This is a genomic window from Bradyrhizobium sp. (assembly GCF_016219575.1).
Classification (GTDB): domain Bacteria; phylum Pseudomonadota; class Alphaproteobacteria; order Rhizobiales; family Xanthobacteraceae; genus Bradyrhizobium.
In genome coordinates, this window is sequence record NZ_JACRMG010000035.1 from 57672 (window position 1) to 115342 (window position 57671).

At 65.0% G+C, this 57671-nt stretch carries 51 protein-coding genes (2 of these 51 cut by a window edge); 24 read left to right on the forward strand and 27 right to left on the reverse strand.

All coding sequences use genetic code 11. The annotated features are described in order from the left end of the window. Window positions 1-2199: the 5' portion of an adenylate/guanylate cyclase domain-containing protein gene (locus HZB49_RS26260; RefSeq protein WP_291616710.1), read on the reverse strand. The gene continues 1140 nt to the left of window position 1, outside the view; the window shows 2199 of its 3339 coding nt (coding positions 1-2199); it begins with the start codon at window positions 2197-2199; its stop codon lies beyond the left edge, outside the window. 289 nt (window positions 2200-2488) lie between these two features. Continuing rightward, on the reverse strand, window positions 2489-3457 hold the full coding sequence (locus HZB49_RS26265; protein WP_291616712.1) for a Bug family tripartite tricarboxylate transporter substrate binding protein: 969 nt from the start codon (window positions 3455-3457) through the stop codon (window positions 2489-2491). 127 nt (window positions 3458-3584) lie between these two features. Here HZB49_RS26265 and proB point away from each other — a divergent pair, with 127 nt between their 5' ends. Then, the gene (proB, locus tag HZB49_RS26270; protein WP_291616714.1) at window positions 3585-4727 is read left to right on the forward strand and encodes a glutamate 5-kinase; all 1143 of its coding nucleotides are present in this window, start codon (window positions 3585-3587) and stop codon (window positions 4725-4727) included. Window positions 4728-5377: 650 nt separating this feature from the next. Here the strand turns inward: proB and HZB49_RS26275 are convergent. Then, window positions 5378-5782 (reverse strand): type II toxin-antitoxin system ParD family antitoxin, encoded by a 405-nt coding sequence (locus HZB49_RS26275; RefSeq protein WP_365859335.1) that lies wholly within the window; start codon window positions 5780-5782, stop codon window positions 5378-5380. An 84-nt stretch (window positions 5783-5866) separates the two neighbouring features. On the opposite strand from HZB49_RS26275, the gene HZB49_RS26280 reads away from it, so the two are divergent. The 9 genes from HZB49_RS26280 (at window position 5867) to HZB49_RS26320 (ending at window position 14308) form a co-directional block, all read left to right on the forward strand. Beyond that, window positions 5867-7159 (forward strand): glutamate-5-semialdehyde dehydrogenase, encoded by a 1293-nt coding sequence (locus HZB49_RS26280; RefSeq protein WP_291616716.1) that lies wholly within the window; start codon window positions 5867-5869, stop codon window positions 7157-7159. A 22-nt stretch (window positions 7160-7181) separates the two neighbouring features. Continuing rightward, window positions 7182-7835 carry a nicotinate-nucleotide adenylyltransferase gene (locus tag HZB49_RS26285; protein WP_291616718.1) on the forward strand — a complete coding sequence of 218 codons (654 nt, stop codon included), beginning with the start codon at window positions 7182-7184 and terminating at the stop codon, window positions 7833-7835. 204 nt (window positions 7836-8039) lie between these two features. Beyond that, complete coding sequence (gene rsfS, locus HZB49_RS26290; protein ID WP_291616930.1) at window positions 8040-8396, forward strand: ribosome silencing factor; 357 nt, start codon at window positions 8040-8042, stop codon at window positions 8394-8396. Between the two features lie 113 nt (window positions 8397-8509). Further along, complete coding sequence (gene rlmH, locus HZB49_RS26295; protein ID WP_291616720.1) at window positions 8510-8992, forward strand: 23S rRNA (pseudouridine(1915)-N(3))-methyltransferase RlmH; 483 nt, start codon at window positions 8510-8512, stop codon at window positions 8990-8992. A gap of 16 nt (window positions 8993-9008) precedes the next feature. Continuing rightward, on the forward strand, window positions 9009-10385 hold the full coding sequence (locus HZB49_RS26300; protein WP_291616722.1) for a peptidoglycan DD-metalloendopeptidase family protein: 1377 nt from the start codon (window positions 9009-9011) through the stop codon (window positions 10383-10385). Continuing rightward, window positions 10382-11725: a S41 family peptidase gene (locus HZB49_RS26305; protein WP_291616724.1), complete on the forward strand. Its 1344-nt coding sequence runs from the start codon at window positions 10382-10384 to the stop codon at window positions 11723-11725. Before HZB49_RS26300 ends, HZB49_RS26305 begins: the two co-directional genes overlap by 4 nt. Window positions 11726-11914: 189 nt before the next feature. Then, window positions 11915-13117, forward strand: a complete 1203-nt coding sequence (locus HZB49_RS26310) for a divergent polysaccharide deacetylase family protein (protein ID WP_291616726.1) — start codon at window positions 11915-11917, stop codon at window positions 13115-13117. A gap of 69 nt (window positions 13118-13186) precedes the next feature. After that, window positions 13187-13687 (forward strand): RNA pyrophosphohydrolase, encoded by a 501-nt coding sequence (locus HZB49_RS26315; protein ID WP_291616727.1) that lies wholly within the window; start codon window positions 13187-13189, stop codon window positions 13685-13687. A gap of 120 nt (window positions 13688-13807) precedes the next feature. After that, entirely contained in the window at window positions 13808-14308 is a 501-nt protein-coding gene (locus HZB49_RS26320) for an RNA pyrophosphohydrolase (protein ID WP_291616729.1), read from the forward strand. A gap of 85 nt (window positions 14309-14393) precedes the next feature. On the opposite strand, the gene HZB49_RS26325 is transcribed toward HZB49_RS26320, so the two are convergent. The 6 genes from HZB49_RS26325 to HZB49_RS26350 all read right to left on the reverse strand — a co-directional run bounded on the left by HZB49_RS26325 (window position 14394) and on the right by HZB49_RS26350 (window position 21364). Next, window positions 14394-16106 carry an adenylate/guanylate cyclase domain-containing protein gene (locus HZB49_RS26325; protein WP_291616731.1) on the reverse strand — a complete coding sequence of 571 codons (1713 nt, stop codon included), beginning with the start codon at window positions 16104-16106 and terminating at the stop codon, window positions 14394-14396. A gap of 140 nt (window positions 16107-16246) precedes the next feature. Further along, complete coding sequence (locus tag HZB49_RS26330) at window positions 16247-16654, reverse strand: F0F1 ATP synthase subunit epsilon (protein WP_291616733.1); 408 nt, start codon at window positions 16652-16654, stop codon at window positions 16247-16249. Between the two features lie 95 nt (window positions 16655-16749). After that, a complete protein-coding gene (atpD, locus tag HZB49_RS26335; RefSeq protein ID WP_291616735.1) occupies window positions 16750-18192 on the reverse strand; it encodes a F0F1 ATP synthase subunit beta in 1443 nt (480 codons plus the stop codon). Window positions 18193-18226: 34 nt separating this feature from the next. Continuing rightward, window positions 18227-19102, reverse strand: a complete 876-nt coding sequence (locus HZB49_RS26340; protein WP_291616737.1) for a F0F1 ATP synthase subunit gamma — start codon at window positions 19100-19102, stop codon at window positions 18227-18229. A gap of 172 nt (window positions 19103-19274) precedes the next feature. Continuing rightward, window positions 19275-20804 (reverse strand): F0F1 ATP synthase subunit alpha, encoded by a 1530-nt coding sequence (atpA, locus tag HZB49_RS26345; RefSeq protein WP_291616739.1) that lies wholly within the window; start codon window positions 20802-20804, stop codon window positions 19275-19277. Beyond that, complete coding sequence (locus tag HZB49_RS26350) at window positions 20804-21364, reverse strand: F0F1 ATP synthase subunit delta (RefSeq protein WP_291616741.1); 561 nt, start codon at window positions 21362-21364, stop codon at window positions 20804-20806. Before HZB49_RS26350 ends, atpA begins: the two co-directional genes overlap by 1 nt. A gap of 630 nt (window positions 21365-21994) precedes the next feature. Between HZB49_RS26350 and HZB49_RS26355 the strand changes: the two genes are divergently transcribed. After that, window positions 21995-22459, forward strand: coding sequence for a septal ring lytic transglycosylase RlpA family protein (locus HZB49_RS26355; RefSeq protein ID WP_291616743.1), 465 nt, complete (start codon window positions 21995-21997; stop codon window positions 22457-22459). A gap of 263 nt (window positions 22460-22722) precedes the next feature. Here the strand turns inward: HZB49_RS26355 and HZB49_RS26360 are convergent, their stop codons facing one another. Continuing rightward, window positions 22723-24930: a primosomal protein N' gene (locus HZB49_RS26360; protein WP_291616745.1), complete on the reverse strand. Its 2208-nt coding sequence runs from the start codon at window positions 24928-24930 to the stop codon at window positions 22723-22725. Between the two features lie 94 nt (window positions 24931-25024). On the opposite strand from HZB49_RS26360, the gene HZB49_RS26365 reads away from it, so the two are divergent. After that, on the forward strand, window positions 25025-25996 hold the full coding sequence (locus tag HZB49_RS26365) for a tyrosine recombinase XerC (RefSeq protein WP_291616748.1): 972 nt from the start codon (window positions 25025-25027) through the stop codon (window positions 25994-25996). Window positions 25997-26153: 157 nt separating this feature from the next. Continuing rightward, window positions 26154-26753, forward strand: a complete 600-nt coding sequence (locus HZB49_RS26370) for a DUF4337 domain-containing protein (RefSeq protein ID WP_291616750.1) — start codon at window positions 26154-26156, stop codon at window positions 26751-26753. 181 nt (window positions 26754-26934) lie between these two features. Here the strand turns inward: HZB49_RS26370 and HZB49_RS26375 are convergent, their stop codons facing one another. The 12 genes from HZB49_RS26375 to HZB49_RS26430 all read right to left on the reverse strand — a co-directional run bounded on the left by HZB49_RS26375 (window position 26935) and on the right by HZB49_RS26430 (window position 41113). Next, window positions 26935-27465 (reverse strand): hypothetical protein, encoded by a 531-nt coding sequence (locus tag HZB49_RS26375; protein ID WP_291616752.1) that lies wholly within the window; start codon window positions 27463-27465, stop codon window positions 26935-26937. Window positions 27466-27510: 45 nt separating this feature from the next. Further along, a complete protein-coding gene (lpdA, locus tag HZB49_RS26380; RefSeq protein WP_291616932.1) occupies window positions 27511-28914 on the reverse strand; it encodes a dihydrolipoyl dehydrogenase in 1404 nt (467 codons plus the stop codon). A gap of 25 nt (window positions 28915-28939) precedes the next feature. Continuing rightward, a complete protein-coding gene (locus HZB49_RS26385; protein ID WP_291616754.1) occupies window positions 28940-29686 on the reverse strand; it encodes an SDR family oxidoreductase in 747 nt (248 codons plus the stop codon). A 93-nt stretch (window positions 29687-29779) separates the two neighbouring features. Beyond that, window positions 29780-31012, reverse strand: a complete 1233-nt coding sequence (odhB, locus tag HZB49_RS26390) for a 2-oxoglutarate dehydrogenase complex dihydrolipoyllysine-residue succinyltransferase (RefSeq protein WP_291616755.1) — start codon at window positions 31010-31012, stop codon at window positions 29780-29782. Between the two features lie 120 nt (window positions 31013-31132). After that, window positions 31133-34090 carry a 2-oxoglutarate dehydrogenase E1 component gene (locus tag HZB49_RS26395; protein ID WP_291616757.1) on the reverse strand — a complete coding sequence of 986 codons (2958 nt, stop codon included), beginning with the start codon at window positions 34088-34090 and terminating at the stop codon, window positions 31133-31135. A gap of 238 nt (window positions 34091-34328) precedes the next feature. After that, on the reverse strand, window positions 34329-35213 hold the full coding sequence (gene sucD / locus HZB49_RS26400) for a succinate--CoA ligase subunit alpha (RefSeq protein ID WP_291616759.1): 885 nt from the start codon (window positions 35211-35213) through the stop codon (window positions 34329-34331). Between the two features lie 35 nt (window positions 35214-35248). Continuing rightward, window positions 35249-35728 (reverse strand): DUF1579 family protein, encoded by a 480-nt coding sequence (locus HZB49_RS26405; RefSeq protein ID WP_291616761.1) that lies wholly within the window; start codon window positions 35726-35728, stop codon window positions 35249-35251. Window positions 35729-35730: 2 nt separating this feature from the next. After that, a complete protein-coding gene (gene sucC / locus HZB49_RS26410) occupies window positions 35731-36930 on the reverse strand; it encodes an ADP-forming succinate--CoA ligase subunit beta (RefSeq protein ID WP_291616763.1) in 1200 nt (399 codons plus the stop codon). 211 nt (window positions 36931-37141) lie between these two features. Continuing rightward, on the reverse strand, window positions 37142-38110 hold the full coding sequence (mdh, locus tag HZB49_RS26415; RefSeq protein ID WP_291616765.1) for a malate dehydrogenase: 969 nt from the start codon (window positions 38108-38110) through the stop codon (window positions 37142-37144). A 194-nt stretch (window positions 38111-38304) separates the two neighbouring features. Continuing rightward, window positions 38305-39486, reverse strand: a complete 1182-nt coding sequence (gene zapE / locus HZB49_RS26420) for a cell division protein ZapE (RefSeq protein WP_291616767.1) — start codon at window positions 39484-39486, stop codon at window positions 38305-38307. A 225-nt stretch (window positions 39487-39711) separates the two neighbouring features. Beyond that, complete coding sequence (gene thpR / locus HZB49_RS26425) at window positions 39712-40248, reverse strand: RNA 2',3'-cyclic phosphodiesterase (RefSeq protein ID WP_291616769.1); 537 nt, start codon at window positions 40246-40248, stop codon at window positions 39712-39714. Between the two features lie 160 nt (window positions 40249-40408). Then, window positions 40409-41113 carry an arylesterase gene (locus HZB49_RS26430; protein WP_291616934.1) on the reverse strand — a complete coding sequence of 235 codons (705 nt, stop codon included), beginning with the start codon at window positions 41111-41113 and terminating at the stop codon, window positions 40409-40411. Between HZB49_RS26430 and HZB49_RS26435 the strand changes: the two genes are divergently transcribed. The 4 genes from HZB49_RS26435 to HZB49_RS26450 all read left to right on the forward strand — a co-directional run bounded on the left by HZB49_RS26435 (window position 41112) and on the right by HZB49_RS26450 (window position 46193). Then, the gene (locus tag HZB49_RS26435) at window positions 41112-41828 is read left to right on the forward strand and encodes an ABC transporter ATP-binding protein (protein WP_291616771.1); all 717 of its coding nucleotides are present in this window, start codon (window positions 41112-41114) and stop codon (window positions 41826-41828) included. The genes HZB49_RS26430 and HZB49_RS26435 overlap by 2 nt on opposite strands. Then, on the forward strand, window positions 41825-44398 hold the full coding sequence (locus HZB49_RS26440) for an FtsX-like permease family protein (protein WP_291616773.1): 2574 nt from the start codon (window positions 41825-41827) through the stop codon (window positions 44396-44398). The genes HZB49_RS26435 and HZB49_RS26440 overlap by 4 nt, the downstream gene beginning before the upstream one ends. A 268-nt stretch (window positions 44399-44666) precedes the next feature. Beyond that, on the forward strand, window positions 44667-45458 hold the full coding sequence (locus HZB49_RS26445) for a Bax inhibitor-1/YccA family protein (protein ID WP_291616775.1): 792 nt from the start codon (window positions 44667-44669) through the stop codon (window positions 45456-45458). Window positions 45459-45659: 201 nt separating this feature from the next. Beyond that, a complete protein-coding gene (locus HZB49_RS26450) occupies window positions 45660-46193 on the forward strand; it encodes a GNAT family N-acetyltransferase (protein WP_291616777.1) in 534 nt (177 codons plus the stop codon). Window positions 46194-46264: 71 nt separating this feature from the next. Here HZB49_RS26450 and HZB49_RS26455 read toward each other — a convergent pair whose 3' ends face one another. The 3 genes from HZB49_RS26455 to acnA all read right to left on the reverse strand — a co-directional run bounded on the left by HZB49_RS26455 (window position 46265) and on the right by acnA (window position 50798). Beyond that, window positions 46265-46636 carry a DUF2794 domain-containing protein gene (locus HZB49_RS26455; RefSeq protein WP_291616778.1) on the reverse strand — a complete coding sequence of 124 codons (372 nt, stop codon included), beginning with the start codon at window positions 46634-46636 and terminating at the stop codon, window positions 46265-46267. A 512-nt stretch (window positions 46637-47148) separates the two neighbouring features. Beyond that, window positions 47149-47910 carry a DUF1223 domain-containing protein gene (locus tag HZB49_RS26460; protein ID WP_291616780.1) on the reverse strand — a complete coding sequence of 254 codons (762 nt, stop codon included), beginning with the start codon at window positions 47908-47910 and terminating at the stop codon, window positions 47149-47151. Between the two features lie 167 nt (window positions 47911-48077). Continuing rightward, entirely contained in the window at window positions 48078-50798 is a 2721-nt protein-coding gene (gene acnA / locus HZB49_RS26465) for an aconitate hydratase AcnA (protein ID WP_291616782.1), read from the reverse strand. A 237-nt stretch (window positions 50799-51035) separates the two neighbouring features. On the opposite strand from acnA, the gene ccmA reads away from it, so the two are divergent. The 5 genes from ccmA to HZB49_RS26490 all read left to right on the forward strand — a co-directional run bounded on the left by ccmA (window position 51036) and on the right by HZB49_RS26490 (window position 54226). Then, a complete protein-coding gene (gene ccmA, locus HZB49_RS26470; RefSeq protein WP_291616784.1) occupies window positions 51036-51638 on the forward strand; it encodes a heme ABC exporter ATP-binding protein CcmA in 603 nt (200 codons plus the stop codon). A gap of 319 nt (window positions 51639-51957) precedes the next feature. Continuing rightward, window positions 51958-52626, forward strand: coding sequence for a heme exporter protein CcmB (ccmB, locus tag HZB49_RS26475; RefSeq protein ID WP_291616786.1), 669 nt, complete (start codon window positions 51958-51960; stop codon window positions 52624-52626). A gap of 75 nt (window positions 52627-52701) precedes the next feature. After that, window positions 52702-53454, forward strand: coding sequence for a heme ABC transporter permease (locus HZB49_RS26480; protein WP_291616787.1), 753 nt, complete (start codon window positions 52702-52704; stop codon window positions 53452-53454). Between the two features lie 2 nt (window positions 53455-53456). Beyond that, window positions 53457-53633 (forward strand): heme exporter protein CcmD, encoded by a 177-nt coding sequence (ccmD, locus tag HZB49_RS26485; protein WP_291616936.1) that lies wholly within the window; start codon window positions 53457-53459, stop codon window positions 53631-53633. Next, entirely contained in the window at window positions 53633-54226 is a 594-nt protein-coding gene (locus tag HZB49_RS26490) for a DsbE family thiol:disulfide interchange protein (RefSeq protein ID WP_291616788.1), read from the forward strand. The genes ccmD and HZB49_RS26490 overlap by 1 nt, the downstream gene beginning before the upstream one ends. A 173-nt stretch (window positions 54227-54399) precedes the next feature. Here the strand turns inward: HZB49_RS26490 and HZB49_RS26495 are convergent, their stop codons facing one another. Together HZB49_RS26495 and ftsY are read right to left on the reverse strand one after the other, a co-directional pair. Then, a complete protein-coding gene (locus HZB49_RS26495; protein ID WP_291616789.1) occupies window positions 54400-55002 on the reverse strand; it encodes a septation protein A in 603 nt (200 codons plus the stop codon). 38 nt (window positions 55003-55040) lie between these two features. Beyond that, window positions 55041-55985: a signal recognition particle-docking protein FtsY gene (ftsY, locus tag HZB49_RS26500; protein WP_291616790.1), complete on the reverse strand. Its 945-nt coding sequence runs from the start codon at window positions 55983-55985 to the stop codon at window positions 55041-55043. A gap of 48 nt (window positions 55986-56033) precedes the next feature. On the opposite strand from ftsY, the gene HZB49_RS26505 reads away from it, so the two are divergent. Continuing rightward, the gene (locus HZB49_RS26505) at window positions 56034-56735 is read left to right on the forward strand and encodes an RNA pseudouridine synthase (protein WP_291616791.1); all 702 of its coding nucleotides are present in this window, start codon (window positions 56034-56036) and stop codon (window positions 56733-56735) included. 102 nt (window positions 56736-56837) lie between these two features. Beyond that, window positions 56838-57671, forward strand: partial view of a DUF2336 domain-containing protein gene (locus HZB49_RS26510; RefSeq protein ID WP_291616792.1) — the 5' portion only. It continues 294 nt past the right edge of the window; the window shows 834 of its 1128 coding nt (coding positions 1-834); its start codon is at window positions 56838-56840; its stop codon lies beyond the right edge, outside the window.

Genomic DNA, 57671 nt, shown 5'->3' on the forward strand with positions numbered 1-57671 from the left:
CAGATGATCGACGGCAATCAGCGCAGCTTCGAGATGCTGGACCGCGACGCGGTTGGCCGCACGCGAAATTTCCCGCGCCGCGGCGACCTGGAGATGAACCACCGCGCGGTCCCAGGCCTGGGCGCGAACGGCATGAAACGCCAGCCAGTCGGATTTCTCGCTCAGCCGGTCGGCATAGATCTGCTCGCCAGCGATCAGGGCCGCGGTATGCAGCGTCCGGCGCCGGTCCGCCGACAGCATGCGGTAGGCGGCATCGTGAACCAGCGCGTGCTTGAAGCGGTACTCGATGTCGGGAAACAGGCTGGTCTCGTACAGGAATTCCGCATCCTGCAGGCGTTTCAGCGCCTCGCGCAGCCGTTCGGGGCGCAAATTCGCCACCGCCTGCAGAACGCTGCGCGGCACCGCGTATCCGATGACGGCAGCAGCCTGAAGCAGGCGCTTGTCGACGAGGGACAGGCGGTCGATGCGCGAGGTCAGCAGCGCCTCGATGGTCGTGGGCATCTTGAGCTCGACGATCGAGGTCGTCGCGTGATAGCCGGCCGGCCGGCCGCTGAGCACGCCGGTCTCGACCAGAGACCGCACGCTTTCCTCGAGGAACAACGGGGTGCCGCCCGTCTTCTCGATGAGGATGTCCTTGAGCTGTCCGAGCCCCTCGTCCGCGCCGAGCAGCGCGTCGAGCAATTCGCTCGCGATATCGGGCTGGAAGGGATCGATGCGGATCTGCGTGAAGTAGGATTTGCCGGTCCAGCCGTGGCGATACTCTGGCCGGTAGCTGACCAGAACCAGGATCCGCGCACCGGGAAGACCGTCGACGAGACCGTCGATGAGGGCCTGCGTTTCCGGATCGATCGAATGCAGGTCCTCGAACACGAGCAACAGCGGCTGCACCTCGCTCTCGCGAAACAGCAGCCGCTTGACGCCTTCCAGGATCCGCTGGCCGCGCTGCGGCCGGTCCGCGGGAAGCGCCTGGGCGTCGTCGGCCGAGGGATCCAGCAGCAGGAGCAGGGCCGGCAGCGCCGCCAGCAGCCCCTCGTCCAGGCTCAGGAGCTTCGTGGTGACCTTCTCGCGAATGGCCTGCGAGTCGTCGGTGGTGGCGAGCTCGAAGTAGCCCTTGAGGAACTCGGTGACCGGCAGATAGCTGGTGGCCGAGCCGTAGGAGACCGCGCCGGCTTCGAGAATGCGCCAGTCGTCTGCGTGCGGCGCGCGGGTGAACTCGTGGATCAGGCGCGACTTGCCGACACCGGGCTCGCCGACCAGCGCCACGATCTGTCCGTGGCGCGCATAGGCGAGATCGAGCGCCTGCCGCAATTGCCTGATCTCGCCGTCGCGCCCGACGAACCGCGTGAGCCCGTGCCTTGCGAGCGCCTGAAGTCTCGACACCGCGACTGCGCCGAGCAGCTCGTAGGACAGCACCGGCGCCGCAAGCCCCTTGACGAACATCGGACCGAGCGACCTGCTCATCACATAGCCCTGCGCCAGATGCAGGGTCTGTGACGACATCAGAATGGTGCCCGGGACGGCCATCTGCTCCAGGCGGGCGGCCAGATGCACGGCCTGGCCATGCGCGGAGTAGTTCATGTGCAGCTCGCTGCCCAGCGAGCGCACGACCACTTCGCCCGAGTTCAGTCCGACGCGGACGAGGAGCGGAAGTCCCCGGGTGCGGCGGACCTCCTCGGCGTACTTCCTGATCAGCTCCTGCATCTTGAGCGCGGCGTAACAGGCCCGGACCGCGTGATCCTCAAAGGCGACCGGTGCGCCGAACAACGCCTGGATTCCGTCGCCCATCACCTGGTTGATCGTGCCTTCGTAACGGCCGACCGCCTCCATCATCCGTTCGAGAACGGGATCGAGAAGCGAGCGGGCATCTTCGGGATCGAGATCGGCGATGTACTCCGTCGATCCCTTCATGTCCGAGCACAGCACCGTCACCTGCTTTCGCTCGCCTTCCAGCGACGTCTCGGACGTGAAGATGCTCCTGGCGAGATGACTCGGCGCGTGAAAGAACGGCGAAGCAGAAAGCGCGGGGGTGGATAGTCCCGTCCCAACTGCCGGAGCAGCGGCGCCGCAACTGTCGCAATACTTGCTTTCGGCTCTCACATAGCTGCCGCACGTCGTGCAGGCGAGCCCGAACGCCATTCCGCATTCGCGGCAGAATCTTGCCTCGTCGCGATTATCCTGCCGACACCGGGGACACTGCATGCATAGACCTTCAGCCGGGCTGGCCTGCCAGCGATCAAGCGGACTCGACGTAACACGGTGGGCTACGCAGAATACGCTCGACCTGCCCACGTCGCGCAACGCGCGTTCGGCCTGAGAATAACATGCAACCGTTGATCCCGGTGCGTCCCTACCCGAAGATATTTCTTCCTGATTTGTGAACCAGTTCACGATCGAAATAGCGCACAGGTTGTAGCCTGACGCGGTCGCGATCCTGCGCGACGTAAACGCGACCGAAACTACTCGATCAGAGCTTCCTAAGGCGTGCGCGCTAGTTGGCGATCTTGTAGCCCGTCGCTTTCACGATCGGCTGCCAGAACGCGGTATCGGCGGCGAGCGCCTTTGTCAGCTGTTCCGGCGTCGAGCCGACCGGTATGAGCGTGACCGCGTTCAGCTTTTCCTTCACATCGGGCCTGGCCAGCACCTCGGCCGCGGCGGCGCTCAGCTTCTTCGCGAATTCGGGCGAGCTGCCGGCCGGCAGCCACATGCCGTACCAGCCGTCGGCGACGAGGTCGACGCCGGACTCCTTCAGGGTCGGTACATCCGACAGGAACGGCGAGCGCACCGGGCCGCTCACCGCCACGATGCGGATGCCGCCGGCGCGATGCTGCGTGATGGTATCCGACAAGGTGGTCACGGCGAGCGGCAGATGCCCGGCGAGGAGATCGCTGATGATCGGCGCCGAGCCGCGATAGGGCACCCGTGTCATGGAAAGACCGAGCGTCTTTTCGAGCTGAAAGCCGGTGAAGTGCGGAATGGTGCCGCTGGACGGCACGCCGTAGCTGGCCTTCGCGGGGTTCGCCTTGATCCAGGCCACCAGCTGCTTGAAGTCGGTCACGCCGATCGAGGGACTCACCACCACCACGAATTCGAAGCGGGCAAGCTGCGAGACCGGCACGAAATCCTTCGCCGAATCGTAGCTCGGTTCGTTCTCGACCATCGGCAGCAGGAACATGGTCGGGCCCGTCGTCATCAGGACGGTGGTGCTGTCGGGAGCCGCGCCCTTCACGGCCCGGATGCCGATTAGCCCGTCGCCGCCGGTGCGGTTCTCGACAATGAATTTCCGGTCGAGCGCCGCGGGAAGATACTCCGCCAATTGACGGCACAGCATGTCGCCGCTGCCGCCGGCGGCAAAGGGAAAGACGATCCTGGTCAGCGGGCCGGACTGTGCCCATGCCGGGACGGCCCTGGCCGCGACCGCCAGTGCAAGGCTTCCGGCAACGAATTCTCGACGATTCATGGGCATACCCCTCCCCTCGATTTTGGGTGCATTACACCAGAGCGGGCGTCGGGGGGAAATAACCCAGAAGTCGCGGGGGCCGGCCGGGCGGCTTGCACGGCCGGGCTGCCTGCTGCAAAAGGTCGCCATGAAACGCCCTGCGCTGAAGAATTTCCGCCGCATCGTCGTCAAGGTCGGATCGTCGCTCCTGATCGATTCGGCCAAGGGCGAAGTGCGGGCGTCGTGGCTGAAGGCGCTGGCGGCCGACATCGCAAGACTGCATGGGGCGGGCCGCGACGTGCTGGTGGTGTCCTCCGGCTCGATTGCGCTCGGCCGCAGCCGCTTGAAGCTGCCCCGCGGCCCGCTCAAGCTCGAGGAAAGCCAGGCCGCCGCGGCCGTCGGCCAGATTGCGCTGGCGCGCATCTGGTCGGAGGTGCTGGGCGATCACGGCATCGGCGCCGGCCAGATCCTGGTGACGCTGCAGGATACCGAGGAACGGCGGCGCTATCTCAACGCGCGATCGACCATCGCAAAGCTCTTGGAATGGCGCGCGGTGCCCGTGATCAACGAGAACGACACGGTGGCCACCAACGAAATCCGCTATGGCGACAATGATCGCCTCGCCGCACGCGTCGCCACCATGGCGAGCGCCGATCTCCTGATCCTGCTCTCCGACATCGACGGCCTCTACACCGCGCCGCCCGGCGCCAATCCGGATGCGAAACTGATCCCGATCGTGGAGTCAGTCACCTCCGAGATCGAGGCGATGGCGGGTGCGGCGGAATCCGAGCTGTCGCGCGGCGGCATGTTCACCAAGATCGAGGCGGCGAAGATTGCGACCACCGCGGGCACGCACATGCTGATCGCCAACGGCAAGATCGAGCATCCGCTGCAAGCGATCGCCGACGGCGGCCGCTGCACCTGGTTCCTCACGCCAGCCAATCCGGTGACGGCGCGCAAGCGCTGGATCGCCGGATCGCTGGAGCCAAAGGGCACGCTGACCATCGATGCCGGCGCCGTCAGCGCGCTGCGTGCGGGAAAAAGCCTGCTGCCGGCCGGCGTGATCCGGGTCGACGGTGCATTCGCCCGCGGCGATGCCGTGATCGTGCGCGGCCCCGACACCCACGAGATCGGCCGTGGCCTCGTCGCCTATGACGCCGAGGATGCCGAGAAGATCAAGGGCCGCTCGTCGAAGGACGCCGCCATGATCCTCGGCATCAGTGGCCGGTCGGAAATGATCCACCGCGATGACCTGGTGGTGGGCGGGTCGCGACAGTCCGAGCGGGAGTGAGCGCCGGATCGCGATGGTTCCAACGTGTGTTTCCGCGCACGAAGGCTTGATGTGAATCATCTCCCGGCTCCGAGACGACCTCTATTGTTGCACGCCGACTCCCGGCATGGATGCCATTGGAGGCTTCGTCATGAACAGGCAGTTGCTCGCGACGCTATTTGGCTGCGTAGCCCTGCTCCTCGCCACGGCAGCTGACGCAAGCTCCTTGTTCGACGGCTCGTGGAACATCACCTTTGTCACCCAAAGGGGAGACTGCGATCCGGCGTACAGGTACTCGGTCAACATAGAGAACGGGGTGATCACGTCGCCCGCCGTCGCCACATTCAGAGGCACTGTCTCGAGTTCGGGGGCGGTGCGTGCGTCCGTTACCGTGCAGGACAGGAAGGCGTCCGGGTCCGGGACGCTGACGCGTTCGCTAGGCCGAGGGACCTGGACTGGCTTTTCCGGCGAACAGCGCTGCGGCGGATCGTGGACCGCGGAGCGAGCCTGGTAGTTTTGCCGGTTCTCGGGAGGACCGGAAGCGGCCCCGCCTGATGGGACTGCGCCCAGTTCTGGAGCGACCTGGATGGCCGAGAATATCCACCGGGATGACTTGGTGGCGGGCGCGGCAGTTCGAGCGGGATTGAGCGCCGGATGGCCGTTTGCGAAACCTATTTGGCACGCTTCAGCGCGGCCAGTCGTTGCCGTCCCCGCGCCTTGACCGCCTCAATCATTTCCTTGATGTCGGCATCTTCCGCCGGCCCGCTGTCAAAACCCTTCTGGATTTCCTCACGCAACGCTTCGAGCTTGACCTTGCGGCGCTCCTCGCGTTCTTCGACAAGCCGAAGCCCCTCGCGAATGATCTCGCTCGCGGTGGCGTAGCGGCCGTCCTCGATCAGGCCGTGGATCATGTCCTCGAAATGCTTGCCGATGCTGTAGCTTGTGGCCATGGCTGCTCGTCCCAAATATCGATCTATGATATTTATTGATATCGGATCGATCCGCAAGCGCGCCCGCTCCTGATTTGATCGGCCATTGGCCGACCTCGCAAAATCTGCCTCCCGCCCGGCTGCCATGCCGGCTCCGCGCCTCGCAAACCCCCGATTTCCGTGCTAGGAGAAGGCCTTAACTGAAGGCCAAAGACCACTACAAAGACCACCATGACGACCGCCCTGAAAGCCATCGACGGCTCTGCCGATCTGCCCGCCCTCATGACCGAGCTCGCCAAGGGCGCCCGTGCGGCTGCGCGGGTGCTGGCGCTGGCGTCGCCGGACCAGAAGAACCGGGCACTCGAAGCCATCGAGCGGGCGATCCGCAGCCATGCAGCTAAGATTCTGGCGGCCAATGCCGAGGATGTCGCCGAGGTGAAGGCGGGCGGCGCGACCTCGGCCTTCATCGACCGGCTGACGCTGACGCAGGCGCGCGTCGAGGCGATGGCCGATGGCGTCGCCATCGTGCGCGGCATCGCCGATCCCGTCGGCGCGATCACCGAAAGCTGGCAGCGGCCGAACGGCATGACCATCGAGCGCGTGCGGGTGCCGCTCGGCGTGATCGGCGTGATCTTCGAGAGCCGCCCCAATGTCGCAGCCGATGCCGGCGTGCTGTGCCTGAAGTCCGGCAATGCCGTGATCCTGCGCGGCGGCTCCGACAGTTTCCGCTCCTGCCGAGCCATCCATGAGTGCCTGGTGCAGGGCCTGCGCGAAGCGGGCCTGCCGGAAGCAGCGATCACGCTGGTGCCGACGCGAGACCGCGCCGCCGTCGGCCTGATGCTGTCGGGCCTGAATGGCGGCATCGACGTCATCGTGCCGCGCGGGGGAAAAAGCCTCGTCGCGCGCGTCGAAGCCGAAGCGCGCGTGCCTGTGTTCGCGCATCTCGAAGGCGTCAACCACGTCTATATCGACAAGTCCGCCAATCCCGAGATGGCGAAGTCGATCGTGCTGAACGCCAAGATGCGGCGGACCGGCGTCTGTGGTGCAGCCGAAACGCTGCTGGTGGATCGCGCAGCGGCAGCGACCAACCTGAAGCCGCTGGTGAGCATGCTGATCGATGTCGGCTGCGAGGTGCGGGGCGATGCCGCCGTGCGCGAGGCCGATGCGCGGGTGAAGCCGGCGTCCGACGAGGACTGGGACACCGAATATCTCGACGCGGTCATCGCCGCGCGCGTGGTCGACGGCGTGACCGAGGCGATCGCGCATATCCACAATCACGGCTCGCACCACACCGATGCGATCGTGGCCGAGGATCAGGCTGCCGCGCAGAAATTCCTCAACGAGGTCGATTCCGCGATCGTGCTGCATAACGCCTCGACGCAGTTCGCCGATGGCGGCGAGTTCGGCTTCGGCGCCGAGATCGGGATTGCCACCGGCAAATTCCACGCGCGCGGCCCCGTCGGCGCCGAGCAGCTGACTACCTTCAAATATCGCGTGCACGGCACCGGGCAGACGCGGCCGTGACCCGCCTTGCGGAAACATCGCGTTGAAGCCGGTCGCTGTCGCCTCTCCCACCGCCGCCCAAGCCATCCCGCTCCACGCCAACGGCATGCGCATTGGCCTGCTCGGCGGCTCCTTCAATCCGCCGCATGCGGCGCATCGGGCCATCAGCCTGTTCGCGCTGAAGCGGCTGAAGCTCGACAGGGTGTGGTGGCTGCTCAGCCCCGGCAATCCACTGAAGAGCCACAGCGGACTGCACGCGCTCGCCGAGCGGGCGCAGGCTGCACGGGATGTTGCCGAGGATCCGCGCATCGACATCAGCTGTCTCGAAGCTGTCATCGGCACCCGCTACACTGTGGATACGATCACGCATTTGCGCCGCCGCGTCTCCGGCGTGCGCTTCGTATGGATCATGGGCGCCGACAATCTCGCGCAGTTCCATCGCTGGAAGGACTGGCGGCGCATCGCCGCCGAGGTGCCGATTGCCGTGATCGACCGTCCGCCACAGAGTTTTCGTGCGCTGGCTGCTCCGGCAGCGCAGGCCCTGGCGCGCTATCGTCTGCCCGAGAATCAGGCGGCACGCCTGCCGGATCAGCGCGCGCCTGCCTGGGTCTTCCTCACCGGGATGAAACTCGAAATGTCCTCGACCGGGCTCAGGAACCCGGACGGGAGCTGGCGGATAAATAAGCAACACTCCTGAGTGTCATGCGGTGGTTACTGGAATATTGAAACCATTAACCCCACATGCGTAGTATGGTCGGCGTGCGGTCAAGGATTCGGCCGCGCGCGATACAGTGAAAGGAAATGGTCCCTGGCCACACCTGTATTGTCCAAGTCGGTTTTACCAAAAGGTCTGAAGACGGGTTCAAAGACCGCGCGTAAGACACCGACCCAAGCTGCGGCCTTGAAGGCGCAAAGCGACGCCGACAAGACGCTGAATATGATCCTCTCCCGCCTCGACGACATGAAAGCGGAAGAGACGGTCACCATCGACCTTCGCGGCAAATCTGCATATTCCGACTACATGGTCGTCACCTCGGGCCGGGCCAACCGGCACGTCGGCGCGATCGCGGAAAATGTCACGAAAGCCCTGAAGGAAACCGGAATCAAGAACATCCACGTCGAGGGCATGCCCAACTGCGACTGGGTGCTGATCGATTCCGGCGACGTGATCGTGCACGTATTCAGGCCGGAGGTTCGCGAATTCTACAACCTGGAAAGGTTGTGGACGCAGAATCCGGCGGCGGCGAAGGCGATCTAGCAGGTCGAGCCGATGCGAATCGGCTGACGCGCATGTACGTTGTACTGCGCACCTGTCGGTGTGCAGGAAAACGCCTCGCATGCGCCAGGGATCTTTGTGCGCCAAGGTTCTTCATGCGCCTCCTCGTCATCGCTGTCGGCCGGCTGAAGCAGGGTCCCGAACGGGAGCTAACGAACCGCTATCGCGGGCGCTTCGACGATATCGGCCGCAAGCTCGGCTTTCGCGGCGGCGTCGAGATTCATGAAATTGCGGAAAGCCGCGCCCGCGACGCCGCGACCCGGATGGCCGAGGAAGCGGCCGCCATCGCGGCGCTTTTCCCGGAGAAATACGGGCTGGTGGCGCTGGACGAGCGCGGCAAGAGCATCGATAGCGCCGCCTTTGCCACCCATCTCGGCCGTTTCCGGGATGCCGCGACGGATATAATTTTCGTCATCGGCGGCGCGGACGGACTTTCGCCGGAATTGCGGGGCAAGGCTGGACTCACGATCGCGTTCGGTGCCGCGACCTGGCCGCACCAGATGGTCCGCGTGATGCTCCTGGAACAGATTTATCGGGCCGCAACGATCCTCGCCGGCCATCCCTATCACCGCGCCTAGGCGCGAAACGGAAACGATGCAGTCAGCGCGGGACGGAGATCTCATCGCGGCGGCCGCCGAAAGCGGCCAGCGATCGTCCGTTGCCGTCGCTCCCTCGCTTGCCCTGCTCTCGCTTGCGCTGCTCTCCGCCGGTGTCGCCCTGCCGGTTGCCGCGCAGACGGCGCCGCCCGCCGCGATCTCTGCCGACGCCATCAAGCAGCGCGAGCAGGAGCTGGAGGCCGCGCGCATCGAGCAGAAGAACGCCGCCGAACTCAGGCAGAAGCTGCAGGCCGAGATCGCCGCGATCGGGCAGGACCGCAGCAAGTTCTCCCAGCAGCTGATCGATACCGCCACGAAAGTGCGCAGCATCGAAAACAATATCGCCGATGCCGAATCGCGGCTGCGGCCGCTCGACAGCCGCGAGGCGCAGATCCGCGCCTCGCTGGACTCCCGACGTTCGGAGATCGTCGAGGTGCTGGCCGCGCTGCAACGCGCCGGACGGCGCACGCCGCCGGCGTTGCTGGTGCGTCCCGAGGATGCGCTGCAATCGCTGCGCACCGCGATGCTGCTCGGCGCCGTGGTGCCGGAACTGCGTGGGCGCGCGGAGAAGCTGGCGGTGGACCTCGGCGAACTGGTCGCGCTGCGCAAGCAGATCGCCACCGAACGCGACAAGCTCGCGATCGATCGCGACCGGCTGAAGGAGGACCACGTCAAATTGGGCGCGCTGGTCGACGAGCGCCAGCGCAAGCAGGCCGCCGTCGAGAAGGACATGGAGGCCGAAGGCAGCCGCGCGGTAGCGCTGTCGAAGCAGGTCGACAGCCTGCAGGGCCTGATCGCCAGGATGGAGCAGGACCTCAAAACGGCCGCAAAAGCGGCCGCTGCGGCAACCATGCAGGGCACCCCTGCGCTGGTGAACGGAAAGCCCAATCCGGCCCTTTTCAAGGACCCATCGCGGCAGAGCCCGGCGATCGCCTTTGCCTCCGCCAAGGGACTATTCGCTTACCCGGTTAATGGCCCCAAGATTCGCGATTTTGGCGGTTCCGACGGCGCCGGCGGCGTAGAAAAAGGCATTTCTTTGGCAACGCGGGCCGGGGCGCAGGTCACAACCCCGTGCGATGGCTGGGTTGTGTATGCCGGCCCCTTCCGCAGCTACGGTCAACTCTTGATCCTCAATGCCGGGGGCGGGTATCATGTCCTGATCGCCGGGATGGAGCGCATTTCGGTAAACATCGGCCAGTTTGTGCTTACGGGGGAGCCGGTCGCGACCATGGGAAAAACCTCCCAGGTAGCGTCCATTCTCGCCACCAACACGGCGAGCCAGCCCGTGCTCTATGTCGAGTTCCGTAAGGACGGCACTCCAATCGACCCAGGCCCATGGTGGGCCGCAAATGAAGGCGAAAAGGTTCGCGGATGATGCGCAAGACCTCTGTAATCCTCCTCAGCGCCGCAACCGGCGCGGCCCTCACCCTGATGGTCACGCAGCCGCGTGCCGTGCTGATGGGTTCGAGCGCGCGGGCCGCGACCTCCGACACCTACCGCCAGCTCAACCTGTTCGGCGACGTGTTCGAGCGCGTGCGCAGCGACTATGTCGAGAAGCCCGACGACAGCAAGCTGGTGGAATCCGCCATCAGCGGCATGCTGGCCGGCCTCGATCCGCATTCCAGCTACATGGACGCCAAGAGCTTCCGCGACATGCAGGTGCAGACCCGCGGCGAGTTCGGCGGCCTCGGCATCGAAGTCACCATGGAAGACGGCCTGATCAAGGTGGTCTCGCCGATCGACGACACGCCGGCGTCCAAGGCCGGCATCATGGCCAACGACATCATCACCCAGCTCGATGACGAGCAGGTGCAGGGCCTGACCCTGAACCAGGCCGTCGAGAAGATGCGCGGGCCCGTCAACACCAAGATCCGGCTGAAGATCATCCGCAAGGGCCAGGACAATCCGATCGAAGTCACCTTGGTGCGCGACAACATCCGCGTCCGCTCGGTGCGCGCCCGCGTCGAGCAGGACGACATCGCCTATATTCGCATCACGACGTTCAACGAGCAGACCACCGAAGGCCTGAAGCGCGAGATCAACAATCTCTCCAACCAGATCGGCGCCGACAAGCTGAAGGGCTTCATCATCGACATGCGTAACAACCCGGGCGGTTTGCTCGAGGAAGCCGTGACCGTTTCCGACGCGTTCCTGGAGCGTGGCGAGATCGTCTCCACCCGCGGCCGCAATGCCGAGGAAACGCAGCGCCGCGCCGCGCATGCCGGCGACCTCACCAAGGGCAAGCCTGTGATCGTGCTGATCAACGGCGGCTCGGCCTCGGCGTCGGAAATCGTCGCCGGCGCGCTGCAGGACCACAAGCGCGCGACGCTGATCGGCACGCGCTCGTTCGGCAAGGGCTCGGTGCAGACCATCATCCCGCTCGGCAGCGGCAACGGCGCGCTGCGGCTCACCACCGCGCGCTATTACACGCCGTCGGGCAAGTCGATCCAGGCCAAGGGCATCGTGCCCGACATCGAGGTGCTGCAGGACGTGCCGGACGAGCTGAAGGCGCGCACCGACACCAAGGGCGAGGCCTCGCTGCGCGGCCACCTGAAGAACGACGGCGACGAGAAGACCGGCTCGCAGTCCTACGTTCCGCCGGACGCCAAGGACGACAAGGCGCTGAAGACCGCGGCCGACCTGCTGCACGGCATCAAGGCCACCGCCACGGGACCGACGACGACCGACAAGCCCGCGACCAAGGCCGCGAACTGAAGCGCGCTGCAAGACATTTGTAAAAGGGCGGCCTCCGGGCCGCCCTTTTTGCTGGGCGCATGATCCCATCGGAAAACCGGGAGCCCCGTTTTCGGGGTCATGCCCGCCAGGTCCGGCCCCGTCCGCCGCGGAAGCGCCGCGATTCGGGCCTGCCGTGGTATCTTCGCGGGCGGTGATTCGGGGAGATTTATGGCTGAAACGGCCGACGATCTGAGCACACCGCTCGGACAGGAAACGGCAGCGCGGCCGGCGCGCCGGTTCCGCCTGCCGTTCACGGCGATGCAGGCACTCGCCGTGCTGCTCGGCCTGTTCCTGGCCGCTTTTGCCGGCTTTGCCCTGTTCAACGACGATCCCCTCGGCGGCGAGCCGAAGGCGCGGATCGTGCTGCGGCAGCCGGGCCCGGACGCCGGAAAGGCGTCGGCACCTTCGACCGCAGAAACCAAGGCGTCCACCAAACAGCCGGCGGCTGGCCCCGCTGCCGGGCAACAGACCGTCACCATCATCGACGGATCCAGCGGCAAGCGGCAGGAATTCGTGCTCGGCGGCGACCCCGCAGCCAAGGACGGCAACGACCAGTCCCCGGTTCCAATGGCCGGAATCGACCAGCGCCTGCTGGAGAAATCGCGCTACGGCATGATCCCGGTGATGGCCGACGGGCTGAAGCCCTTCACGGTCTATGCGGCCGAGGCCGACCGCGCCAAGGCCGCCAAAATGCCGGTTGTCGCGATCGTGGTCGGCGGGCTCGGCGTCGGCGCCGCCAAGACGGCGGACGCCATCATGAAGCTGCCGCCGGCGGTGACGCTGGCCTTCACGCCCTATGGCGCCGATCCTTCCAGGCTCGCCGAACGGGCGCGGGCGCAGCGGCACGAAATCCTGCTGCAGGTGCCGATGGAGCCGTTCGACTATCCCGACAACGATCCGGGTCCACAGACGCTGCTGTCGACGCTCGGTGCCGAGCAGAACCTCGACCGGCTGCACTGGCACCTCAGCCGCTTCCAGGGCTATGCCGGCATCGCCAATTTCATGGGCGCGCGCTTCGTGGTGTCCGACAATGTCATGCAGCCGATCGTCCGAGAGGCGGCCAAGCGCGGGCTCGGCTATTTCGACGACGGCTCGGCGCCGCGCAGCGTCGCAGCCGCGCTGGCGGCGGGCCAGGCAATGCCCTTCGCCAGGGCGGACGTCACCATCGACGCGGTACCGACCACGCTGGAGATCGACCGCGCCCTGTCGAAGCTCGAGACCATCGCGCGGGAGCGCGGCACGGCGGTCGGCATCGCCTCGGCGCTGCCGATCTCGATCGAGCGGCTGTCGGCCTGGAGCAAGGCGCTGGAGGCCCGCGGCATCATGCTGGTGCCATTGACAACCGCGATGCTGAAATCAAAATCAAACTAGATCAGCCGACCGGCCGTATCTGCGAAGCCCCCCGGCTTTGTCTGCCTGATTGCCTGGAGCCCTGACGGAATGGCGCGCTACGAGGACCTGCCCTACCGAACCTGTGTCGGCATGATGCTGCTCAACAGCGACGGGCTCGTCTTCATCGGCCGGCGCGCGGGCGGCGTCGAGCATGTCGACGACATCCATGTCTGGCAGATGCCGCAGGGCGGCGTCGATCCCGGCGAGGACACCTGGGAAGCGGCCAAGCGCGAGCTCTATGAGGAAACCAGCGTCCGCTCGGTCGAAAAGCTCGGCGAGGTGCCGGACTGGCTGATCTACGACATCCCCCGCACCGTGGCCGGGCGCGCCTGGAAGGGACGCTACCGCGGCCAGCGGCAAAAATGGTTTGCGGCGCGCTTCACCGGCAAGGACAGCGAGATCAACGTCGCCAATCCCGGCGGCGGCCACAAGGCGGAATTCGTCAACTGGCGCTGGGAGCCAATGAAGAACCTTCCGCAGCTGATCATCCCGTTCAAGCGGCCGGTCTATGAGCGGGTGGTGAAGGAATTTGCCAGGCTGGCCGGGTAATCATGGGCACGTCGTTCCGGGGCGATGCGTCAGCATCGAACTATGGGGCGCAGTTGCGTCCCTGAGAACCTCGAGATTCCGGGTTCGCGCTTCGCGCGCCCCGGAATGACAGGTGAGACCATGTCCTCCGAAAAGCCCTACCGCCCCAATGTCGGGATCGCGCTGTTCAACGCCGCAGGCCTGGTGCTGATCGGCCGCCGCTTCAAGGATGACGGGCCGGAGATCATCCTGCCCGGCCTGGAGTGGCAGATGCCGCAGGGCGGCATCGATCCGGAGGAGGACCCGCGCACGGCCGTGATGCGCGAGCTCTGGGAAGAGACGGGCGCGGTGTCCGCCGACTATCTCGGCGAAACCGGCTGGATGACCTACGAATTCCCGCCCTATGACGGCCCGCAATCGCATCGGCTGGCCAAATTCCGCGGCCAGCGGCAGAAATGGTTCGCGCTGCGCTTCACCGGCAGCGAGAGCGAGATCGATCCGCTGACGCCCCGCAACGGCCAGCCCGCGGAGTTCGATGCCTGGCGGTGGGAGCACCTCGACCGCGTCGCCGACCTCGTGGTGCCGTTCCGCCGCGAGGTGTATCGCACGGTGGCCGGACTGTTCGCCAAATTCGCAAGGTAGAGCGGGATCGGGGCACCGCTGGAAAAAAATCGCGAAAACAACCCCATGCAAAGTAGAAGGGGCTCGTCGCTTCCGTTCGCCGAACCTAGTTCGGCCCGACGGCGAACGGGCCGATCGCAACGACACGGCAGTCGCTATCGGACTTGACGCAATTGGCGAGCGCCTCGTTGATGGCGTTCTGCTCGCTCGCGGCCTTCAGCGACAGTCCAGGGCGGCCGGCGGCGCCGACGGCGACCGCGTTCCAGCCGCTGGTGGCGGCGTCGAGCCTGCGGAACACATCGTCGCGCGCGTCGGCCGCGATCATGCGGGCTTCGCCGGGACGGAAGAAGCCCGTGACTTTCATGGTCCTGGGCACAGGCACGACAAAGGCATCGTCCAGCGCAACGATCATGCAGGCCACGCCTGCGAGCGCGCCGCAGGATTCGAGATTGCGGCGCGCCGCATCGTCGACGGTTTCCACCGCGGTGGAGTAGAAGAACTGGCCGCCGGGCCCGAGCGCGATCACCTTGGTCTTGCGGCCGGGCGTATAGGCATTCTCCAGCCGCGTCTTGCCCTGGTCGCGGATCATCGGCATCTCGTCGGCGACGAACGGCCGCTCGGTGAGGGGATCGTGCTTGATCCATGGCAGCGGCGGCACCGGCGGCTTGCCGTGCGGATAAACCACGGCATTGCCGACCGCATAGACCTCGCAACGGCGCGGCGCATTGATCTGCTCCGCCTTCTTCTGGCACTGCTCGACCGCAGCGGCCTTCGCCGCCTCCTCGCTGGATTGGCCGACGACGAAGGCGTTGATGCCGTTGATGGTGGTGGCGATGGCCTTGTGGTCGGCGGCCGGCAGATATTCGCTGGCGAGGGTGGTGCGCACGCGATTGCTGATGAAGGGCATCGCCTCCGGCGCAAATCTTTCACCCGCGACGATCAGCAGCGGCGGAGGCGACGGCAAGGGCGGCGGTGGTGCGGGTACGACGGCGGCAGTGGTCGCTGTCGGCGACGGTAGCGGCGGCGGCAACACAGCAGCCTGGGTCGGCACAGGCGCAGGCGCGGGCGCGGCGGCAGAAGTCGGCGACGGCGAAGGGATCGGCGCAGGCGCCGGCGTGGCGGGACCGCTCGCGGCGACCTGCGGCTTCGATGCGGGCGACATTTCCAGCTTGGTGAGATAGAGGAAGCCGCCGACGCCGATGGCCGCAAGGCTGACCACGGTGACCGCGACGGGCCACATCCAGTTCGGCGCCTCCGATGCCCTGGCGGGCTTTTTCACCTTCGGCTTGGCATAGCTGCCGTCCTCGCGCCGCATCGCCACCATGTAGGCGTGCACGGGGTTCGGGATGTTCTTCACTTCCTGCTCGCCGATGTCGGCGAACTGCACCGAGAGCTTGTTGGCGACCTGCTCGTGCACCGCGCGCGACACGCAGATGCCGCCGACTTCGGCGAGGCCTTCGAGGCGGGCTGCAATGTTGACGCCGTCACCCAAGAGATCGCCGTCGCGCTCGACCACGTCGCCGATGGTAATGCCGATGCGGAACGCCATCTGCCGGCTCGGCGGATAGGCCATGTTGCGCGTGCGCAGGCTTTCCTGGATGTCGATCGCGCAGCGCACCGCCTCCACGGCGCTGGAAAATTCCGCCAGCACCGCGTCGCCCGCGGTGTTGAAGATGCGCCCGCTGCTCTTGGCGATGAAATCGTCGATCACGTGCCGGTAGGAGGCAAGCCGCCGCAGCGTCTCCTCTTCATCCTCGGCAACCAGTCGGCTGTAGCCGGCAACATCGGCCGCAAAAATCGCCGCGATCTTGCGCTTCATGGAAAGCAGTTCCGGACAACACAATGCTGCCGCCACAGAATGCCGCTTCGGAACGCGCCGCGCAACTGGGTTCCGTCACCGGTCGCGCGATGGTGGACCTTTAACCCGCTGGATTGTTCAGACGGTCCGGCCTTCGCCGATCAATGCATCGCAGTCGAGGTCAGCTCGCTTTGCACGCTCTTGAAATGATCGAGGCGCTCGAGGGCACGATCGAACTCGTCACCCTCGCTCTCGGCGAGCTTGGCTTCCATCTCCGCGATAACGTCGGCCAGCTTGGCGTGATCGAGTTCGTCCAGCGAGCGCGCCACGTCTGCGAGCACGGTCAGGCCTGTTTCAGAAACCTCGGCGAGACCGCCGGTAACGATGATCTTTTCACGCTTTCCATCGACGAACACCGTGATGATGCCCGGCCGGACCGCAGCGATCACCGGCGCATGGCCGGCAAGCACGCCGAAATCGCCTTCCACGCCGGGAATGTCGACCTGATCGACCTCGCCGGAGAAGGCGAACTTTTCAGGAGAGACGAGATCGAAGTGGAAGGTGGCCATGGGAAAACCTGCGAATAGCGAATAGCGAATAGCGAGTGGCGAACCGGACGGGAGCAGCGAGGACTATTCGCTACTCCCTATTCGCCATTCGCCTCTTAAGCTGCCTCGGCGGCGAGCTTCTTGCCCTTCTCGACCGCCTCTTCGATGGTGCCGACCATGTAGAAGGCGGCTTCCGGCAGGTGGTCATACTTGCCTTCGCAGAGGCCGCGGAAGCCCTTGATGGTGTCGGCGAGCTCGACGAACTTGCCGGGCGAGCCGGTGAAGACTTCGGCGACGTGGAACGGCTGCGACAGGAAGCGCTCGATCTTGCGGGCGCGCGCCACTGCGATCTTGTCCTCTTCGGACAGTTCGTCCATGCCGAGAATGGCGATGATGTCCTGCAGCGACTTGTAGCGCTGCAGCACCTGCTGGACCATACGCGCGGTGTCGTAGTGCTCCTGGCCGACGACGAGCGGCGAAAGCATGCGCGAGGTGGAGTCGAGCGGGTCGACCGCCGGGTAGATGCCCTTTTCCGAGATGGCACGCGACAGCACGGTGGTGGCGTCCAAGTGAGCGAACGAGGTCGCCGGCGCCGGGTCGGTCAAGTCGTCGGCCGGCACGTAAATGGCCTGCACCGAGGTGATCGAGCCCTTCTGCGTGGTGGTGATGCGCTCCTGCAGCGCGCCCATGTCGGTGGCGAGCGTCGGCTGATAGCCCACGGCCGAAGGAATACGGCCGAGCAGCGCCGACACTTCCGAGCCTGCCTGCGTGAAGCGGAAGATGTTGTCGACGAAGAACAGCACGTCCTGGCCCTGGTCGCGGAAGTGCTCGGCGACGGTGAGGCCGGTGAGGCCGACGCGGGCACGCGCTCCCGGCGGCTCGTTCATCTGGCCGAACACCAGCGCGCATTTCGACTTCACGTTCGGATCGGGATTGTGCGGATCGGCGTTGACCTTGGACTCGATGAACTCGTGATAGAGGTCGTTGCCTTCGCGAGTACGCTCGCCGACGCCGGCGAACACGGAGTAACCGCCGTGCGCCTTGGCGACGTTGTTGATCAGCTCCTGAATCAGCACGGTCTTGCCGACGCCGGCGCCGCCGAACAGGCCGATCTTGCCGCCCTTGGCGTAGGGCGCCAGGAGATCGACGACCTTGATGCCGGTGACGAGAATCTCGGCCTCGGTCGACTGGTCGGTGTAGGACGGCGCTTCCTGGTGGATGGCGCGCTTGCCTTCGAACTTGATGGGACCGGCTTCGTCGATCGGCTCGCCGATCACGTTCATGATGCGGCCGAGCGTGCCGTCACCGACGGGAACCGCGATCGGCTGGCCGGTGTCGGTCACTTCCTGGCCGCGCACCAGACCCTCGGTGGCGTCCATCGCGATCGTGCGCACGGTTGACTCGCCGAGATGCTGCGCGACTTCGAGAACCAGGCGGTTGGTACCGTTCTTGGTTTCCAGCGAATTGAGAATGGCCGGCAGATGGCCTTCGAACTGCACGTCGACGACGGCGCCCATGACCTGGGTGACGCGACCGATCTGGTTGGCTGCTGTAGCCATTGACTGTCTCCTTCGATCCGAATTTCGTGCCCGGTCAGACTGCTTCTGCGCCGGAGATGATTTCGATGAGTTCCTTGGTGATCTGGGCCTGACGCGTGCGGTTGTAGACCAGCGTCTGCTTGCGGATCATTTCGCCGGCGTTGCGGGTGGCGTTGTCCATCGCCGACATCTGCGCGCCGTAGAACGAGGCGTTGTTCTCCAGCAGCGCGCGGAAGACCTGCACCGCGAGATTGCGCGGCAACAGGCGGGTGAGGATCTCGTCCTCCTCCGGCTCGTATTCGTACGACGTCGACGAGCCGTTGCCGCCTTCGCCTTCCACCACCAGCGGGATGACCTGCTGGGCGGTCGGGACCTGCGCGATCACCGACTTGAACGCCGAATAGAACAGCGTGCAGACGTCGAATTCGCCGGCATCGAAACGCGCCAGCACCTTCTTGGCGATATCCTCGGCGTTGACGAAACCGAGCTGGCGCACGCTGCGCAGGTCGAGATTCTCGACGATCTGCTTGTCGAAGGTGCGGCGGAGCTGCTCGTAGCCCTTGCGGCCGACGCAGAAGAATTTGACTTCCTTGCCCTGCGCGACCAGCGACAGCGCATGTTCGCGCGCCAGGCGCACGATCGCGGAGTTGAAGGCGCCGCACAGGCCGCGCTCGCCGGTGCAGACCAGCAGCAGATGAACCTGATCCTTGCCGGTGCCGGCCAGCAGCGGTGACGCGCCGGGCGAGCCCGCCGCGGCAGCCGCGATGTTGCCGATCACGGCTTCCATCTTGGTGGCGTAGGGCCGGGCAGCCTCGGCCGCCGTCTGCGCACGGCGCAGCTTGGAAGCTGCGACCATCTGCATCGCCTTGGTGATCTTCTGCGTCGCCTTGGTCGAGGCGATGCGGACCCGCATGTCTTTCAGTGAAGCCATTCTTCGTTCACCCTAGCGACCTGCCGTTCGAGCCGGCCGCAAACCCTCTCGTTCGTCATGCCCGGCCTCGTGCCGGGCATCCACGTCTTGTCTTATTCCACGTCGAAGACGTGGATGGCCGGAACATCTCTCGCGAAGACGCGCTCCGCGCTCTTGCCCGGCCGTGACGGCATCAAGCAAACGACTTGGCGAAACCTTCGACCACCGACTTCAGCTTGGCAGCGGTGTCGTCGGAGAGATCGCGGCTGTCACGGATGTTGTTGAGGATGTCGGCGTTCTTGCCGCGCAGCAGCGACAACAGGCCGTCCTCGAAAGCGCGCACCTTGTTGAGCGGCAGCGGATCGAGATAGCCGTTGGTACCGGCCCAGATCACGCAGACCTGCTCTTCCATCTTCAGCGGCGAGAACTGCGGCTGCTTCAGGAGTTCGGTCAGGCGCGAGCCGCGGTTGAGCAGGCGCTGGGTCGAGGCGTCGAGGTCGGAACCGAACTGCGCGAACGCCGCCATTTCGCGGTACTGCGCCAGCTCGCCCTTGATCTTGCCGGCGACCTTCTTCATCGCCTTGGTTTGCGCCGAGGAGCCGACGCGCGACACCGACAGACCGACGTTCACCGCCGGACGGATGCCCTGGAAGAACAGGTCGGTTTCCAGGAATATCTGGCCGTCGGTGATCGAGATGACGTTGGTCGGGATGTAGGCCGACACGTCGTTGGCCTGGGTTTCGATGACCGGCAGCGCCGTCAGCGAGCCCGAGCCCTGGTCCTTGTTGAGCTTGGCGGCGCGCTCGAGCAGGCGGGAGTGCAGATAGAACACGTCGCCCGGATAGGCTTCGCGGCCCGGCGGGCGGCGCAGCAGCAGCGACATCTGGCGGTAGGCGACGGCCTGCTTGGACAAGTCGTCATAGATGATGACCGCGTGCATGCCGTTGTCGCGGAAGTACTCGCCCATGGTGCAGCCGGTGAAGGGCGCGATGTACTGCATCGGGGCCGGATCGGACGCGGTGGCGGCGACGATGATCGAATATTCCAGCGCACCCTGCTCTTCCAGCACCTTGACGAACTGGGCGACGGTGGAGCGCTTCTGGCCGATCGCGACGTAGACGCAATACAGCTTGATGTTCTCGTCCGGCTGCGCGTTGAGCGGCTTCTGGTTCAGGATCGTGTCGAGCGCGATCGCGGTCTTGCCGGTCTGGCGGTCGCCGATGATCAGCTCGCGCTGGCCGCGGCCGACCGGGATCAGCGCGTCGATGGCCTTGAGGCCGGTCGCCATGGGCTCGCTCACCGACTTGCGCGGAATGATGCCGGGCGCCTTGACGTCGACGCGCATGCGCTTGTCGGCCTGGATCGGGCCCTTGCCGTCGATCGGGTTGCCCAGCGCGTCGACGACGCGGCCGAGCAGGCCCTTGCCGACCGGGGTGTCCACGATGGCGCGGGTGCGCTTGACGGTCTGGCCTTCCTTGATCTCGCGGTCGGCGCCGAAAATCACGATACCGACGTTGTCGGTTTCGAGGTTGAGCGCCATGCCGCGGGTGCCGTTCTCGAACTCGACCATTTCGCCGGCCTGGACGTTGTCCAGCCCGTAGACGCGGGCGATACCGTCACCGACCGACAGCACCTGTCCGACTTCGGTAACCTCGGCTTCCTGGCCGAAATTCTTGATCTGGTCCTTGAGGATCGCGGAAATTTCCGCGGCGCGGATGTCCATCAGCCTGCCTCTTTCATCGCGTGCTTGATCGAATTGAGTTTGGTGCGAAGCGAACTATCCACCATGCGGCTGCCGAGTTTGACCACCAGGCCGCCGATGATGGAAGGATCGACCTTCACGTTGAGCGCGACGTCCTTGCCCGTCACCGACTTCAGTGCGGACTTCAGCGCGTCGAGATTCTTGTCGTTGAGCTGCTCGGCGACGGTGACTTCGGCAGTCGCCTCGCCCTTGAAATTCGCCACCAGCGCGCGGAAGGCGCGGATCACATCCGACACCGCGAACAGGCGCCGGTTGGCGGTGAGTACCCTGAGGAACTTTGCCGATGTGCCGGAAATGCCGGCCTTGGCGAGCACCGCATCCAGCGCCTTCATCTGCACTTCGGCGGAAAATACCGGACTGCGGACCAGGCGCTTGAGATCGGCGCTGTCAGCCAGCATGGCGTCGAATCTATCGAGATCGGCCTTGATGGCGTCGATGGATTTTTCATCCCGCGCCAACTCGAACAGGGCCGTTGCGTAACGACCGGAGACTCCGGAAACCGACGGATCTTGTGCAGCCACAGACGCGCTCTTTTTAGCTGTCAAATTCGCAAGGGAAAAACCGTCGCCACAAGCGGCGCCTAGCGATCCAAGCCCTTGGAATTCAAGCGGGACTTCGATTTTCGACCGGCAGAAGTGTTGCCGGGATCGTTAAAATCGCGGCTTTGCTAACATAGCGAGCGCGCAGGTGCAACATGACGGGCACGTGATCGGAAGCCTTGTCGCAGGCACTTTTCCATGCCGCGGGAAGTCGCGTTTTCCGCCCCGCGAATCGCACCGGATTTGGCCGCTCGGCTGAGCGGCCCCGCCGGAACCCGGCATGGTCCCACACACCCGGCCAAAGGCCGCCAAGCCGATGCAACGGCCGGGCTCCGCCTGCACTTGGCGCTTTACTTTCTCACTTCTTCGCAGTGCAGCAAACGACTTATTTCTTCAGTACTTCTAAGTATAGTAATGGTTAAAGTTTCGTTAAATCCAAGTATTACGGAACTTTCCGTAGTTCTACCGATAAGTAACAAGATGTTTCAGCCCGAGATAAACAGACTTTACTGCCCAATTCATGCCGCATTGCGAAAGGAAACGCTCCCCCAACGTAACTGGGACGGGGGTTCCACTGTCACAAATGTGGCATTACTATCAAGGGACTATAGTATGCTGAAGACCAACAAGTCGGCACCGGGAGTAACCCGGTCGCTCTCGGCGACTGCGCTCATCGCCGCAACTCTCCTGGTCGGGGGCCTTTCTGAAGCCTCGGCCAAATCGAAGAAGCACCATCACCGCGCCCATTCCAGCCACAGCTGGAAGGACGCCAACGCGGCCATCCCGTCGTCGGGCAGCGGCAGCTTTGCCGGCGTCGCCTCGTTCTACGGCAACGACCACGGGAACAAGACGGCTTCCGGCCAGCGCTTCAACGAGAACGACATGACGGCCGCCCACCGCTCGCTGCCGTTCGGCACCAAGCTGCGCGTCACCCACAAGGGCAAGAGCGTCGTCGTCACGATCAACGACCGCGGCCCCTTCATCAAGGGACGCGTGCTCGACCTCTCCAAGGGCGCCGCGCGCGAAGTCGGCCTGACGTCCTCCGGCGTCGGCCACGTCACCGCCGAGGTCATGTAAGCCTCGCGGACGCGCCAACGAGCGCCGGTTCTGCTTCCCAACGGTCTTGGTAAGCGTTGCGTTGCGTAAAGCCGCAGGGAATCCTGCGTGCTCAGGGAAGCCTGCCGTCGCCAATGACGGCAGGCTTTTTTGCTTCGTCGTTCCGTGACTCCTCCTTCGTCATTCCGGGACGCGCCTCCTGGCGCGGGCCCGGAATCCATACTCACGATGGTGGTCATGGATTCCGGGCTCGCCGCTTCGCGGCGCCCCGGAATGACAAGACCTCACAAAAAGCTCTGCGGATCGACGTCGACCTCGAGCTTGAGATTGCCCTTGGTCTTCGGCCCTGCGGCCAGCCATTCGCGCAGATATTCCGACAGGTCGACATTGCGCAGCGATTTGACCAGGAGGCGGAAGCGGTAGCGGCCCTTGATGACGGCGAGCGGGGCTTCCGCCGGGCCCAGCACCTGGATGCGCTCGTCGAGCGGCGCCACGGAAACAAGCTTGCGCGCGAAGCTTTCCGCCGTGGGGCGGTCGCCGGCGGAGATAATCAGGCTCGCCAGCCGGCCGAACGGCGGATAGCCGGTGCGCTCGCGGGATTCGATCTCACTGGCGTAAAACGCCTCGCGGTCGTTGGCGACCAGCGCCTTCATCACGGGATGCTCGGGCTGATGCGTCTGCAGATAGCCGATGCCGCGGCCCTGGTCGCGGCCGGCGCGACCGATCACCTGGTTGAGCAGCTGGAACGTCCGCTCGGCAGCGCGCGGGTCGCCATTGCTGAGGCCGAGATCGGCGTCGACCACGCCGACCAGGTTGAGCCGCGGGAAATTGTGCCCCTTCGCTACCAGTTGTGTGCCGATGATGATGTCGACGCGGCCTTCGGCGATTTCGTTGAGCTCGCTGCGCATGGTCTCGATCGAGGTGATGAGATCGCTCGACAGCACCATGGTGCGCGCATCCGGAAACAGCGCTGCCGCCTCTTCCTGCAGGCGCTCGACGCCGGGGCCGACGGCGACAAGCGATTCCTCCGCCGCGCAATGCGGGCAGATATGCGGGCGCGGCATCGAGAAGCCGCAATGGTGACAGACCAGGCGCTGGCGAAAGCGGTGATCGACCAGCCAGGCATCGCAGATGGTGCAGGCAAAGCGATGGCCGCAGGCCCGGCACAGCGTCAGCGGCGCATAGCCGCGGCGGTTGAGGAACAACAGCGCCTGCTCGCGCCGTTCCACCGCGATCTGGATCTGCTCGGCAAGCCGCGGCGAGATGAAGCGGCCGCGAGGGGGCGGCTCGCGCCTGAGATCGATCGCCTCGATATGCGGCATGTGCTGGCCGCCGAAGCGCGAGGGCAGCGCCACGCGCTGGTAGCGCCCCTTGCGCGCATTGACCTCGCTCTCGACCGACGGCGTGGCCGACGCGAGAATGATGGGAATCTTCGCGATATGGGCGCGCACGACCGCCATGTCGCGGGCGTGATAATGCGCGCCGTCTTCCTGCTTGTAGGCTTGGTCGTGCTCTTCATCGACCACGATGAGGCCGAGATCGGCGTAGGGCATGAACAATGCCGAACGCGCGCCAACGACAACGGGCGCCTTGCCTTCGGAGATCGCCGCCCAGTTGCGGGCGCGGGTGCGCGGCGTCAGCTCGGAATGCCACTCGATCGGACGCACGCCAAAACGTTGCGAGAAGCGGTCGAGGAATTGCCCGGTGAGCGCGATCTCCGGCATCAGGATCAGCGTCTGCTTGCCGCGGCGGATGGTTTCCGCAATCGCCTCGAAATAGACCTCGGTCTTGCCGGAACCGGTCACGCCGTCGAGCAGGGCGACGTGAAAGCTGCCGTTGGCGGCGAGCGTGCGCAGCATGTCCACTGCGGCGCGCTGCTCGCGCGAAAATTCCGGTCTCGCGTAAGCGGGATCGGGCGGCGGTGGCGGCGGCGGAGGCGGCATCACTTCCACCGTCACCGTGCCCTCATCGACGAGCCCGTCGATCACACCGGTCGAGACGCCGGCTTCGCGCGCGGCGTCCGACTTGCCGTGCAGCAGGCCGTCGGAAAGCACCTCGATCACACGCCGCCGTGCCGGCGTCATCCGCCTTGGCGGTTCGCCCACAAGGCGCACGCCCATGCGCGCCCGCTCGGGCCCGAGATTCTCGCCCATCCGCAGGGCCATGCGCAGCACCATGCCACGCGCGGACAGCGTGTAGTTGGCGACCCAGTCGACGAGCGCACGAAGCTCGCCCTTGAGCGGCGGCACATCGAGCTTCTCGCCGACGTCCTTCAGCCGGTTGTGCAGCCGGGGATCGGGCTTTTCGTTCTGCGCCCAGACCACGCCGATCACCTCGCGCGGACCGAGCGGAACGGCGACGACGTCGCCGGCTTCCAGTTCCATGCCGCGGGGCACGCGGTAGGAATAGGTCTGGTTCAGCGCGACCGGCACCAGCACGTCGACGACCCGCGTCGCGGCGGCGGAGGAACTGGTACGCGTGGGATGGTCCATCGGGAAGAGGCGCCGCCTTAGCGAAGGGGTAAGGAAGAAAGTGCGATATAATCAGGAGAATCACGGCGTCGATACCCCAAAGGGCTTCTCCAGATTGGCAAAACCCGACCCAGCCGTTGAAGAGCTTGCGCTCGAATGCGCAGACGGCACCATCGCGCGCGAAATCGTGCAGTGGCAGAAACATCTCGGCGCCGAGCGGCGGTTATCGCCAAAGACGCTGGAAGCCTATGCCCGCGACATCAGGCAGTTTCTCACCTTCCTCGCCGAGCACCGCGGCAGGCAGGTGACGCTGAAGGGCTTTGCCGCGATCGAGGCCAGCGACGTCAGGGCCTTCATGGCGATGCGCCGCGCCGATGACATCGCGGGACGCTCGCTGATGCGCGCGCTGGCGGGCCTGCGCTCATTCGGCCGTTTCCTCGAGCGTGAGGGCAAGGGCAAGGTCGGCGCATTGTCCGCGATCCGCGCACCGAAAGTCGGCAAGAGCCTGCCCAAACCGATCCAGATGGCGGCGGCCAAGCGGCTGGCGGACGCCGACGAGCGCGCCGGCGAGGAGCGCGATCCCTGGATCCTGGCGCGCGACGCCGCCGTGATGGCGCTGCTCTACGGCTCGGGCCTGCGCATCTCCGAGGCGCTCGGCCTGAAGCGGCGCGACGTGCCGAAGCCCGGCGAAGGCGACGTGCTCGTCGTCACCGGCAAGGGCAACAAGACGCGGATGGTGCCGGTGCTGCAGAACGTGCTGCAACTGATCGAGGACTATGCCGCGATCTGCCCCTGGTCCTTGTCCCCGGCCGGACCGATGTTCGTCGGCGCCCGTGGCGGCCAATTGAGCCCGCGCATCATCCAGCTCGCGATGGAGCGGCTGCGCGGCGCGCTGGGGCTTCCCGACAGCGCCACGCCGCATGCGCTGCGGCATTCCTTTGCCACGCATCTGTTGTCCCGCGGCGGCGACCTCCGCGCCATCCAGGAGCTGCTCGGCCACGCCTCGCTCTCGACCACGCAGATCTATACCGGCATCGACAGCGAACGGCTGCTGGAAGTCTACCGCAGCGCTCATCCGCGCCGCTGACATCTCCGTGTCATACCGTTGATAGCGACTCTTCTTCTTGACGCGTTTTCTTCACGCGAACCGGTGCCCACTTCGCTTGAAAACGCTATGTGGCCCCTTGCGCGCGCCATATTGTTCGGTCAATCGTGGGGCCGACGCGTTTCAACTGGAGGGGATCATGGGCGCACACGAAAGCATGGAGCACGCGGAGCACGCCGAACACGCTTCCGGCTCCAACAGGAACATCGCATTGCTGATCGCCGTCATCGCGCTGTTCCTGGCGCTGTCGGAGATGCTCGGCAAGGGCGCGCAGACCCTGTCGATCAGCAAGAATGTCGAGGCATCGAACCTGTGGGCGTTCTTCCAGGCGAAGAGCATCCGCCGCACCCAGATCCAGACCGCCGCCGAGCAGGGCAAGCTCGCGCTCGGCACCACCACCGACGAGGCGGCCAAGGCCGCGCTGGCCAAGCAGATCGACGACTGGACCAAGACGGCCGCGCGCTATCGCTCCGAGCCGGAAACCGGCGAGGGATCGGAGCAGCTCGCCAAGCGCGCCAAGGAAGCCGAGGTGGCGCGCGATGTGGCGACGGACAAGTACCATCATTACGAATATGCATCCGCGATGTTCCAGATCGCCATCGTGCTGGCGTCGGCGACCATCATCACCGGCATGGTATGGCTCGCCTGGCTATCGGGAGTGCTGCTGATGACGGGAATCGCGATGAGCGGATTCGGCCTGTTCTGGCCGAATTTGCTGCACGTGCTGCATTTGCATTGAGCGGGGCCTCATGGTTCGAGACGCCGCTACGCGGCTCCTCACCATGAGGGTCTGAGTTCCTCATCCTGAAGAGAACCGCAGGGTGGGGAAAGGCGCGCTTGCGCCGTGCCCACCTTCTCATGCACCGGTGCAGGGAGGTGGGCACGCTTCGCTTTGCCCACCCTACGGTTCTGCAGCTGGCCTACCGCGCCTCGTGCACGCTGCGGCGGAAGCGTGCGATGAGCCGCAGCGTCCGCGCCGACCAGCCCTCGCCGTCACCGCGCAGGATCTCGCGGATGCGCTGCTTGATCGGCGCGACCATGGCCTTGGCCTTGTCGCGCAGCATCATGATGAATTCGTAGAGCGCCTCGAACCAGCGCATCTCCAGGAGCTTGTCGCGCGTCACGTCGAAGATAAAGGCGGTGATGCCGACGCCGGCAAATTTCGCGAAGACGAGAATGGAGATCGAGGTCAGCCAGTATTCATGCGCCAGCAGCCACAGCCCGATCAGCTTCAGCGGAAACAGCGGAATGACCGGCACGGCGAAGACGACCAGCGTCATCGCCGGCGACAGCGCATCGACGCGCTCGGCCAGCCACTGCTTGAACTCGCGCAGCGGAATCCAGGCGACGATCTTCTCGACAACCGGCTCGAGATGATCCCACAGCCAGGCCTCGATCAAGAAGATGATCGCAAGCAAGACCCAGAACGGCTGTAAGAGGCGACGCAGCATCGGAGCAATCCAGTCGGTTCAGGTTACCCCAAACCGGGCCCGCGGTCACATATGGATCGCGCGCTTGCCCACCGCAAGCGCCGCTTCCTTGATGGCCTCGGATCGGGTCGGATGGGCGTGGCAGGTGCGCGCCAGATCCTCGGCCGAGCCGCCGAATTCCATCAAAACTGCCGCTTCGTGAATCATTTCGCCGGCTTCGCGGCCGATGATGTGCACCCCGAGCACGCGGTCGGTCTTCGCATCTGCGAGAATCTTCACGAAACCGTCCGTGGTCTGGTTGACCTTGGAGCGGCCGTTGGCGGTGAACGGGAATTTTCCCGATGTGTAGGCGATGCCGGCCTGCTTGAGCTCTTCCTCGGTCTTGCCGACGGAGGAAACTTCCGGCGTGGTATACACAACGCCTGGAATGACATCGTAGTTCACGTGACCGGCCTGGCCGGCGAGAATCTCCGCACAGGCCACGCCCTCGTCCTCGGCCTTGTGTGCCAACATCGGCCCCGCGACGACGTCGCCGATGGCGTAGACGCCTTTCACGCTGGTCGCAAAGTGCGAATCGATCTGCACGCGGCCGCGATTGTCGAGCGCGACGCCGGCTTCCTTCAGTCCGAGACCGTCGGTGTAGGGCACGCGACCGATGCAGACCAGCACAACGTCCGCCTCGATCGCCTCGGCCGCGCCGCCGGCCGCGGGCTCGATGCTCGCCTTCAGCGTCTTGCCGGACGTATCGACGGCCGTGACCTTGGCGCCGAGCCTGAACTTGAAACCCTGCTTTTCGAGGATGCGCTGGAACTGCTTTGCCACCTCGCCATCCATGCCGGGCAGGATGCGGTCGAGGAATTCGACCACTGTGACTTCAGCGCCGAGACGGTGCCACACCGAGCCGAGCTCGAGCCCTATCACGCCGGCGCCGACGATCAGCAATTTGCCCGGCACTTTCTCCAGCGCCAGCGCGCCGGTCGAGGACACGATGCGCTTCTCGTCGATCTCGATGCCCTTGAGCCGCGCGATATCGGAGCCGGTGGCGATGACGATGTTCTTCGTCTCCACGACTTGCGCCTTGCCGTCGCTGCCCGTCACCTCGACCTTGCCGGCGCCGAGAATCCTGCCCTTGCCCATCAGCACGTCGATCTTGTTCTTCTTCATCAGGAACTCGACGCCCTTGACGTTGCCGTCGATGCCCTGCTGCTTGAAGTTCATCATCGCGGGCAGGTCGAGTTTCGGCGCGGAAACGTTGACGCCCATTTTGGCAAAGGAATGCGCGGCCTCCTCGAACATTTCGGAAGCGTGCAGCAGCGCCTTCGACGGCATGCAGCCGACATTGAGGCAGGTGCCACCGAGGGTTGCGTTCTTCTCGACCACGGCGACCTTCATGCCGAGTTGCGCCGCGCGCACCGCGCAGACGTAACCGCCGGGTCCGGTGCCGATGATGACGAGATCGTAAGCCATGATGGAAGTCCTGTAGCTAAGTTGTTGATCAGCGCCCGCCCGAGACGTCGAGAATGGCCGAGGTGACGTAGGAGGCCTCCTCCGACATCAGCCAGACGATGGCGTTGGCGATTTCCTCGGCGGTGCCGACGCGCTTCATCGGCACCATGGGGGCGAGACGATGCGCGCGATCGGGCTCGCCGCCGGAGGCATGGATTTCAGTGTCGATCAGTCCGGGCCGGATCGCGGCGACCCGGATGCCCTCGCCCGCCACCTCGTGGCCGAGGCCGATGGTGAAGGAATCGACCGCGCCCTTGGAGGCCGCGTAGTCGACATAGGTGTTGGGCGCCCCTAACCGCGAGGCGACGGAGGAGAGATTGACAATCACGCCGCCCTTGCCGCCCCGGCGGGTCGACATCCGCTTCACCGCCTCGCGCGCGCACAAAATGCTGCCGGTGACGTTGATCGCCATCATGCGCTGGATGCGCTCGGCTGACATGTCCTCGACCCGCGCCGACGGCCCGACGATGCCCGCGTTGTTCACCAGCGCGCCGAGCGTGCCGAATTCATCGGCCGCCTTGAACAGCGCCAGGATGTCTTTCTCAAGCGCCACATCGCACTTGACCGCGATCGCCTTGCCGTTCTTGCGTTCGATTTGCGCGACGACCTCGTCGGCCGCCGCCTTGTTGCTGGCGTAGCCGACGACGATGCGAAAGCCGCGCGCCGCGGCGGCAATGGCGGCGGCGCGGCCGATGCCGCGGCTACCGCCGGTGATGACAACAACCTTGTCCGTCAAGTTAGTCCCCGATGCTGAACCGCGATCGTTTGCTGAAATGCCATTCACGAAAACTCCGGCCGCTGGGGCCGGAGCTGAAGAGACGTCACACGATCAGAGATCCAGCACCAGCCGGGCCGGATCTTCCAGGCTCTCCTTGACGCGCACCAGGAAGGTGACGGCTTCCTTGCCGTCGATGACGCGGTGATCGTAGGACAGCGCCAGATACATCATCGGCCGCACCTCGATCTTGCCGCCCACCACCATCGGCCGCTCCTGGATCTTGTGCATGCCGAGGATGCCGGACTGCGGCGCGTTGAGGATCGGCGTCGACATCAACGAGCCGTAGATGCCGCCATTGGTGATGGTGAAGGTACCGCCCTGCATCTCGTCGATCTTGAGCTGGCCGTCGCGGGCGCGGCGGCCGAAATCGGTGATCGATTTCTCGATGTCGGAGATCGACTTGTGGTCGCAGTCGCGCACGACAGGTACGACCAGACCCTTGTCGGTGCCGACCGCAATGCCGACGTGGTAGTAGTTCTTGAAGATCAGATCGCTTCCGTCGATCTCCGCGTTGACGGCGGGAATGTCCTTCAGCGCCTGCACGCAGGCCTTAGTGAAGAAGCCCATGAAGCCGAGCTTGGTGCCGTGTTTCTTCTCGAACACGTCCTTGTATTGCGAGCGCAGCGTCATGACGTTGGTCATGTCGACCTCGTTGAAGGTCGTCAGCATCGCCGCCGTGTTCTGCACGTCCTTCAGCCGTCGCGCGATGGTCTGGCGCAGCCGCGTCATCTTGACGCGTTCCTCGCGCGCGGCGTCATCCGCGGGCGAGGGCGCGCGCACCTGGACGGCGGCGGCTGGCTGGTTGACCGGGGTCGGCGCGGAGGCGGCCTTTTCGATCGCCGCCAGCATGTCGCCCTTGGTGACGCGGCCGTCCTTGCCGGAGCCGGGCACGGTGGAGGCGTCGATGCCGCTTTCCGCCGAGAGCTTGCGCACCGACGGCGCGAGTGGCGCATCCGACGGCGCAGCCTTGGCAGCGGCAGGCGCGGCAGCCGGGGCCGCGGCGGGCTTGGCGGCAGCGGGAGCGGCAGCAGCCTTGGCAGCGCCGGCGGCGCCGTCATTGATCTGGCCGAGCAGCGCGCCGACCGCGACCGTCTCGCCGTCCTTGGCGATGATCTCGCCGAGCACGCCGGCAGACGGCGCGGGCACCTCGATGGTGACCTTGTCGGTCTCGAGCTCGACCAGCGGCTCGTCCACCGCCACGGCATCGCCGGCCTTCTTGAACCAGCGGCCGATGGTGGCCTCGGTCACGGATTCGCCGAGCGTCGGAACGCGAATTTCAGTCATGGTCTGTTTCCTCTTGCGTCATGGCCGGGCTCGTCCCGGCCATCCACGCCTTTTCAGCCTTCAGGAAAGGAAGACGTGGATGCCCGCGACAAGCGCGGGCATGACGGCTTCAGTTGGTTTCTAGTTAAAAGCCTCGCCCAGGAACGCCTTGAGCTGCGCCACATGCTTGGACATCAGGCCGGTGGCGGTGGCGGCAGAGGCGGCGCGGCCGGCATAGCGCGGACGCCGGTTCGGCGCATGGATCTGGTTCAGCACCCATTCGAGATAGGGCTCGATGAAGTGCCAGGCGCCCATGTTGCGCGGCTCTTCCTGGCACCAGACGATCTCGGCGCCCTTGAAGCGGGCCAGCTCCAGCACCAGCGCCTTCAGCGGCACCGGATAGAGCTGCTCGATGCGCAGGAGATAGATGTCATCGATGCCACGCTTCTCGCGCTCCTCGTAGAGGTCGTAGTAGACCTTGCCGGTGCAGAGCACGACGCGGCGGATCTCGGCGTCCGGCCTCAGCCTGATCGGCTCGTTCGGCAGCATCTGCGCATCGTCCCAGAGGATGCGGTGGAACGAGGAGTCCTTGCCGAGTTCGTCGAGCCCCGACACTGCGCGCTTGTGGCGCAGCAGCGACTTCGGCGTCATCACGATCAGGGGCTTTCTGATCTCGCGGTGCAGCTGCCGCCGCAGCATGTGGAAGTAGTTGGCGGGCGTGGTCGGATAGACCACCTGCATGTTGTCTTCGGCGCAGAGCTGCAGGAATCGCTCCAGGCGCGCGGAGGAGTGCTCCGGCCCCTGCCCTTCATAGCCGTGCGGCAGCAGGCAGACGAGGCCGGACATGCGCAGCCATTTGCGCTCGCCCGAGGAGATGAACTGGTCGAACAGCACCTGCGCGCCGTTGGCGAAGTCGCCGAACTGCGCTTCCCACAGTGCCAGGGCATTCGGCTCGGCCAGCGAGTAGCCGTATTCGAAGCCGAGCACGGCCTCTTCCGACAACAGCGAGTTGATGACCTCGTAATGGCCCTGGTCGACGCCGAGATGGTTGAACGGCGTGTAGCGGCTCTCGTCCTCCTGGTCGATCAGCACCGAATGGCGCTGCGAGAAGGTGCCGCGCTCGCAGTCCTGGCCGGACAGGCGGACGTGATGGCCTTCCTCCAGCAGCGTGCAGAACGCCAGCGCCTCGCCGGTCGCCCAGTCGATGCCGACGCCGTTGTCGATGGCCTTGGCGCGGTTGTCGAGGAAGCGCTGGATGGTGCGGTGGACGCGGAAGCCGTCCGGCACCTTGGTGATCTTGCGGCCGATGTCCTTCAGGATGGAGGTGTCGACGCCGGTAACGCCGCGGCGGGCATCCTCTTCCTGGTCGGCGATCTTGAAGCCCGCCCATTTGCCGTCGAGCCAGTCGGCCTTGTTCGGCTTGTAGCTGGTGCCGGCCTCGAACTCGGCATCGAGCCGCGCGCGCCAGTCGGCCTTCAGCTTGTCGACCTCGCCCTCGGTGACTACGCCCTCGGCGATCAGGCGCTTGGAGTAGAGCGTCAGCGTCGACAGATGGGCGGCGATCCGCTTGTACATCACCGGCTGGGTGAACGCCGGCTCGTCGCCCTCGTTATGGCCGTAGCGGCGATAGCACCACATGTCGATCACGACCGGCTTGTGGAATTTCTGCCGGAACTCGGTCGCGACCTTGGCGGCGAACACCACGGCCTCCGGATCGTCACCGTTCACGTGGAAGATCGGCGCATCGATCATCTTCGCGACGTCGGAGGGGTAAGGCGAAGAACGTGAATAGCGCGGATAGGTGGTGAAGCCGATCTGGTTGTTGACGATGAAATGCACCGAACCGCCGGTGCGGTAGCCCTTGAGGTCCGAAAGACCGAAGCATTCCGCGACCACGCCCTGGCCTGCGAACGCAGCATCGCCATGCATCAGCAGCGGCATCACGGAGATGCGCATGTCCGGCGGATCGCCGTGCTGGTCCTGCTTGGCGCGGACCTTGCCGAGCACCACGGGATCGACGATCTCGAGATGCGAGGGGTTGGCGGTCAGCGAAAGATGAATCTTGTTGCCGTCGAACTCGCGGTCGCTCGAGGCGCCGAGGTGATACTTGACGTCGCCGGAACCCTCGACCGCGTCCGGATTGGCCGAGCCGCCCTTGAACTCATGGAACAGCGCGCGGTGCGACTTGGCCATCACCTGGGTCAGCACATTGAGGCGCCCGCGATGCGGCATGCCCAGCACGATCTCCTTCACGCCGAGATTGCCGCCGCGCTTGATGATCTGCTCCAGCGCCGGGATCAGCGACTCGGCGCCGTCGAGGCCGAAGCGCTTGGTGCCGGTGAACTTGATGTCGCAGAACTTTTCAAAACCTTCGGCCTCGATCAGCTTGTTGAGGATGGCGCGGCGGCCTTCCTTGGTGAAGCTGATCTCCTTGTCCGGGCCCTCGATGCGCTCCTGGATCCAGGACTTCTGCGCGGCATTGGAGATGTGCATGAACTCGACGCCGAGCGTCTGGCAGTAGGTGCGCTCGCAGATCGCGACGATCTCGCGCAGCGTGCCGTATTCGAGGCCCAGCACGTGGTCGAGGAAGATCTTGCGGTCGTAGTCGGCTTCGACGAAGCCATAGCTGCGCGGGTCGAGCTCCTCGCGGTCGCGCTGCGCCTCGATGCCGAGCGGATCGAGCTTGGCGTGGAAGTGGCCGCGCATGCGGTAGGCCCGGATCAGCATCAGCGCGCGGACGGAGTCGCGCGTCGCCTGGTGCAATTCGGCGGGAGTGATGTCAGCGCCCTTGGCCTGCGTCTTGGCGGCGAGCTTGGTGCTGACCGCCTTTTCGACCAGCGCCCAGTTGCCGTCGAGTGCGGAAGTGAGTTCGTCGCGCGGCGTCAGCGGCCAGTGATCGCGTCCCCAGGAGGCGCCTTCGGCGTTCTTCTTGACGTCGGCGGGGCTGTCTTTCAGGCTCTTGAAGAATTCCTGCCACTCGGCATCGACCGAATTCGGATTCTGCTCATAGCGGGCATAGAGGTCGTCGATATAGGCGGCATTGGTGCCCTGCAAAAACGACGAAAGGGCAAAAGCGGCGTTTGCGTCCTGACGAGACATGATGGCGTCCTGGTGATTTTTGCTTCGCGCATAAAATACGGCGCGGCGGCCGGTCTGGTTACAGCCCGGCGGGTTGGAAAAAGCTTTACCCTATTTGCTTCGAATGTTCGCGCCGAAAAGAACCAAGCGGCGAATTTGAGTTCAAATCTTTGAAAGACCCAATTGGGGTGCATTCTGCAACGAAAAAGGCCCCGGCTTAGGTGCCGGAGCCTTGATCCTCAAGATGGTTGCCCGCCGATCAGCCGCGAAGGGCTTCGACCAATGTCTTGCCCAGCCGGGCCGGCGACGGCGATACCTTGATACCGGCGGCTTCCATGGCCGCGGTCTTGGAGCCGGCATCGCCCTTGCCGCCGGAGATGATCGCGCCGGCATGGCCCATGCGGCGGCCGGGTGGCGCCGTGACGCCCGCGATGAAGCCGGCCATCGGTTTCTTGCGGCCGCGCTTGGCCTCGTCCTTGATGAACTGGGCGGCGTCCTCCTCGGCCGAGCCGCCGATCTCGCCGATCATGATGATCGAGGTGGTCTTGGGGTCGGCCAAGAACTTCTCCAGCACGTCGATGAATTCGGTGCCCTTGACGGGATCGCCGCCGATGCCGACCGCGGTGGTCTGGCCGAGGCCCTCCTGCGTGGTCTGGAACACCGCCTCATAGGTCAGCGTGCCCGAGCGCGACACGATGCCGACGGAGCCCGGCTTGAAGATGTTGGCCGGCATGATGCCGATCTTGCATTCGCCCGCCGTCATCACGCCCGGACAATTGGGGCCGATCAGGCGCGACTTCGAGCCGGACAGCGAGCGCTTCACCCTCACCATGTCGAGCACCGGAATTCCCTCGGTGATGCAGACGATCAGCGGGACCTCCGCATCGATGGCCTCGCAGATCGCATCGGCCGCGCCCGGCGGCGGCACGTAGATCACCGAGGCATCCGCGCCGGTCTTGCTGCGCGCCTCGGCGACGGTGTCGAACACCGGCAGGTTCAGATGCTTCGAGCCGCCCTTGCCCGGCGCGACACCGCCGACCATCTTGGTGCCGTAGGCGATCGCGGCCTCGGAATGGAATGTGCCGTTCTTGCCGGTGAAGCCCTGGCAGATGACCTTCGTGTTCTTGTCGATCAGGATGGACATGGTTGGGATGACTTTCGCGGGATCAGGAGTGGAGGTCAGTGCACGCGCCGGTAAACGCCGGTGAGCACGTCAGCCCATCCTTCCGCGTCAGGCGAGAACTGGATTTTCATGGAATAGCTGTTGTCGTCGATGACTTCGTAGACATGCCGCGCATTGCCGCGCAGCGAGCCGCGCACCAGCACGAGCGATTTGCCCTGCCAGCTGCCGGAGGCCGGCGACGGCGGGTAGTAGCCGAGCGAGTCGTGCCAGAACAGTTTGTAGAGCCGGTCCTCGCGATCGTAAGTGAAGACGCCGTGGGTGGCGAACGCCTCCCTGCCTTCGCGGGTCTGGCGGGTGTCCTGGATCAGGTAGAAGCCGTTGAGATCGATGCGCGCGACGACGCGCGAGACGGCCGGCCCGCCCTTGTCCCAGCGCGAGGGGAAAACCGTCTCCTCGCCGGTCCATTCGCCCGCGAACGCCTCGAGTTTCCTGTGCTCGTCCTGCGGTTTCGGTGCGGACAGACGGTCCTCGGCCATCGTTAGCCTCCCTTGACGGCTTTCACGATCTTCTGCGCGGCATCGTCGAGATTGTCGGCCGGAACCACGTTGAGGCCGGACTCGCGGATGATCTGCTTGCCGGCATCGACATTGGTGCCCTCGAGCCGCACCACCAGCGGCACGCTGAGGCCGACTTCCTTGACGGCGGCGACAACGCCCTCGGCGATGATATCGCACTTCATGATGCCGCCGAAGATGTTGACCAGGATCCCCTTCACGTTCGGGTCGGCGGTGATGATCTTGAAGGCCGCCGCCACTTTCTCCTTGCTAGCGCCGCCGCCGACGTCGAGGAAGTTGGCGGGCTCCATGCCGTAGAGCTTGATGATGTCCATGGTCGCCATGGCAAGGCCGGCGCCGTTGACCATGCAGCCGATGGTGCCGTCGAGCGTCACGTAGTTGAGGTCGTATTTCGACGCCTCGATTTCCTTGGGGTCCTCTTCGGTCAGGTCGCGCAGCGGCACTGCCACCTCGGGATGGCGGAACAGCGCGTTGTCGTCGAAGGATACCTTGGCGTCGAGGACGCGCAGCTCACCCTGCCTGGTGACCACGAGCGGATTGATTTCCAGCATCGCCATGTCCTTGGCGACGAAGGCCGCGTAGAGCTGGCCCGCCAGCTTTTCGGCCTGCTTGGCGAGGTCGCCGGAAAGATTGAGCGCCTTGGCCACCGTGCGGCCGTGATGGGCCATGATGCCGGTCGCCGGATCGACCGAGAAGGTGACGATCTTTTCCGGCGTGGAGTGCGCGACGTCCTCGATGTTCATGCCGCCTTCGGTCGAGACCACGAACGAGACTTCAGAGGTCTCGCGGTTGACCAGGATCGAGAGATAGAACTCCTTGTCGATGTCGGAGCCATCCTCGATGTAGAGGCGATTGACCTGCTTGCCGGCTGGACCCGTCTGTACCGTCACCAGCGTCGCGCCCAGCATCTGCTTGGCGAATTCGGCAACCTCGGCGACCGACTTGGCGATGCGAACGCCGCCCTTGTCGCCGGCAGATGCCTCCTTGAACTTGCCCTTGCCGCGGCCGCCGGCGTGAATTTGGCTCTTCACCACCCAGACCGGGCCGGGGAGTTTCTTGGCTGCCGCCTCCGCATCCTCAGACTTCAGCACCGGCACGCCCTTGGAGATCGGCACGCCGAATTCGTGCAGCAGGGCCTTGGCCTGATATTCGTGGATATTCATCGAGAGACGCTCCCCAAACCCTGAATTGGTGGAGGTCAGCGCCCCCACGCCTGTTCTATGGCTGGCATACCATATACCACAGAAACCGCAAGAGCCGAAGATCGAACTGGCCGATCCCCGGCCCATCTACTTGTTTGAGCGTGATCTTTGCCGAAAGCCGGTCCCGCCTTGCGCTGGTGCGCCCTGCGGGTCGGGATCACGCCCGGCGAAATCAGCGCCCCAGCAGGTCGGGCGCGATCTTCTTGCAGGCATCGACGAGACCCTGCACGGCGCCGACCGACTTGTCGAAGGCCTCGCGGTCCTTGCCGCCGAGCTCGATCTCGACCACGCGCTCGACGCCCTTGGAGCCGATGACGACGGGCACGCCGACATACATGTCCTTCACGCCATACTCGCCGTTCAGATAGGCGGCGCAGGGCAGCACGCGCTTCTTGTCCTTCAGATAGCTCTCGGCCATCGCGATCGCCGACGCCGCCGGCGCATAGAACGCCGAGCCGGTCTTCAGCAGGTTGACGATCTCGGCGCCGCCGTTGCGGGTGCGATCGACGATCTCGTCGATGCGCGCCTGCGAGGTCCAGCCCATCTTGACGAGGTCGGGCAGCGGAATGCCGGCGACGGTGGAGTAGCGCGTCAGCGGCACCATGGTGTCGCCATGGCCGCCGAGCACGAAGGCGGTGACGTCTTCCACGGAGACGTTGAACTCGTCGGCGAGGAAATAGCGGAAGCGCGCCGAATCCAGCACGCCGGCCATGCCGACCACCTTCTTGTGCGGCATGCCCGAAGCCTTCTGCAGCGCCCACACCATCGCATCCAGCGGGTTGGTGATGCAGATGACGAAGGAGTCGGGCGCGTATTTCTTGATGCCGGCGCCGACCTGCTCCATGACCTTGAGATTGATGGAGAGGAGATCGTCGCGGCTCATGCCGGGCTTGCGCGGCACGCCGGCGGTGACGATGCAGACCTTGGCATTGTCGAGCGCCTCGTAGGAATTGGCGCCGACCAGATGCGCGTCGAACCCGTCGACCGGCGAGGACTGCGCGATGTCGAGCGCCTTGCCCTGGGGAATGCCTTCCGCGATGTCGAACATCACGACGTCGCCGAGCTGCTTGAGCCCGATGAGGTGAGCCAGCGTACCGCCGATCTGACCGGAGCCAATCAAGGCAATCTTGTCGCGCGCCATGGGAAATCTGTCCTTTGAGAGCAGTGAGGTAAGGAGGGAGGATAGGCTTTCGGGAAGGGTGGTTATCCCTTTAGCCGGACCGGTTCAAGTCGCGCCATGCCTCTTTGGGAGCACTGCTGCGATTTCAGTCAGGTATGCCAGCCGGTGTCATTCCGGGGCGCGCGTAGCGCGAGCCCGGAATGACGGGACGGGAACTATGTTTCCACCAGCCCGGTCGTCGAACCGCTCGCCGCCGAATCCTTACGCCCGTGCGGCAATGCCAGGTAGGATTCCGAACTCATTTCGATCAGGCGCGAGGAGGTGCGCTTGAACTCGTTGGCCTCGACGCCTTCGGTCGCGACATAGAGCGCGACCGGATCGGCCGCCGCAGACGCCATCAGCTTCACGCCGTTGTCATAGAGCGTGTCGATCAGCGAGATGAAGCGCTTGGCGGCGTTGCGATCGGCGTAATCCATCACAGGAATGCGGTCGATCAGGATGGTGTGGTAGTCGTGCGCGAGGCGCAGATAGTCGCTTGCGGCGAGCGGCTTTTCGCAGATGTCGGCAAAGGAGAACCGCGCCACGCCATGCGCCGAACACGGCACATGCAGCTTGCGGCCCTTGATCGCGATATCGCGCGGCTTGCACGGCGCCCTGCCGGTCAACCGGCCCCAGGCACGGTTGAGCACGAATTCGGCTTCGGGATCGTTGGTCAGCCACATCCTGGCGCCGGCGAGCTTCTCCAGCCGGAAGTCGGTGCGCGCATCGAGCCGCATCACATCCATGTGGTTGGTGATCTGCGCGATGAAGGGCAGGAACAGCGCCCGGTTCAAGCCACCCTTGTAGAGATCGTCCGGCGCCACGTTCGATGTCGCCACCACCACGGTGCCGAGGCCGAACAGCCTTGCAAACAGGCGACCGAGGATCATGGCATCCGCGATGTCGGTGACATGGAATTCGTCGAAGCAGAGCAGCCACGCCTCGTCGAAGATCGCATGCGCCGTCAGTCCGATCACGTCGGCATCGTCGATCTCGCCGCGCGCGATGTTCTGGCGGTAGGCGTAGATGCGCTCATGCACCTCGGCCATGAATTCGTGGAAATGCGCGCGCCGCTTGTGCTCCACCGGCGACTGCTGGAAGAACAAATCCATCAGCATGGTCTTGCCGCGGCCGACCTCGCCATGGACGTAGAGGCCGCGCGGCGGCGACTCGTCCTTGTCGGCGAACAGCCGGCCGAACAGGCTCTGCTTCTTGATCGGCTTGTAGCCGGAAAGCCGCTCCTCCAGCGCCGCAAACGCTTCCGCCGCGCGCATCTGCGCCGCATCGGCCTCGATCGCACCTGACGCGATCAGGGCCTTGTAATGGGCATCGAAGGTGGCGGGCGGGGTATTGAGCATGCCCCCTTTCCGCCCCAGCGCGCGACAAATTGCAAGCGAGGAATTGGGGTGACGGGTATGCGCTGCGCTTGTTCTCCCTCTCCCCGTTCTCACGGGGAGAGGGCAGGGTGAGGGGCTGTTTCCGCAATCACGGTGAGAGATGGACTCGCGGAGAGTCCCCCTCACCCGGATCGCATTGCCATGCGATCCGGCCTCTCCCCGCGTGCGGGGAGAGGCGAACAGACCTCACGCACTCAGCGCGTAGGAATCCTCGACCACATAGGGGCCGCCGCCGGTGGAGGCGCGGGAGGAGAACAGCACGAAGCGCGAGGCGAGGAAGCTCTTGCTCGGGAAATAGCCGCGCACGGAGAGATAATCGGCGACGTCCTGGCTGGAGGCATCGTGCAGCCGCGCCAGCGTGACATGCGGCGTGAATTTTCGTCCCTCGGGATCGAGCCCCAGGCGCTGCATCAACCGCTCAAGCTCGGCCTGCAGTTCGATCAGCGGCCGGCTCGGCTCGACGGCGGCGACCACCGCACGCGGCTTCTTGCCGCCAAAACTGGTCAGGCCCTGCAGACGAACCTCGAACGGCTTGCGGTTGACGCGAAACAGCATCGAGGCGATCTCGTTGGCATAGGTGCCATCGATGTCGCCGATGAAGCGCAGGGTGACGTGATAATTTTCGGGGTCGATCCAGCGAGCGCCCGGAAGGCCGCCCCGCAAGCCGGAAAGTGTGTGGCCGATCTCGGCCGGAATTTCCAGTCCAGTGAACAAACGCGGCATCGTAATCACTCCCGATGCTTGGACATTCAGCGGGAGGCCCGCGTCATGCCCCAAACCAGAGACCGGCGAATCACCGATCTCCAATTTCTACCCGACTTATGTGACTCTGCGAAGCATGCCGCGTTAACGCCCCGGAAACTTGCGGGGAGTTGTACAGATTTCAGCTCCGCTGCCCGGCAATCGTGCCGAGAAATGCCTCCACCATAGGCAGAATGTTCTTCACGATGAGATCGACGCCTTCCGCGGTCGGATGGATGCCGTCCTTCTGGTTGAGCTTTGTCTCGGCCGCCACGCCTTCGAGGAAGAACGGATAGAGCGGCACGTCGAAAGCCTTCGCCAGTTCCGGAAAGATGGCATTGAAGCGGGCCGCATAGTCCGTGCCGTAGTTCGGCGGCGCCTGCATGCCGCACAGGAGCACAGCAATCCTGCGCGCTTTCAGCCGCGCCAGAATGTCCGACAAAGCCGCGCGCGTCACATTGGGGTCGGTGCCGCGCATCGCATCATTGGCCCCGAGTTCGAGGATGACGGCCTCGGTTCCCTCCGGGATCGACCAGTCGAGCCGGTCACGCCCGCCGGAGGTGGTGTCGCCGGACACCCCGGCGTTGATTATGTCGACCTTTATCCCCTTGGATTCCAAAGCCTTTTGCAGGCGGACCGGGAACGATTGATTGGCCGGCAGGCCAAGGCCGGCGGTGAGCGAATCGCCGAAGGCAACGATCTTGACGGGCCTTGCCGACGCGGCAGCAGGAGACTGCGCAAGGGCCTGGCCCGTCATCAGGAAAGCCAGAATCAACACGATGATGTGCGCGAAGTTCGCAAAGCTCCCCTCGACCCCGCGGGCCGAAGTGCCATATGACGCAACCATGGACAGCCTCATCCAAACCTCGTCTCTGACCGGCACCGAGCCGGACACCATCGCCATCAACAACGTCAATCTTTCGCTCGGCTCCGGCGCCGCGCGCGTGCACATCCTCAAGGATATCAGCCTGCGCGTCGGATCGGGAGAAGCGATCGGCCTGATCGGTCCGTCCGGATCGGGGAAATCGACGCTCCTGATGGTGATGGCGGGACTGGAACGTCCCGATAGCGGAGAGGTGGTGGTGAACGGCACGGCGTTCAATGCCCTCGACGAGGACGCGCTGGCGCGTTTCCGCGGCCGCCAGGTCGGCATCGTCTTCCAGTCCTTCCATCTGATCCCGACCATGACGGCGCTGGAGAATGTCGCCGTCCCGCTCGAGCTCGCCGGCAATGCCGAAGCGGCGGCACGCGCCGCTCAGGAGCTGGAATCGGTCGGCCTCGGCCACCGCCTGCATCATTACCCGACGCAGCTTTCCGGCGGCGAACAGCAGCGCGTTGCGCTCGCCCGCGCGCTGGCGCCCGATCCCGCGATCCTCGTGGCGGATGAACCCACCGGCAATCTCGACGAGACCACGGGCAGGCAGATCGTCGATCTCCTGTTCTCGAAACATGCCGAGCGCGGCATGACCCTGGTGCTGGTGACGCACGACACCGGGCTCGCACAACGCTGCGACCGCGTGGTGCGGTTGCGCTCGGGCCGCATCGACGGACACGGCGCTTGACCACGCTCGCCGACGAGACCGCCTATCAGGCGCGCGCCTCCTCGCTCGCATTCCGCTACGCGCTGCGCGAGTTGCGCGGCGGATTGCGCGGCTTCTACGTCTTCATCGCCTGCATCGCGCTCGGCGTGATGGCGATTGCCGGCGTCGGCTCGGTCGCGGCGAGCCTCGGCGACGGGCTGGCCCGCGAGGGCCGCACCTTGCTCGGCGGCGACGTCGCCTTCTCGATGATCCAGCGCGAGGCAAAGCCCGACGACGTCGCCTTCCTGCGCTCGCGCGGCAACCTCTCGATCGCCGCGACGCTGCGCGCCATGGCCCGCGCCGGCAACGGTCAGCTCGCGCTGGTCGAACTGAAGGCCGTTGACAGCGCCTATCCGCTGCTCGGCGAATTGACGCTCGAGCCGAAAATGCCGCTCGCCGAACTTCTCGCCGAGCGCGACGGCGCATTCGGTGCCGCCGTCGATTCGACGCTGCTGGCGCGGTTCGACCTGAAACTCGGCGACCGTGTCGCCGTCGGCAACTCCACCTTCGAACTCCGCAGCGTGGTCAATGCCGAGCCGGACAAGCTCGCCGGCAATGTCGGGCTGGGGCCGCGCTTCCTCACCAGCGAAGCGGGCCTGCGCGCTACCGGGCTGTTGCTGCCCGGCAGCCTCGTGCGCTGGATCTATCGCGTCAAGCTGCCCGACAACGCCGCCGACGATCGCTCCGCCGCCGCGTTCATCGCCGATGCCCGCGCCGCTTCGCCGGAAGCGGGCTGGGAAATCCGCAGCCGCGCCAACGCCTCGCCGCAGCTGGAGCGCACCATCAACCGCTTCACGCAATTCCTGACGCTGGTGGGCCTTGCCGCCCTTCTGGTCGGCGGCGTCGGTGTCGCCAACGCGGTGAAGAGCCATATCGACCGCCGCCGCGACGTGATCGCGACCTTCAAAGCGGTCGGCGCCACCGGCCGCGACGTCTTCACCATCTACACCACCCAGGTGATCGTGCTCGCCGCGCTCGGCTCGGTGATCGGGCTAGCCGCAGGCGCTGCGCTGCCGTTCGTCATCGTCGGCCTGTTCGGAAAGATCCTGCCGCTGCCGGTGGTGCCGGCGCTGCATTTCGACGAGCTGGCGCTTTCCCTGGTCTATGGCCTTCTCACCGCGCTTGCCTTCGGGCTGTGGCCGCTCGGCCGCGTCCACGACGTGCCGGTCGCGGCGCTGTTCCGCGAGATCGTGACCAGCACCTGGCACCGCCCGCGCTGGCGCTACATCGTGCTGATGGCAGCCGTCATCGCAGCACTGGTCGGCGTGGCGATCGGGCTTGCCTATGACAAGCGCGTTGCCGCCGTGTTCGTGGCATCATCCATTGCCGTGTTCGTGCTGCTGCGGGCGATTGCCGCGGGGCTGATGGCACTGGCGCGAAGGATGCCGCGCAGCCGCATCACCATGCTCCGGCTCGCCATCTCCAACATCTACCGGCCCGGCGCGCTGACGCCGTCGGTGGTGCTGTCGCTGGGCCTTGGCCTTGCCGTGCTCGTCACCATCACGCAGATCGACGGCAATCTGCGCCGGCAGTTCCTGGCCGCGCTGCCGGAGCGCGCGCCGTCGTTCTATTTCATCGACATCCCGTCCTCCGAGTCCGAACGGTTCGGCGCCTTCCTGAAGCAGGTCGCCGCCGATTCGACGGTGGAGGAAGTGCCGATGCTGCGCGGGCGCATCGTCGCTGCGCGCGGCGTCAAGGCCGAGGAACTGAAGCCGTCGCAGGACACCGAATGGGTGCTGCAGAGCGACCGCGGCCTGACCTATACCGGCGAGATTCCGAAGGGCTCCAAGATCGTCGAGGGGCAATGGTGGCCGGCCGACTATCAGGGACCGATCCTGGTCTCGATGGAGAAGAAGATCGCCGACGGATTGAAGTTGAAGATCGGCGACGAGATCGTCGTCAATGTGCTCGGCCGCGATATTCCCGCGAAGATCGCCAACCTCAGGAACATCGACTGGCAGGGGCTCGGCATCAACTTCGTGCTGGTGTTCTCGCCCAACGCCTTCAAGGGCGCGCCGCACAGCCATGTCGCGACCCTGACCGAGGCGCAACACGATGCCGCATCCGATGCCAGGATCATCAAGCAGGTTGCGGATGCCTTTCCGATGGTGACGAGCGTGCGGGTCCGCGAAGCGCTCGAGACCATCGGCACCGTCGTCACCAACCTGGCGCTGGCCATTCGCGGAGCCAGCGCCGTGACCCTGATCTCGGCGATCCTGGTCCTGGGCGGCGCGCTTGCCGCCGGCCACCGCCACCGGGTCTATGACGCCGTGATCCTGAAGACGCTCGGCGCCACACGGGTGCGGCTGCTCGGCGCCTATGCCCTGGAATACCTCATGATCGGCTTTGCGACCGCGATCTTCGGCGTGATCGCAGGTTCGGTGGCGGCCTGGCTGATCGTGACCCGGCTGATGACGCTCAGTTTCGTCTGGCAAGCCGGCAGCGCCGCCGGCGTGGTAGCTGCCGCACTCCTGGTCACGGTCGGGTTGGGTTTGGCCGGCACGCTGCTGGCATTGAACCAGAAGCCTGCCACCGTGTTGCGCAATTTGTGACAAAGTGAAGCGGGCACCCGGCAACCTGCCATTCCAGCCCGCAACTTCAGGGTTAACGCGATTTCACCCGGCTTGCATGCTGCAGAGCGACATTCGGCCGCGCACCGAAGCTTGCTTTGAATGTGTTAGTTTCCCACATATCAGCCAAGCCGGAAACTCCGTTTGATGACAGGATTTTAATGTCGGCAGACGGCGGGTATCTGGGATAGATTCTTCCGGGCGGCGCGAAGCCCTCGCGGCCGCCGGACCAACCAACGGGAATTCGACCATGTCGGACCTAGACCGCAACTATGCTTCCCCCTTCGGCCGGGCCGCCGGGCGCGTCGATGCCGCGACCGTCGATGCCGGTCTGCGCTCCTACATGCTGCGCATCTACAACTACATGAGCATCGGCCTGGCCATCACCGGCCTCGCTGCGCTCGGCGTCTACATGGCCGCCGTCACCACCGACCAGGCCGGCGCCGCCGCCAAGTTCGGCAAGGAGTTCCTGACGCCGTTCGGCTATGCGATGTATGTGAGCCCGCTGAAGTGGCTGTTCATCCTCGCGCCGCTGGTCATGGTGTTCGCGATCTCGTTCGGCATCAACCGGCTGAGGCCTGCAACCGCCCAGATGTTGTTCTGGGCGTTCGCGGCGCTGATGGGCGTTTCGCTGTCGTCGATCTTCCTGGTGTACACCCACACCTCGATCGTGCGCGTGTTCTTCATCACCGCCGCCACCTTCGGTGCGCTCAGCCTGTGGGGCTACACCACCAAGCGTGACATCAGCGGGATGGGCTCCTTCCTGTTCATGGGCCTGATCGGCATCATCATCGCGAGCCTGGTCAACCTGTTCCTGGCGAGCTCGATGCTGCAGTTCATCGTGTCGGTGGTCGGCGTGCTGATTTTTGCCGGTCTCACCGCCTGGGATACCCAGCGGCTGAAGAACGACTACATCTACGGCTACGCCGCGCAGGGCGGCGACATTGCCGAGCGTGCGGCGATCTCCGGCGCACTCTCGCTCTACCTGAACTTCATCAACCTGTTCACGCTGCTGCTGCAGCTGCTCGGCCAGCGCGACTGACGCGACCCGGGCTGGACGGATCGAAGCCCCGGCCTCACCGCCGGGGCTTTTCTTTTGCGCCCTTTCCTCGTCATGCCCGGACTTGATCCGGGCATCCACGTTCTGCCTGCCGCACCAAAGACGTGGATGGCCGGGTCAAGCCCGGCCATGACGAAGGGAAACGACGTTGATCCCAATTGATCGGCTGATATCTTGCGGCCCATGCCCGCCCTTGAAATCAGGCCGACGATCGAGGCCGACCTTTCCGCCGTCACCGAAATCTACGAACACGCGGTGCGCCACGGCACCGCGACGTTCGAGCTGATCCCGCCCGATCTCGCCGAAATGACGCGGCGATTCCGCGCGCTCGTCGATGGCGGCTATCCCTATTTCGTCGCCACCCTCGACGGCGAGGTGGCCGGCTATGCCTATGCCGGCGCCTACCGGCCGCGGCCGGCCTATCGCTTCACCGTGGAGAACTCGATTTACCTGAGGCCCGCGAACCACCGCCGCGGCATCGGGCTTCGGCTGCTGCACCGGCTGATCGAGGAATGCGAGCGGCGCGGCTATCGCCAGATGATCGCCGTGATCGGCGATTCAGCCAATGCCGGATCGGTCGGCGTGCACACGGCTTGCGGATTCCAGATGATCGGGACGCACCCGAATGTCGGCCTGAAATTCGGCCGATGGCTCGACACCGTGATGATGCAGCGTGCGCTTGGCGAAGGCGCCACGACGCTGCCAGCGGATTCGTAGCGCGGACGGATCGTGGATTGCATCGGGCGCCGGACACAAAATCGCGAAAACAACCCCATGCAAAGTAGAAGCTACACCACCGCGAGCTTGCGATCGATCACCAGGAGCACGCGATCCAGCTCGTGGCCGCGGCGCAGGATCAGGCCGGTCGCCGAGATCACGCTGTACATGCCCTGCTTGCGCGCGAGCCGCGGATCCTTCTCGATGCGATAAAGCGGCACCTCGGTGGCGCGGCGGAACACCGAGAACACGGCGCGGTCTTTCAGGAAGTCGATGGCGTAGTCGCGCCACTCGCCGTCGGCGACCATGCGGCCGTAGAGATTGAGGATGCGGTTGAGTTCAAGGCGGTTGAAGGTGACGCGATTGGGCGGCGCATTCGCAGCGGCGGGTCGAGCCGCTGCGCGAAGCCCGCTTGGATCGGTGTCCTCCGAAATCGTACTCATGGAGCGCCTCCTGTCATCTCCAAGACGACCTCGCTCCGAAAACCGGTGCCCACTTTTCGGGATCGTCATGCAGACGCCATGATTGCGCCGACCGCGGCCGGCCGCAAGGGGCGCCCGATAAATACCGTCAGGGCCGGGCGAATCGGCCGCATGCCCGCAAATGACCGGGTCACAGGATCGTTAGGCGAATCTTATTGCTGCCCCACTTCCGCCAACCGACTGCCGCCCCCAGTTGAGATAGTGATTCTCGCGTTGACCCGGTCCTTTCGGTTCCGGATTCCTCAGCCCCCAGCCCCCCGGGGCCGTCGGGATCGGGTCTATCGCACGGGGTTAGACCCCTGAGGGACTAACCCTCGAGACTGGGCCAACGAAAGTTGGTCCTTTTCTTTTTTGGGCGTTCGCCAGCGCCTGTTCCATGCGCAGCGGCCGCGCCGCCGAATCATCCTTCCGGCAAGTCAGCAACGCGCTAACCGCCGTACGGCCGCGCCGCGAATTGAACAGTTACCGGTTGGTTAATGCAGCGTCGTGTAGGCCGCGCCCAGCATCGGGCCCGGCTTGTCGCGGCTACCGTCCTGGACCAGCACGGCCGCAGCATCGATGCCCTCGCGCATGACGCTGTCGAGCGGCACAGTCCAGCTTCCCGCCGTGCCATTGAAGTCGCCGACCTTGAGGAGGTTGCGCACCACATTGTGGTAGACGACCTCGCGCCCGCGATTTTCACCCCGGCTGATCGAAATCGGCACCGCCTTCGAGATCGAGCAGAGCCAGATCTCTCCTCGCGCCGATGTCGTCTCCTTGCCGGCGGCAACCGACACCGTGAGCTGCTTGCCCGACAATGTCATCGTCACCGGCACGGACATCACCTTGCCGGTCTTGCCGGTGTCCTTGATCGCGCCGTCAATGCGCGCGCGATCGCTGCCGATCACATGCGCCGCGCCGTTGACGATCACCTGCGGCGTGTAGACGTCGCGGTCGCCGCGCACATGCGAATAGGCTTTCTGCCGCGCGCTGAAGCGGGAGTCCGCGAGCGTGTCCTTCCAGCCGAGATAGTCCCAGTAGTCGATCGGCAGGCTGAGCGCGATCACCGACGGGTCCTTGGCGAGCTCGCCGAGAATCTTGTCGGCCGGCGGACAGGACGAGCAGCCTTGCGAGGTGAACAATTCCACCACGGCTTTCGGCTCGGCATGGGCGGGACGGATGACCGCGACGATCGCGCAGACACCGAGCGCACCCGACCAACGCGAAAGAGAACGATAGGCCATCAACGCTGTCATAAGCAGGTCCGGGGTTCTCGCATCGGCAAAATGGTCACCGTAGTTGTACGGGCAGCTCGTGCCCCAGAACGAGCGAAGGCGGCCCTTGATAGGCCGCCTTCTTTTTGCCTGCCACTCACTTCGCAGTGAGCCATGGTCACAAGCCCGGTCTGGATCGCCAATCCGCGTCAGGCCGCGAGCTTGCGCAGCACGTAATGCAGGATGCCTCCGTTCCGGTAGTACTCGAGCTCGTCCAGCGTATCGATGCGGCAGAGCAGCGGCACCTCCTGCCTGGAGCCGTCGGCGGAAGTGATTTCCGCCGTCAGCGTCTGGCGCGGCTTGAGGTCGCCCTGCAAGCCCCGGATGGTCACCTTCTCGTCGCCCTTGAGCCCAAGTGACGACCACGACGCACCGTTTTCGAAGGTGAGCGGCAGCACGCCCATGCCGACCAGGTTGGAGCGGTGGATACGCTCGAAGCTCTGGCAGATCACCGCGCGAACGCCGAGCAGGCGCGTGCCCTTGGCCGCCCAGTCGCGCGAGGAGCCGTTGCCGTATTCGGCGCCGGCGAACACCACCAGCGGCACGCCCTCTTCCTGGTAGCGCATCGCGGCGTCGTAGATCGACATCTGCTCGCCATCCGGCCAGTGCTTGGTCAGGCCGCCCTCCGGGATGTTGCCGTCGGCGCCCTTGAGCATGAAGTTCTTGATACGGATGTTGGCGAAGGTGCCGCGCATCATGACTTCATGATTGCCGCGCCGCGTGCCGTACTGGTTGAAGTCGGCGGGACGGACCTGATGCTCGCTGAGGAACTTGCCGGCGGGCGAAGTCAGCTTGATCGAACCGGCCGGAGAAATGTGGTCGGTGGTGATCTTGTCGCCGAACATCGCCAGAATCCGCGCGTCGACGACGTCGGTGATCGGCTCCGGCTGCTTCTTCATGCCCTCGAAATAGGGCGGATTCTGCACATAGGTCGAACTCATGTTCCAGCGATAGGTCTCGCTGGTCACCGTCTTGATCTTGCGCCAGTTGGTGTCGCCCTTGAACACGTCGGCATAGCGCTTCTTGAAGATCGAGGCCGTCACGAACTTCTTCATGAAGGCGTTGATCTCCCTGGTGGTCGGCCAGATGTCCTTCAGGTAGACCAGCTTGCCGTCCTTGCCGGTGCCGATCGGCTCGACCGCGAGATCCCTGGTCACGGTGCCGGCGAGCGCATAAGCGACGACCAGCGGCGGCGAGGCGAGATAGTTCGCCTGCACGTCCGGCGAGACGCGACCCTCGAAGTTGCGGTTACCCGACAGCACTGCGGCGGCGACGATGCCGTTGTCGTTGATCGACTTGGAAATCTCTTCCGGCAGCGGGCCGGAATTGCCGATGCAGGTGGTGCAGCCGAAGCCGACCAGGTTGAAGCCGACCTTGTCGAGATCCTTCTGCAGGCCGGAATTGGCGAGATATTCCGCCACGACCTGGCTGCCCGGAGCGAGCGAGGTTTTCACCCACGGCTTGGCCTTCAAGCCCTTGGCGGCGGCGTTACGCGCCAGCAGGCCGGCGCCGATCAGCACGCTCGGATTGGAGGTGTTGGTACAGGAGGTGATCGCCGCGATCACCACGTCGCCGTGGCGGAGATTGAAGTCGCGGCCTTCGACCGGATAGCGCTTGTCGGCCTCGTCAGGCTTCTTGTATTCGCCGGCCAGCGCGGTAGCGAAGCCGGTGGAGACGGACGGCAACGCGACGCGGCCTTCGGGGCGCTTCGGTCCGGCCATCGAGGGAACGACGTCGGCGAGGTCGAGCGTCAAGGTCGCAGTGAACACCGGGTCGGCCGACTTGGCGGTGCGGAACAGGCCCTGCGCCTTGGCATAGGCCGAGACCAGCGCCACGCGGTCCGCCTTGCGGCCGGACGTCTTGAGATAATCGATGGTCGCGGCATCGACCGGGAAGAAGCCGCAGGTCGCGCCATATTCGGGGGCCATGTTGCCGATCGTGGCCTTGTCGGCGACCGAGAGATGGTCGAGGCCGGGGCCGAAGAATTCGACGAACTTGCCGACCACGCCCTGCTTGCGCAGCATCTGCGTGACCGTCAGCACGAGATCGGTGGCGGTGACGCCTTCCTTGAGCTGGCCCTTGAGCTTGAAGCCGACCACTTCCGGCAGCAGCATCGACAGCGGCTGGCCGAGCATGCACGCTTCCGCCTCGATGCCGCCGACACCCCAGCCGAGCACGGCGAGGCCGTTGACCATGGTGGTGTGCGAGTCGGTGCCGACCAGCGAATCCGGATAGGCGACCTCGAACGTGCCGGTCTTCTTGCCGACCGTCATCTTCTCCTTTTTCGTCCAGACGGTCTGGGCGAGGTATTCGAGATTGACCTGGTGGCAGATGCCGGTGCCGGGCGGCACGACGGAGAAATTCGAGAACGCCTTCTGGCCCCATTTCAGGAACTCGTAGCGCTCCTGGTTCTGCTTGTATTCCTCGACCACGTTCTTGCCGAAGGCCTTGTTGTCGCCGAAGAAGTTCACGATCACGGAATGGTCGATGACGAGATCGACCGGCACCAGCGGGTTGATCTTCTCGGCATCGCCGCCGAGCTTCTGCATCGCGTTGCGCATGGCGGCGAGATCGACCACCGCCGGCACGCCCGTGAAGTCCTGCATCAGCACGCGCGCCGGACGGAAGGCGATTTCATGCTCGAGTTGGCGCTTCTTCAGCCACTTGCCGACCGCGACGATGTCGTCCCTGGTGACGCTGCGGCCGTCCTCGTTGCGCAGCAGGTTCTCCAGCACGACCTTCATCGAATAGGGGAGCCTGGAGATCCCCTTCAGACCATTCTTCTCGGCGGTGGGCAGGCTGTAATAGACGTAGGTCTTGCCACCGACCTTGAGGGTCTTGCGGCATTTGAAGCTGTCGAGAGAGGTCATGTCAGGAAATCCCAGTTCATCATGATACCCGGCGAGGGTATTTGAGCACCGTCAAAGAGGTGGGGCCGAATGGCTTGCAGACACCGGTCCGGTGCTGCATCAAGGTTCGGGCTTATAGAATCTTTCTAGAAGCGCCGCCACACCGACTATTGTGCTGCAGCATTGCGCCAGCAAAAAATTACGCTGCGGTACCCCAACAAAACCATTGGGTATTTTAGAGGGCTGTGAAAGGGCAACATGCGGCTCTCGGGGCGCGGTTTGAGATGTGTGCGGGGCGACCGGGAGGTGTTTTCCGGCCTCGACTTTACGAGCGTCGCGGGCGAGGCGCTGGCCGTGATCGGCCCCAATGGCTCCGGAAAAACCTCGCTGCTGCGGCTGATTGCGGGCCTGCTGCATCCCGCAGGCGGCTCGGTCGAGCTTTCGGGCGGCGGCGCAGAGCTGACCCTGCCCGAACAGGCGCATTATCTCGGCCATCGCGATGCATTGAAGCCGGCGCTCTCGGTGATGGAAAATCTTTCCTTCTGGCGGGATTTTCTCGGCGGCGAGAGCGGTGACGCGGCCGCGAGCATTGCGCGCGTCGGCCTCGATCACGCCACCCATCTGCCGGCCGGCTTCCTCTCCGCCGGCCAGCGCCGGCGTCTCTCCATCGCACGGCTGTTGTCGGTGAAGCGGCCGATCTGGCTGCTCGACGAGCCGACCACGGCACTCGACGTCGCCGGCCAGGCCGTGTTCGCCGGCCTGATGCGCGAGCATCTCGCCGATGGCGGGCTGATCGTTGCCGCCACCCACGCCCCGCTCGGGATCGACGCACGCGAGTTGCGCATCGGAGGCACGGCATGAGTCGTTGCTTCCACTTGCCACTCGCCGCAGCCCTCTCCGTTCCCTCCCCCCTTGCGGTGGAATCGCATATGCCTCCTGTGTGCGTTTCCGCAAACCTATCCACATCGTCATGGCCGGGCTTGTCCCGGCCATCCACGACCTTTCCCGCGGCACAAAGAACGTGGATGCCCGGGACAAGCCCGGGCATGACGAGTCTGTGGCGGGCAGGCGATGAAGAACAATCCGCATATGCGGTTCCCCTGCCCCGCAAGGGGGGAGGGAGCCCGCTGCCGATGCGGCTCGACTTGTGCGCACGACAAAGACAAGCGGAGTGCTTCGCATGACGGCGCTTGCCGCGCTCATCCGCCGCGACATCCGCATCGCGTTGCGCGTCGGCGGCGGTGCGCTGATCGGCGTGCTGTTCTTCCTCACCGTCGTGGTGCTGATGCCGTTCGCGATCGGGCCCGACCTGCAGCTGCTGAAACGGCTGGGGCCGGCGATCCTCTGGCTCGGCGCACTGCTCGCAAGCCTGTTGACGCTGGATCGCCTGTTCACGGCCGATCATGACGACGGTTCGCTGGATCTCATCGTGATGAGCCGGACGCCGCTGGAACTCGCCTGCGCGGCGAAGGCGCTGGCGCATTGGCTGGCCGCCGGCCTACCGCTGATCGTGGCGACGCCGGTGCTGGGCCTGCTGCTCAACCTCGATGCGGAAGCGACCGCCGCGGTGGCGCTGACGCTGCTGGCCGGCACGCCGGCGCTCACCTTCACCGGCATGATCGGTGCGGCGTTGGCAGTCACGCTGCACCGGGGCGGGTTGCTGCTGGCCGTGCTGGTGCTGCCGCTGTCGGTTCCCGTGCTTATTTTCGGCGTCGCCGCCTCGCAGGCGGTAATCGTGGGCCCGACCCCGTTTGGAACCCCGTTCTCGATCCTCTGTGCGATTTCGCTGGTGAGCTTCGTGGTCGGACCGTTTGCCGCAGCCGCCAGCCTCAAACACGGGCTCGACTGACTTGATGCCGATCAACTTTAATCGAGCAGCTTCAGGCAGATTGCGCGCGGCTGCCGCCACCTTTATCAGGATGCCATGACGCTGATCGACCTCGCCAATCCCACGCGATTCCTGTCGCTGACCGCGCGCGTGCTGCCGTGGCTGGCGGCTCTGACCGCGATCCTGCTGGCGGTCGGGCTCTATCAATCGGCCATGGCACCGGACGACTATCAGCAGGGCGCAACCGTCAAGATCATGTTCATCCACGTGCCGAACGCCTGGCTATCGATGTTCGTCTGGGGCGTGATGAGCATCGCCTCGCTCGGCACGCTGGTGTGGCGCCATCCGCTCGCCGACGTCGCCGCCAAGGCCGCAGCACCGATCGGCGCCGCCTTCACCTTTCTCGCGCTGGTCACGGGCTCGCTGTGGGGCCGGCCGATGTGGGGCACCTATTGGGAATGGGACGCGCGGCTCACCTCCGTGCTGATCCTGTTCCTGATGTATCTTGGGCTCATCGCTCTCTGGAGAGCCGTTGACGATCCCTCGCGCGCGGCGCGGGCCGCCGCGGTGCTGACGCTGGTCGGCGCCATCAACCTGCCGATCATCAAATTCTCGGTCGACTGGTGGAACACGCTGCACCAGGGCGCTTCCGTCATCCGTATGGGCGGCCCGAGCATGGACCGCTCCTTCCTGATTCCGCTGCTGGTGATGGCGGTGGCGTTCTCGTTGCTGTTCGTCACGCTGCATCTGGCGGCCATGCGCAACGAAATCCTGCGCCGGCGCGTCCGCAGCCTGCAGATGATGCAGGCCAGCCGCGTGACGCTGGCCAACGAAGTGGGCGCAACATGACGATGTCGCTCGGACCCTACACCTCCTTCATCACGACGTCGTATGCGCTGGTCGCGATCGTGGTGCTGCTGCTGATCCTCTGGATCGCGGCCGACTACCGCACCCAGAAGGCGCGCTTGCGTGAGCTCGAGGCCAGCGGCATCACGCGGCGCTCCGGCCGCGGCGCAACGGACTTCTGATGAGCATGCAGGCCGACGAAACCGCTCCGCGGACCCGGCGCTGGCTGGTGATGCTGCCGCTGATCGGATTTGGCGTGCTCGCTGCATTTTTCCTGCTGCGGCTTTACGGCGGCGATCCCTCGAAGATTCCCTCGGCGCTGATCGGGCGGCCCGCACCGCAAACGACGCTGCCGGCGCTCCAGGGCCTGACGCGCGACGGCGACGCCGTGCCGGGACTCGATCCCGCGGTGTTCAAGGGCAGGGTCAGCGTCGTCAATGTCTGGGCATCGTGGTGCGTGCCCTGCCACGACGAGGCGCCGCTGCTGATCGAACTCGGCAAGGACAAGCGCCTGCAGCTCGTCGGCATCAACTACAAGGACGTGGCGGATAATGCGCGACGCTTCCTCGGCCGCTACGGCAATCCGTTCAGCGCGGTCGGCGTCGACGGCAACGGCCGCGCCTCGATCGAGTGGGGCGTCTACGGCGTGCCGGAAACATTCGTCGTCGGCCGAGATGGAACCATCGTCTACAAGCTGGTCGGGCCCATCACGCCGCAAAATATCGATCGCGTGCTGAAGGCCGAAATCGAGAAGGCGCTCAAGGCCGGAAGCTGAGCCGGATCGTTCTGCGCACCACCGAAGCTGAAACCGGATCGAATCCGCCCCGTATCTCGTCACCGTCCAGCAATGGACGACAGCGCGGTGGGTGGGGGCCGTCATTGCGCCATCCAGAGGCTTGCGGTGGCGGTCCTCACCCTGCGCTGTTCAGCGCCGTCGGATTTGGGAATCTATCCGTTCCTGATATCGCCGGCCTCGGCTTCGCTGGCCTGCAGCGACGCCGGCTCCAGGTGATAGCGCTTGATCAGCGGCATCTGGGAGATGGCAAAGCCCATGGTCAGCGGGATGGCGCCGAATGCCTTGAACGCGACCCAGAAGTCGGTGCTCTGCGTGCGCCAGATGATCTCGTTGAGAACCGCCATGGCGAGGAAGAACAGCGCCCAGCGCATCGTCAGGATGCGCCAGCCGGCGTGCGTCAGGTTGAACATCTGGTCGAACATGATCGCGATGAAGGAACGGCCGAACAGCAGCCCGCCGCCGAGCACGGCGGCGAACAGGCTGTAGACGATGGTCGGCTTCATCTTGATGAAGGTCTCGTCATGCAGCACCAGCGTCAGCGTGCCGAACACCAGCACGATCGCGCCGGTGACCAGCGCCATCATGGGAACGTGTTTCGTCACCACATAGGACGCGATCATCGCCGCCACGATCGCCACCATGAACGCGCCAGTCGCCGCAAACAGGTTGAACTTGGCGTTGACGACAAAGAACAGGATCAACGGACCGAGCTCGGTCGCGAGTTTGAACAGCGGATGCGGCTGGGTCTTGTCCATCACGTAACCTTTGTTGTCTTCATCCGCGAAAGCGGGTGCTACTCGATCCCCGCGATCGCCCTTGCAAAATCCCGCGCGGTAAACGGCGCGAGATCGTCGATGCCTTCGCCGACGCCGATGAAGTGCACCGGCAGTTTGAACTTCTCCGCCAGCGCCACCAGTATGCCGCCGCGCGCGGTGCCGTCGAGCTTTGTCATCACGAGGCCCGTGACCCCCGCGGTACGATGAAATGCCTCGACTTGCGACAGCGCATTTTGTCCCACCGTGGCGTCGAGCACGAGCAGCACGGCATGCGGCGCCGACTCATCCACCTTCCTGATCACGCGCACGACCTTTTCCAGCTCGTTCATCAGCTCGGACTTGTTCTGCAGCCGGCCTGCGGTGTCGATCAGGAGCACGTCGATGCCCTGCTCCTTCGCAGCCGTCAGTGCGTTGAAGGCGAGGCTTGCGGAATCCGAGCCCTGCGCGGCGGCAATGACAGGCACCCTGTTGCGCTCGCCCCAGACCTTCAGCTGTTCGATCGCCGCCGCGCGAAAGGTGTCGCCGGCCGCCAGCATCACCCTGCGCTTTTCCGCGGAGAATTTCGACGCGAGCTTGCCGATGGTCGTGGTCTTGCCGGAGCCGTTGACGCCGACCACCAGGATGACGAACGGCTTTTTCGTCGCATCGATCTCGAGCGGTTTGGCGACCGGCGCCAGCACCTTCTCGACTTCGGCGGCGACCACGCGCTTCACTTCGTCGGCCGAGATCGCCTTGTCGTAGCGGCCGTTGCCCACGGCTTCGGCGATGCGCACCGCGACCTCGGTGCCGAGATCGGCGCGCAGCAGCACATCCTCGATGTCATCGAGCATGGCGCGGTCGAGCTTGCGCTTGGTGACGAGGTCGGCAACCGCGGTCCCCAGCGAACTCGACGTCCGCTTCAGGCCGCCGGACAGCCGCTTCCACCAGCTTAGTTTCGGAGTGTCGGCAGTGGTGTCATTCATGGCGGGGACGTGTTAGCCGTTTCGCACCTGAAACGAAAGTCTCGATGCTTGCTTGATGTTCCGCAATTGACCGACGAAGAAATCCTGGCGCGCGTGCTCCACCGCGACGGGCTGATGCTGGTCATCGACAAGCCGGCGGGGCTTCCCGTGCATCGCGGCCCGAAGGGCGGGCCGAATCTCGAGGCATCGTTCGACGCACTGCGCTTCGGCCTGCCGCGGCCGCCGGTGCTGGCCCATCGGCTGGACAAGGACACCTCCGGCTGTCTCGTGCTGGGACGGCACCGCAAGGCCACCGCCTCGCTCGGGCTGCTGTTCAAGCATGGCAAGGTCGAGAAGACCTACTGGGCCGTCGTCGAGGGCGGCCCGGCGGAGGACGAAGGCGTCATCGACCTGCCTCTCGGGCGGCTGAACGCCGAGCGTGGCTGGTGGCAGAAGCCCGATCCCGAGGGGCAGAAGGCCGTCACCAACTGGAAGGTGCTCGGCCGCGGCAACGGCCTCGCCTGGCTTGCGATGGAACCGGTCACCGGCCGCACCCATCAGCTGCGCGTGCATGCGGCGTCCCAGGGCTGGCCGATCGTCGGCGACAACATCTATGGCAGCGGTCCGCGCTTCGGCGAGCCGCGGCTGCACCTGCATTCCCGCGCCATCGGCGTGCCGATTTCCAGGAACAAGGAGCCGGTGCGGGTGGTCGCGCCGGCACCGGAACATATGCACGAGCGGCTTCGGGCCTGCGGCTGGGACGGCCAGTAGTCTTCCGGAGGAGAAGCCGATCGTGGTTTACGAAACGTTCAAACCCGTCCTGTAGAGCTTCTTGTTGGCTTAGAACAAGCACCCAACAGCTCTGGATGAGCAATGCCACCCGCCGGGCAATCGATTGCCGATGAAATCGAGGCTGCGATCGGCGGCGGCTCGACTGCAAAATGCATCGAGACCGCCAGGCGCGTCACCGACCTCTTTCTGGCTTCCGCCACGCATTTCAGCGGCGAGCAGGTCGAGCTGTTCGACAACGTGCTCGAACGGCTGGTGAAGGCGATCGAGCAGCGCTCGATTGCGGATGTCAGTGCGCGCATGGCCCTTGCGGAGATGAGCGCGCAGCTCGCGCCGATCGCCCAGGCACCTCCTTCGGTGATCCGTCAGCTTGCGGGCAATGACGAGATCCGCATCGCCGCGCCGGTGCTGCAGGAGTCGGCGCGTCTCGGCGATGACGACCTGATCGAGCTCGCGCGCACCAAGAGCGAGCAGCATCTGCTGGCGATCTCCGGCCGCTGGTGGCTCAAGGAAGTCGTCACCGACGCCCTGCTTTCGCGCCGTTTTCCGAGCGTCAGCCGCCGGATAGTCGGCAATCCCGGAGCGCGGGTTTCCCCCGGCGGCTTTGCGATCATCGTGGCCCAGGCTGAAACCAATCCCGATCTCGCGGTCGAGGCCGGCATCCGGGTCGATTTGCCGAGGGAATTGCGCCAGCAGCTGCTGGACAAGGCGACCGACGCTGTCCGCACGAAACTGCTGTCCCGCGCCCCGCCGCATCTGTTCGAGGAAATCCGCAGCGCCATCGCAACCGCCACAGCCAGCGCGGATCGCGAAATGTCGAAGATCCGCGACTTCACTGCGGCAAAGCGCTTCGTTGCGACGTTGAAGGAGAAGGGCGAACTCGACGAGGCCGCGCTGGCCAGATTCGCCCGGCAGAAG

Bases quoted from the DNA above. Each gene is read 5' to 3' on its own strand.
- HZB49_RS26265 (WP_291616712.1), bottom strand. From the start codon at position 3,457: ATGAATCGTCGAGAATTCGTTGCCGGAAGCCTTGCACTGGCGGTCGCG.
- proB (WP_291616714.1), top strand. From the start codon at position 3,585: ATGAAACGCCCTGCGCTGAAGAATTTCCGCCGCATCGTCGTCAAGGTC.
- HZB49_RS26275 (WP_365859335.1), bottom strand. From the start codon at position 5,782: ATGGCAGCCGGGCGGGAGGCAGATTTTGCGAGGTCGGCCAATGGCCGA.
- HZB49_RS26280 (WP_291616716.1), top strand. From the start codon at position 5,867: ATGACGACCGCCCTGAAAGCCATCGACGGCTCTGCCGATCTGCCCGCC.
- rlmH (WP_291616720.1), top strand. From the start codon at position 8,510: ATGCGCCTCCTCGTCATCGCTGTCGGCCGGCTGAAGCAGGGTCCCGAA.
- HZB49_RS26300 (WP_291616722.1), top strand. From the start codon at position 9,009: ATGCAGTCAGCGCGGGACGGAGATCTCATCGCGGCGGCCGCCGAAAGC.
- HZB49_RS26305 (WP_291616724.1), top strand. From the start codon at position 10,382: ATGATGCGCAAGACCTCTGTAATCCTCCTCAGCGCCGCAACCGGCGCG.
- HZB49_RS26310 (WP_291616726.1), top strand. From the start codon at position 11,915: ATGGCTGAAACGGCCGACGATCTGAGCACACCGCTCGGACAGGAAACG.
- HZB49_RS26315 (WP_291616727.1), top strand. From the start codon at position 13,187: ATGGCGCGCTACGAGGACCTGCCCTACCGAACCTGTGTCGGCATGATG.
- HZB49_RS26320 (WP_291616729.1), top strand. From the start codon at position 13,808: ATGTCCTCCGAAAAGCCCTACCGCCCCAATGTCGGGATCGCGCTGTTC.
- HZB49_RS26325 (WP_291616731.1), bottom strand. From the start codon at position 16,106: ATGAAGCGCAAGATCGCGGCGATTTTTGCGGCCGATGTTGCCGGCTAC.
- HZB49_RS26330 (WP_291616733.1), bottom strand. From the start codon at position 16,654: ATGGCCACCTTCCACTTCGATCTCGTCTCTCCTGAAAAGTTCGCCTTC.
- atpD (WP_291616735.1), bottom strand. From the start codon at position 18,192: ATGGCTACAGCAGCCAACCAGATCGGTCGCGTCACCCAGGTCATGGGC.
- HZB49_RS26340 (WP_291616737.1), bottom strand. From the start codon at position 19,102: ATGGCTTCACTGAAAGACATGCGGGTCCGCATCGCCTCGACCAAGGCG.
- atpA (WP_291616739.1), bottom strand. From the start codon at position 20,804: ATGGACATCCGCGCCGCGGAAATTTCCGCGATCCTCAAGGACCAGATC.
- HZB49_RS26355 (WP_291616743.1), top strand. From the start codon at position 21,995: ATGCTGAAGACCAACAAGTCGGCACCGGGAGTAACCCGGTCGCTCTCG.
- HZB49_RS26360 (WP_291616745.1), bottom strand. From the start codon at position 24,930: ATGGACCATCCCACGCGTACCAGTTCCTCCGCCGCCGCGACGCGGGTC.
- HZB49_RS26370 (WP_291616750.1), top strand. From the start codon at position 26,154: ATGGGCGCACACGAAAGCATGGAGCACGCGGAGCACGCCGAACACGCT.
- HZB49_RS26375 (WP_291616752.1), bottom strand. From the start codon at position 27,465: ATGCTGCGTCGCCTCTTACAGCCGTTCTGGGTCTTGCTTGCGATCATC.
- odhB (WP_291616755.1), bottom strand. From the start codon at position 31,012: ATGACTGAAATTCGCGTTCCGACGCTCGGCGAATCCGTGACCGAGGCC.
- HZB49_RS26395 (WP_291616757.1), bottom strand. From the start codon at position 34,090: ATGTCTCGTCAGGACGCAAACGCCGCTTTTGCCCTTTCGTCGTTTTTG.
- sucD (WP_291616759.1), bottom strand. From the start codon at position 35,213: ATGTCCATCCTGATCGACAAGAACACGAAGGTCATCTGCCAGGGCTTC.
- HZB49_RS26405 (WP_291616761.1), bottom strand. From the start codon at position 35,728: ATGGCCGAGGACCGTCTGTCCGCACCGAAACCGCAGGACGAGCACAGG.
- sucC (WP_291616763.1), bottom strand. From the start codon at position 36,930: ATGAATATCCACGAATATCAGGCCAAGGCCCTGCTGCACGAATTCGGC.
- mdh (WP_291616765.1), bottom strand. From the start codon at position 38,110: ATGGCGCGCGACAAGATTGCCTTGATTGGCTCCGGTCAGATCGGCGGT.
- zapE (WP_291616767.1), bottom strand. From the start codon at position 39,486: ATGCTCAATACCCCGCCCGCCACCTTCGATGCCCATTACAAGGCCCTG.
- thpR (WP_291616769.1), bottom strand. From the start codon at position 40,248: ATGCCGCGTTTGTTCACTGGACTGGAAATTCCGGCCGAGATCGGCCAC.
- HZB49_RS26435 (WP_291616771.1), top strand. From the start codon at position 41,112: ATGGACAGCCTCATCCAAACCTCGTCTCTGACCGGCACCGAGCCGGAC.
- HZB49_RS26430 (WP_291616934.1), bottom strand. From the start codon at position 41,113: ATGGTTGCGTCATATGGCACTTCGGCCCGCGGGGTCGAGGGGAGCTTT.
- HZB49_RS26445 (WP_291616775.1), top strand. From the start codon at position 44,667: ATGTCGGACCTAGACCGCAACTATGCTTCCCCCTTCGGCCGGGCCGCC.
- HZB49_RS26450 (WP_291616777.1), top strand. From the start codon at position 45,660: ATGCCCGCCCTTGAAATCAGGCCGACGATCGAGGCCGACCTTTCCGCC.
- HZB49_RS26455 (WP_291616778.1), bottom strand. From the start codon at position 46,636: ATGAGTACGATTTCGGAGGACACCGATCCAAGCGGGCTTCGCGCAGCG.
- HZB49_RS26460 (WP_291616780.1), bottom strand. From the start codon at position 47,910: ATGACAGCGTTGATGGCCTATCGTTCTCTTTCGCGTTGGTCGGGTGCG.
- acnA (WP_291616782.1), bottom strand. From the start codon at position 50,798: ATGACCTCTCTCGACAGCTTCAAATGCCGCAAGACCCTCAAGGTCGGT.
- ccmA (WP_291616784.1), top strand. From the start codon at position 51,036: ATGCGGCTCTCGGGGCGCGGTTTGAGATGTGTGCGGGGCGACCGGGAG.
- ccmB (WP_291616786.1), top strand. From the start codon at position 51,958: ATGACGGCGCTTGCCGCGCTCATCCGCCGCGACATCCGCATCGCGTTG.
- HZB49_RS26480 (WP_291616787.1), top strand. From the start codon at position 52,702: ATGACGCTGATCGACCTCGCCAATCCCACGCGATTCCTGTCGCTGACC.
- ccmD (WP_291616936.1), top strand. From the start codon at position 53,457: ATGTCGCTCGGACCCTACACCTCCTTCATCACGACGTCGTATGCGCTG.
- HZB49_RS26490 (WP_291616788.1), top strand. From the start codon at position 53,633: ATGAGCATGCAGGCCGACGAAACCGCTCCGCGGACCCGGCGCTGGCTG.
- HZB49_RS26495 (WP_291616789.1), bottom strand. From the start codon at position 55,002: ATGGACAAGACCCAGCCGCATCCGCTGTTCAAACTCGCGACCGAGCTC.
- ftsY (WP_291616790.1), bottom strand. From the start codon at position 55,985: ATGAATGACACCACTGCCGACACTCCGAAACTAAGCTGGTGGAAGCGG.